Below are 56769 nucleotides of genomic sequence, written 5' to 3'. Positions count from 1 at the left end.
CCGCCGAGCATTTCATCGCCGCCGACTCCCGACAGGGCGACCTTCAGCCCCCGTTCGTGCGCCGCCTTGGCGACGAACCAGGTATTGATGCCATCGATCGAGGGTTGGTCCATGGTGGCGAGGATCTGGTCGAGATCGGAGAGGAACTCGTCGCGCCCGATCCGGCGGACACTATGCTGCGCGCCATAATATGCGGCGATCCGTGCGGCGATCGGTACTTCGTCATTGTCGCTGCCCTCGAATTCGTCGAAGCCAAGCGTGATGGTGTGAAGGGGCCGGGTCGATTCCTCCATCGCCACGCCGAGGATCGCGGCGGAATCGATTCCACCCGACAGGAACAATCCCACCGGCACGTCGGCAAGCAGATGGGCCTTGATGCTCTCGCGCACCGCATCCTGTGCGCGGCGAAGCGCTACCGCATGATCGATATTCTCACGCTCGGCGGCGATGAGGATTTCTCCGGCGTTGACATAACGACGCTGGGTGACGCCATTTGTGTCGATCGTCATGCAATGACCCGCAGGGAGCGATGCGATATCGGTGTACCAGGTGAACGGTTCAGGTACGCTCCCGAGTAACAGGAAGCCGACCACCCCAGCCGGATCCTTCTCGCCGCTGATGCCGCTGCCCGCACGAAGCGCGCGGACTTGCGAGGCGAAGCGGAAAACGCCATCCTTGTCGGCATAGAATAGCGGCTTGATGCCGAACGCATCGCGCGCGAGAAACAGGGAGCGTTCGAGGCTGTCCCAGATCGCGAAGGCGAACATGCCGCGCAACGCGTCGAGCATCGCAGGGCCGCGATGTTCGAACAGGTCGAGCAGGATTTCGGTATCGGATGTCGCCGTCAGCGTGCGGCCGGCGGCGAGCGCCGCCGCGCGCAGTTCGGGATAATTGTAGATCTCGCCATTATAGACGATCGTGTACCGTCCATCGCGACTGGCCATCGGCTGCAGGGCGCGATCGGACAGATCGAGGATCGACAGGCGCCGATGACCGAGCAGGCAGCGGCCGTCTTCGCTCGCCCAAAGGCCTGCGCCATCGGGACCACGGCTGGCCATGGTTTCGCGAACTGCAACAACCTCTTCGCGCGCGGGTAAGGGCGCATTCAAACGATAGGCAAAAATGCCGTTCAAACCACACATTAAGCGGTTGATCTCCCAGATCAACAGAGTGATATCTACATTAAGATACTGAAAAAATTGTCGTTTATTCCAACGCTTGCGATTCATGCCGCGACAGAAATGCTAGCACCGCGCTAGCGTCAGCCGAGATGATTCAGATCAATTTGCCGATGACAGCTTAATGGTGCTTAGCCAAACAACATTTCACCCAAACGACGTCCGAAATTCGGAAAGGCGAAATATGCCAGCCCTGAGGGAATTTGCTTGCCTCGCGAAAGCGCCGTGAAGATCGCATTTTCCAACTCATCCTGGCTCGCCGGATCGACGGCGATGCCGATCGTCCCGTCGCGTATCGCCTCGAACCCGCCGTCGCTACTGCTGGCGACTGCCGGCACCCCACATGCCATCGCCTCGAGAAAGACAAACCCGAAACCCTCGCCCCGGCTCGGCATGGTGTAGACGTCGGCTAGGCGGAAGTAATCGGCCTTGCGATCCTCGGGGACCATGCCGGTGAAGACGACATGATCCGCGACACCGAATTTGACCGCCTTCGCCTTGAGCCGGGCCATGTCGCTGCCCTTGCCGGCTGCGATGTAGATGAAGGATGGATCCTTCGCACGAAGGCGCGGCAGGATCTCGATCATCTCGTCGAACCCTTTGGCGCGCTCCTCGCCAGCCATGCGGCCAAAGGTCATCAATATCTTGCGGTCCGTCAGGCCATACTGCGCGACAAGATCGTCGGCCTTGGGCGCCATGCCATAATGTTCGAGGTGGATCGCGTTGGGCAATATCGCCGTACCCAGGCGAGGTGCGGCGGCCCAGCCAAGATAACGCTCCAGTGTTACCCGGCTGATCGAGATGACTGTGTCGATCCGCGAGACCAGGCGATCGACCAGTGTGCGTGCCGTCGGCTGCCAAACCTCGATCCCGAAGATCAGCATCACCAGTTTCGCCCGGCGCAGCGTGGCGATCGCCACACATAGCGGCAACAGGTTGATATGGCCGCAGATGACGATGTCGGGTTTTGGGCCGGTCAGTCCGCGTGCAAGCGCGACGCGCGTAAAACGTGCGATGCCGCCAAGTCCGCCGAGATTGAACGTCAGCTTGGCCGGAAGATCGCCGATCGGCGGCTCTGCGATCCGCGGCAGAGCTTCCACGCTGGCGACCTGAGGCAGCATACTTAGCGCGTCGATAAAGTCGCGATTATACTGCGAGATGCCGCCGAAACCGCCATAGGCATCAGACAGCAGCATCAGGACATGGGCACCCTTGGCTGCCGGATGGGTCATCGCGTCGGGCACATCGCCAGATGACATCGGCCGCTCCTCAACGGTCGCGGTTGGCGAAGAAGTCGATCGTCGATTTCAAACCGTCGGCGAGCGGCACCTTGGGTTGCCAGCCGAGAATGGTCTGTGCTTTGGTGATGTCGGGCTTGCGTTGTTTAGGGTCATCAGCGGGCAGGGGCATGCGGATCAGCTTGGAGCGCGAGCCGGTCTGTTCGAGCACCAGCTCGGCCAGCTCGATCATCGTGAATTCGACCGGATTGCCCAGGTTGATCGGCCCGGTCACGTCGGGGCCGGTTTCCATCAGTCGGATGAAACCGTCGACCAGATCGTCGATATAGCAGAAGGAACGGGTCTGCGATCCGTCGCCATAGACGGTGATCGGGTCACCGTTTAGCGCCTGGACGATGAAGTTGGAGACGACACGGCCATCGGCCGGGTGCATGCGCGGGCCATAGGTGTTGAAGATCCGCGCGACCTTGATCTCGAGCGCATGCTGACGGTGATAATCGAAGAACAGCGTTTCGGCGCAGCGCTTGCCTTCGTCGTAACAGGAGCGCGGGCCGATGGGATTGACGTTGCCCCAATATTCCTCCGGCTGCGGATGGACCGAAGGGTCGCCATAGACTTCGCTGGTCGACGCCTGGAAGATCTTCGCCTTTACCCGCTTGGCAAGGCCGAGCATGTTGATCGCGCCGTGCACCGAGGTCTTGGTCGTCTGCACGGGATCATGCTGATAATGAACCGGCGAGGCAGGGCAGGCGAGATTATAGATCTCGTCGACCTCGACATAGAGCGGCAGGCACACGTCATGGCGCATGAATTCGAGCCGCGCGTGATTGTGCAGATGTTCGATGTTGCGCTTGGCGCCGGTGAACAGATTATCGACGCACAGCACCTCATGGCCTTGCTCGAGCAACCGGTCGATCAGGTGCGAGCCGACGAATCCGGCGCCGCCGGTGACCAGGATACGTTTTCTGCTGTCGTAAAGGCGTGCCACAAAATTCCCCTGATTCTTACAGCGCAATGCCGGCGACGTTGAAACGTCGCGCCGAAATCACGCGTTTTGCCACCACATCCGCATCGCGGACGAACAGGCGATTGGATGCGCCCCGGCCACCGCTAGCGACGGTCAGGGCGCGCGTGAACGGGTCATAGAAACGTTCGACGAACCCGGCCGTCGCGAGTTGCGCGAGGATTGTCGGATCGACCGTTTCGATCTCGATCGCCTGCAGTGACGGCTTGGCGAGCGTTGCCGCGGCGCCGGCGAAGACTGCGGGTTCATGTCCCTCGACATCGATCTTGAGCATCATCGGTTCCGCTTTGCCGACCGCCATATCGAGCGTGGTCAGGTCGACTGCCACCGTCCCCGCGCCGGCCCGGTCGACCAGCTGGTTCATCGTGTCGCGGTCGCCGGTCAGCGCTCCTGTGCCAGCGGCATCGCTGAGCGCGACACGTTGGACCGAAACCCTGGCGCCGATCGCGTTGCGCGCGATATTCGCGTCGAGCCGATCAGCGGTTGCGGGATGCGGCTCGATCGCGATCACGTCTGCACCGACAACTCTGGCAGCCAGCACGGTGTAACTACCGACATTGGCGCCGACATCGACCAGCAAGTCGCCCTCGCGCAGGAAATGCAGCAGAAAACCCATATCGGCGAATTCATGCAATCCGAAATAGAGGTTGCCTGTCGCGCCGGTCATACCGCGCTCGACCAGCAGGCGTGCACCTTCGATCCAGCTTTTGTCATGGATGCCGGGCTTCAGCCGGCTTTCGATCTGCCAGCGTGCGATGCGCGACAATGTCCTGATCGGCGCGCGCCGTCCGAGCGGATGGTCCAGCGCATAGCCGACAAGATCGCCAATCGCGCTCATGCCGCGGCGCGCTCAATTCTCGTATCGGGGCCATTATCGAGGAACCAGCGATAGACTTGGGCGACGCCGGCACCGAGCGGCACCGAAGGCTTCCAGCCTAGGCCGTTGAGTTTGGTGGTATCGACCAGCTTGCGCGGCGTACCGTCGGGGCGGGTCGCATCGAATGCGACCTGGCCCTGGAAGCCGACCGCTTCGGCGACGAGATGAGCTAGGTCGGCGATGCTGACCTCGTCGCCGGTACCGATATTGACGAACTCATCGCCGGAATAGCTGCGCGCGAGGAACACCAGCGCATCGGCGAGGTCATCGACATGAAGGAATTCGCGGAGCGGCGTACCGCTGCCCCAGACCGACAGCGTGTCCGCACCTGCCAGCTTCGCTTCATGTGCCTTGCGCATCAAAGCGGGCAGGACATGGCTCGATTCGAGGTCGAAATTGTCGAACGGGCCATAGAGATTGGTCGGCTGGGCAGAGATGAAGTCGCAGCCATATTGGCGACGATAGGCCTCGCACAGCTTGAGCCCGGCGATCTTGGCGATCGCATACCATTGGTTGGTCGGCTCAAGTGGCCCGGTGAGCAAGGCGCTCTCGGCCATCGGCTGCGCGGCCATTTTCGGGAAGATGCACGACGATCCGAGAAAGACGAGTTTGGCCACCCCGGTGCGGCGCGCGCCCTCGATCACGTTCGTCTCGATCATCAGATTGTCGTAGAGAAACTCGCCCGGACGGTCGCTATTGGCCGCGATTCCGCCGACCTTGGCCGCGGCAAGGAAGATCAGGTCGACTGGATTCGCCGCCATCCAGGCGAAGGTCGCCATCTGATCGCGCAGGTCGATGCGGGTGTCGGGCGTGACGATCGTGCAGCCTTCACTCGCCAGCCGCCGGATGATGGCGCGACCGACCATGCCGCGTTCGCCCGCCACCCAGATTTTCTTGCCCTTGAGGTCGAATTTCGGGTCGAACATCGGCTCAGCCGGCCTTTTTGCGATAGGTGACGATCATCGACTTGGCGAGCGCGGGGATGCGTCCGACCCGGTCGAAGCGAATTTCTTCGAATCCAGCGCGCGAGAACAATGTTCCAAGTGTGGCGCGACTCCAGAACTTGATATGCCCGCCTTCCCACAATGCGGTGAAGTGGCTCTCCATCCTGCCGGTCGCGGCGAGCGCCAAATTCTTGAGATAACCGTGATACGGCGTGCTGATGATCGCGATGCCACCGGGCACGAGTAATTCGCCGATCGCTTCGGCGTAGCGTTTTGGCGAGAAGACATGTTCGGCAACTTCGAGGCTGACAACGGAATCGAAAGTACCGAAACGCTCGGCCAGCTTCTCATCGGAAGAGCCCTGTTCGAGCCGGCAGCCGGGTGCGTTCGAACGTGCGATGGCGATGCCGGACGCGGCCGGATCTATGCCGGTCACGTCATAGTCGAGCGCGGCCAGCTTCGCCGCGGTCGACCCGGTGCCGCATCCCAATTCGAACAGCCGGCGACCGGGCGAGAATTGCTCCAGAGACACCCGCACCGAGGGCAGCAGATAAGAGGGCGTGTAGACGTCCTCGCTGCTCGCATAGCCATAATCGATGATCGGCGACGTCTGGATCATCCTGCAAAGCCCACTTCGCGGGACACGGGAATCAGCTCTTGATCGCGTAGAGTGTGGCGGGGCGCTCCTCGTCGGGGCGGCGCGTTTCCGCCTCGCGCGCGACGACCTTCAAATCTTCGCGCACCATTTCGGCGCACAATTCGTCGAGCGTGGTGGTTGCTTCCCAGCCGAGCAGGCGCTTGGCCTTGGCCGGGTTGCCGATCAGCAAATCGACCTCGGTCGGACGGAAATAGCGCGGATCGACCTTAACCAGGATCTTGCCGGTCTTGCGGCAAGCGCCGACTTCATCGACGCCGGTGCCGCTCCAGTCGATCTGCTTGTCGACCTCGGCGAATGCCTTTTCGACGAACGACCGCACTGTCTGCGTCACGCCGGTGGCGAGCACGAAATCGTCACCCTTTTCATGCTGAACGATGCGCCACATGCCCTCGACATAGTCGCGCGCATGCCCCCAGTCGCGCTTGGCATCGAGATTGCCGAGCCACAAGGTTTCCTGCAGGCCGAGATGATTGGCCGCCACCGCACGGGTGATTTTGCGCGTGACGAAGGTTTCGCCGCGCAGCGGGCTTTCATGATTGAACAGGATGCCGTTCGACGCATGGATGCCGTAAGCTTCGCGGTAGTTCACTGTGATCCAATAGGCGTACATCTTGGCGGCGGCATATGGGGAGCGCGGGTAGAAGGGCGTCGTTTCCGACTGCGGCACTTCCTGCACCAGGCCGTACAGTTCCGATGTCGATGCCTGATAGATGCGGGTCTTGTCGACCAGACCGAGCAGGCGGATCGCCTCCAGCAGACGCAAGGTGCCGATGCCGTCGGCATTGGCGGTATATTCCGGCGTCTCGAAGCTGACCGCCACATGGCTCATGGCCGCGAGATTGTAGATTTCGTCGGGCTGAACCTCCTGCACGATGCGGGTCAGATTCATCGAATCCGTCATGTCGCCATAATGCAGATGCAGCCGCGCGCCCGCCTCGTGCGGGTCCTGATAGATATGGTCGATGCGTCCGGTGTTGAATGACGAAGATCGGCGCTTGATGCCGTGAACTTCATAGCCCTTGGAGAGCAGAAGCTCTGCAAGATAGGCTCCGTCCTGCCCGGTCACACCGGTGATCAAAGCGGTTTTCGTCATGAGATGGCGCTCCAGGCGAAAAATATCAGGTACAAACCGGTCGGTTTGAAAGATGCCGCTGCCATAGCATCATGCGCTTATACGTCTAGTACCGCAGTTGCGAAGAGAGTGCTGACGGCATTTGACAGCCGACGGGCGTAAGCATCCAGTTTTCAGGCTTTTTTGTAAAAATCAGACGCCTGTATAACTGCGATACCAGTCGACGAAACGCGGTACGCCGTGCTCGATCGAGGTTGTCGGCGTGTATCCCAGGTCGCGCTGGATCGCGTCGATATCGGCGAAGGTATCCTTCATGTCGCCGGCCTGCATCGGCATCGCAACGCGGATCGCGGGCGCGCCGCACGCGGCCTCCACCAGATCGATCAGGCGATCGAGCTGTTCGGACTTGTGGTTGCCGATATTATAGAGCCGGTGCGGCGAGACGCTGCCGCCGGCCTTGACCCGGCCGTCATCGGCGGGCGGGTGATCGAGGCAGGTGATGATGCCTGCCACGATGTCGTCGATATAGGTGAAATCACGCCTCATATCGCCGCCGTTGAAGACGTTGATCGGGCGACCTTCGAGGATCGCCGAGGTGAACAGCCACATCGCCATGTCGGGCCGGCCCCACGGGCCATAGACGGTGAAGAAACGCAGGCCGGAGAGCGGCGTACGATAGAGATGGGCATAGGTGTCGCTCATCAACTCGTCGGCGCGTTTGGTCGCGGCGTAGAGCGAGAGCGGATGGTCGGCGCGGTCGTCGACCTTGAATGGCAGGGTCGCATCACCGCCATAGATCGACGAGGATGAGGCATACACCATATGCGCGACGCCGCGATGGCGGGCGAGCTCGAGCATGTTGAGATGCCCGGCAATATTCGAACGAATATAGGCGCGGGGATTGTCGATCGAATACCGAACGCCGGCTTGCGCGCCGAGATGGACGATACGATCGAAACGCCGCTCCGACAGCGCCGAATCGAGTGCAGCGTCGTCGGCAAAATCAAGTTCGAGAAAATCGAAATCGACACCGCCGCGTGTGATTTCTTCGAGGCGCGCATGCTTCAGCCGCACATCGTAATAATCGTTGAGATTATCGATGCCGATCACGCGTTCGCCGCGCGCGAGCAGTTTCTGCGCGACATGCATACCGATGAAACCGGCGGCGCCGGTGACGAGGATTGCTGGCCTGTTCATGCCTGCTTCCTACGCGCAAGCCGTTGACAGATCGATACCGTTTGTCCGTCGGCAGTTCACCCGGCCAGACGGAGCGGCTCCGAGCGCAGTTTTGGCTGCGGCTGGTCCGGCCAGATGCCGCGTGTGTCATAGACCAGCTTGTCGATCCGTTCGTCGAGCGGCACCGATTTGAAGACGTCATGGTCGACCAGCACGATCATGATCCCACACGTTTCGATCGCGGTATCGATGTCGGTCAGCGTAGCGCCGGATCCGTCGAAAGCGCCGGGCAGGCTGCTCGCATAGGGTTCGACCACATGGATACGATCGCCAAAGCGGTGCGCGAGTTCGCTTGCGACCTTGAGCGCGGGGCTTTCGCGGAAATCGTCGATGTTCGCCTTGAAGGCGAGGCCGAGACAGGCGACCGGCGTGCCCGGATGCGCCTCGATCATCGCCGCGGCGCGATCGACGGCATAATCGACCTTGGCGTCGTTCACCTCGCGCGCGGTGCGGATCAACGGTGTGTTGGCACGGTCGGCATGGACCAGGAACCAGGGGTCGACCGCGATGCAATGGCCGCCGACGCCAGGCCCGGGGGAGAGGATGTTGACGCGCGGGTGACGGTTGGCGAGGCGGATCACCTCCCACACATCGACTTCCATCGTGTCGGCGACGCGGCTCAATTCATTGGCGAAGGCGATGTTGACGTCGCGGAACGCGTTTTCGGTCAGCTTGGTCATCTCCGCCGCGCGGCTCGTCGTGGTGACGCAGGCGCCGCGCACGAAGCGACGGTAAAAGGCCAGCGCCTTCCGCGCACAACGCGGCGTGATGCCGCCGATCACCCGGTCATTGTCAATCAATTCGACCAGGATGCGCCCGGGCAGAACGCGTTCGGGGCAATAGGCGATGGCGATATCCGCGCTCTCACCCGTTCTGCCCGGCACTTTGAGGTCGGGGCGAAGCTGCGCGAGCAGGTCGCGGACCTTCTCGGTCGTGCCGACTGGCGATGTCGATTCGAGGATCACCAAGTCGCCGGCCTTAAGCACGGTGGCGACGGTAGTCGCGGCCTGCAGGACATAACCGATATTGGGCGCATGATCGTCGGCGAAGGGAGTGGGAACGGCGATGACGAACACATCGGCCGGTTCGATCTGCATCGAGGCGCGCAGCGATCCGCGTGCCACCACGCCCGAGACGAGACCGTCGAGATCGACTTCCTCGATATGCACCTTGCCCGAATTGACCGTGTCGACGATTGACTGGGTCACATCGACGCCGAGCACCTTGGCCCCGGTCCGCGCGATTATCGCGGCGGTCGGAAGCCCGATATAGCCGAGACCGACAACCACGACATTGAGTTCAGAGTCCGAAACCATCGGCGATAACCTTTGCGATCCTCGCGGACGCATGGCCGTCGCCGAACGGATTGTGGGCGCGGGCCATGGCCGAGTAAGCGCCCTTGTCGTCCAGGAGAGTTGATATTTCGGAAACGATCCGGTCGGAATCGGTCCCGATCAGCTTTGCCGTGCCTGCCGCGACGCCCTCCGGCCGCTCGGTCGTCTCACGCATGACCAGCACCGGCTTACCCAGTGCGGGCGCTTCCTCCTGCACGCCACCCGAATCGGTCAGCGCGATGTCGCACAGCCCCAGCGCGCGCACGAAGTGGGGATAATCGAGCGGATCGACCCGGGCGACATTGGCCCGGTCGCCGAGCATCTCGTCCATGACCGATACGACATTGGGGTTGGGGTGCACGGGAAACAGAATCGCGGTGTCGTCGCGGTCGGCGATACGGCCGATCGCGCGCGCGATATTGGCCATGCCGTCGCCGAAATTCTCGCGCCGGTGCGTCGTGACCAGAATGATGCGCTTGCCAGCGAAGCGTGCGGCGATCTCGTCCAGCCCCGATGCCATCAGCGGGTCGGCGGCGAGCCTTGCCTGGGTCGCATAGAGCGCATCGATCACCGTGTTGCCGGTGACATGGACCGTGGCGGGATCGATATTTTCGCGACGCAGCGCCTCGGCGGAGGTTTCGGTCGGGGCGAAATGCTGATCGGCGATCGGCGCGACGATGCGGCGGTTCACCTCTTCGGGCCAGGGCTGGTAGATATCGCCCGAGCGCAGACCGGCTTCGACATGCGCGACCGGGATTTTGCGATAATAGGCCGTCAGCGCGCCGACCATCGCGGTCGCGGTGTCTCCCTGGACGATCACGCGATCGGGTTTCTCCGCATCCATCACTTCGCCAAGGCCGATGAGCAGGCGCGCGGTCAGACGGTCGAGCGACTGTCCCGGCTCCATGATGTCGAGGTCGATATCGGGCGTGATGCCGGCGATCGCCAGGACCTGGTCGAGCAACCCGCGATGCTGCGCGGTGACGCAGGTGCGGACGGCGAGCCCCGGCGTCTGCTGAAGCGCGGCGATGACGGGAAACAGCTTGATGGCCTCGGGGCGTGTGCCGAAGACGAGCAATATTTTGTGTTTATCGGCCACCAAGTATTCCCATTTTCATTCGCGCGGAACGAATAACGAGAGTTGCTTAAGGTCGAGCTAACCGGCCCCGCATCCCGAACATCCGGGATCCTTCGGCAAGGTGATCGTGCGGAACCGGAAGGCGAGGGCGTCGGCGAGCAGCAATTTTCCTGCGCTGTCATCGCCGAACCCGACAATCGCGCGCATCGCTTCCAGCGCGGCGAGGCTGCCGAGCACGCCGGTCATCGCCCCGAGCACGCCCTGCTCGGCGCAACTCGCTTCGGGGCGATCGGGATCGCTGCCGACAAAACAGCGATAACAGGGCTTGTCCGTTTCCCAGCCGCGAAACACGCCAAGCTGTCCCTCGAACTGGCCGATTGCGGCCGAGACGAGTGGGATATGGGAGGCGAATGCCGCATCCGCGACGGCGAGACGAGTCGCGAAATTGTCGCAGCCGTCGAGCACGACATCCGCGTCGGCCAATAATGCGCCCGCATTGCCGGAATCGATCCGGACCGTGTGGGTTTCGACGCTGACATTCGGGTTGAGCCGTGACACCGCAATCGCCGCGGCGGCGACCTTGGGCTGACCGATATCGTCGTTGCCGAACAGTGTCTGGCGTTGCAGATTGGAAAGGTCGACCACGTCGTCATCGATCACGATCAGGCGCCCGACACCCGCCGCCGCGAGATACTGGATCGCCGGCGACCCGATTCCACCCGCACCGACGACCAGCACAGTGGCGCTGCGCAACTTGAGCTGTCCCGCGCCGCCGACTTCTTTCAGAACGATATGACGGGCATATCGCTCCAGTTCGGCGTCGGTCAGTGCCATCGCTTCAGAACCGGGATGGAGGGGTCATTTCCCCCAACTATAGGTCATGCTGGTGCGATACCAGGTGTCTGTGACAGGCGATCCCTTGATATTTTCGCGCGCCAAGCTGAGCACGAGGCCCGCGCTATATTGTTCGACCGTCGGGCAATCGATCGCCTGCGGCACGATGCGCTTCACCGTACCACCCGGAACAACCAAGACTGCCAGAGATATGTCGATCCGGCTTTGCCCGTCGATGCGTTTCGGCGGCACGCAGCGGCCAGCCTTGACCTCATCGGCGACAAAGGTCGTCAGCCCGGCGGCATAATCGGGCTGTTTGGTAAAGTGTAAGGGCGCAAGTGCCGACCAGTCCTTTGGCGGGCCGAGGTCGGGCAAGGTCAGTACCGGGGCGACCTGCAACGCAAGCGCTACGATCAGCGAAATCATCATCGTCCTGTCGATCCAAAGCCCCCAACACCGCGTACAGTATCGTCAAGCTCGGCCAACTCGTCCAGAACTGCGCGTTGGACCGGGGCCGGAACGAGTTGAGCAATCCGATCTCCACGCGCGATGACGAAGGGCTCGATGCCTAGATTGGCAAGGATCACCTTCACTTCACCGCGGTAATCGCTGTCGATCGTGCCGGGCGTGTTGAGACAGGTGACACCATGTTTGAGCGCAAGGCCGGAACGTGGCCGGACCTGCACCTCATATCCTTCCGGGATGGCGATTGCGAACCCGGTGGCAACGGCAGCGCGACCGCCGGGCGCGAGGGTCAGTTCTTCGGCTGACACGATGTCCATGCCCGCCGCACCGTTGGTGGCATAAGCGGGGATTGGAAGATCTGTGCCGTGAGGCAGGCGCTTCAGCGCGATGGTGATCGGAGTCGTCATGCGCCCTTCAATAACCACCGCTGACAGCTTGTCGAAGGGCGGTTCTCCTTTCGGGCGCTAAAGATGCTTGTCGCGAAGATTGTCAGGTGCTGTCAGTGCGGCGTAAGCGCCGCCGCAATCCGATCGGCCAGTCGGGTCGCCACCTCGCTTTTGGGCAATTTCTCCCAACTTTCGACGCCCGCCTCGGTGATGATATGCACCGTGTTCGCATCACCGCCCATCACATCGCCCGACACGTCATTGGCGATGATCCAGTCGATGCCCTTGCGCTGCCGTTTGGCGGTGGCGTGTTCGATGACCCTTTCGGTCTCGGCGGCAAAGCCGATCAACAATTCGGGGCGCTGCGGGCTCTTCGCCAACCCAGCCAGGATATCCGGATTTTCGACCAGATGGAGGACCGGCGGCGAGTTGTCCTTCTTGATCTTCTGTCCCGCGCTCGCCACGCGCCAGTCGGCCACGGCGGCGACCATCACGGCGACATCAACGGGTAGCGCTTTGTCCACCGCGTCCGACATCTGCAGCGCGGTTTCGACATCGACACGATCCACGCCTGCGGGTGTTTCGAGCATCACCGGCCCGGCGATCAATGTCACGCGCGCGCCCAGTTTCGCCAGCGCGCCGGCAATGGCGAAGCCCTGCCGGCCGGATGAGCGATTGGCGAGATAACGGACCGGGTCGATCGGCTCATGCGTCGGCCCGGCGGTGACGAGGATATGCTTGTCGGACAGCATTTCAGGTGGAAAGATGATGCTGGATCGCGGCAAGGATCGCTTCGGGTTCGGGCAGGCGGCCGGGGCCATATTCGCCGCATGCCATCGGGCCTTCGTCAGGCTCGATCACCGTCACGCCGTCACCGCGCAGGGTGGCGACGTTGCGGCGCGTCGCGGCGTGGCCCCACATGCGCACGTTCATCGCCGGCGCGGCGAGCACCGGCTTGTCGGTCGCGAGCAGCAGGGTGGTCGCCAAATCGTCGGCGATGCCGGCCGCCATCTTCGCCATCAGGTCGGCAGTGGCGGGGGCAATGACGATCAGGTCGGCCTCGCGGCTGAGCTGGATATGGCCCATTTCGGCCTCGTCCTTAAGGTCCCACAGCGTTGTATAGACCTGATTCTCCGACAGGGCGGCGAGGGTCATTGGCGTGACGAAATGCTGGCCACCGGCGGTCAGCACGCATTTCACCTGGATCCCCGCCTTGCGGCACAGGCGGATCAGTTCGCACGCCTTATAGGCTGCGATGCCGCCGCCGACGATGAGCAGGATCTTCATCGCGTCAGCCCCCTCTTGTCAATCTGGTCACCGTAATCTTGCGCCGCTCGGTCGCAGCGCTGATCAGGTCGCGCGCGCCGTCGGGCACGAAAGCAAGGCCGACCAGGATCGTGGGCGCGATCATCAGCCCCCAATAGAAGGTATCGACCCGTCCGAACAGGCCGAGCAATGCGCCATAGCTGGCAAAGATCGCGAGCGCGCGAAGCGCCAGCGCATCGTTCCAGGCTGCCCATCCGAACAGGGCCAGTCCGATGAGCAGCGCGGCGATCCAGGCCGGGGCGAGGTTGAGCGCGGTGGAGAGAGTCATCGTCTTCACGAAGAAACCGAAGCCGAGCATGCCGGCCCAACCCGGCGAGCCCGGATCGAGCGGCCGGACGACCTGCGCCACGGCATGAGCATGAAGCACGACGACGACCGCGAGCACGGCGACCGGCAGGCACCATCCCAAAGCTTCGCGGCGATGCCCCTCGGCAAAGGCGAGGGCCGCCATGATGCCGACATACAGCGCCGCCGTTTCGCGGATCAGCATTGCGATCAGCCCGAAGGCGGCGGCCTCGATCCAGCGGTCGGGCCGGCGCAGTGCCAGCGACAATGCGATCAGCAAGCCTGCCCATACCTCATGGAAATTGGCCAGTTCGGGCTGGACGAACACGACCATGCCGGCGGCGAGCAGGATCAGCGCAATGGCAAATGGCGGTGCGCGTGCAAAGGCCGGGCGTAGCCGGATGAACCAGGCGAGCATCACCGCCGCCGCGAGCAGATAAAGCAGCGCGACCGTCACGCCGTCGGGAAGAGCGGCCTGCACCATCGCGAGGGTCGGCTGGCGGAATGTGACGAAGGGCTTGAGCGGGTAATTGCCCGTGCGCAGCGCATCGGCGGTGACGGTATAATAATTGCCGCCCGCGCGTACGCCCGAGACGATCGATTCGTACAGCATGACATCGGCCTGATCATCGGCGCGCTGCGCCGGGTCGTGACTCACCGGTGGCGGACCCGGCGAGGCGAGGGCGGTCAAAGTCGCGGCAAGGAGCAAGGCAAGCACCGCGAGACCGAGGCGCGCCATGGGCGTCCTGATGCCGGCAAAGCGGCTCGGTATGGTCAGCCAGAGCGGAGCGACGGGACGTGTCATCGCTATCCGATGATCACCCAGACCGCCGCCGCAGCCGCCACGGCACTGATTACCGCAACCGCGACATAACGCCATCCGCCCCCGATCCGCACCACCTCGATTTCGCGCAACGGAGGCGCCGGTGGGGCGCCGCCGGGCGACGGATAGCGTCGTTCGATGTTGCGGATCAGGTCGGGTAGCCGCGCCAGCGTGCGCAAGTCCGTGATGAGGCGGTCGGCGATCGCCGCTTCGGGGCCGAGTTCGGTCCTGATCCATTCGCGTACGAACGGTGCGGCCGATTCCCACAGGTTGATGTCGGGGTCGAGGCTGGTCGCGACGCCTTCGACCATCACCATCGTTTTCTGCAGCAGCAGCAGATGCGGCTGGGTCTGCATGTCGAAGTCACGCGTAATGTTGAACAGCCCGTCGAGCATCATGCCGATGGACATGTCCTTGACCGCCAGCCCGCGCATCGGCTCGCCGACCGCGCGGAGCGCCGTCGCGAACTCGGCGACATTGTGATGCGCGGGGACATAGCCCGCTTCGAAATGGATCTCCGCGACGCGCTTATAGTTGCCGGTAATCAGGCCGTAGAGTATCTCCGCCAGCCACACCCGCGCACGCCGATCGATCCGGCCCATGATGCCGAAATCGATCGCCGCGATCTTGTTGTCGGGTAACGCGAACAGATTCCCCTGATGCATGTCGGCATGGAAGAACCCCTCCGCGATCGCCTGACGCAGAAAGGCGTGGACCAAGGTGTCGGCGAGTTTGGGCAAATCATAACCGGCGGCGATCAGCGCATCGCGGTTCGATAATTTGATACCGTCGACCCATTCGAGCGTCAGGACCTTGGTCGTGGTCCGCTGCCAGTCGATTGCGGGAATGAAGAAGTCCGGCTCGGCGGTCATTGCCTCGGCCAGTTCGGAGGCGGAGGCCGCCTCCCGCCGCAGATCGAGCTCGCGCATCGTCCAGCGCTTGAACGTCTCGATCACCAGGCGCGGGCGCAGCCGGGACAATTCACCGCCCATCGCCTCGATTTGCGCCGCGGCCCATTGATAAGTGTCGATCGCGCGCGCGAACTCGTCCTCGACGCCGGGCCGCAGCACCTTGACCGCGACCTGGCGGCCATCGGTGGTGACCGCGCGGTGGACCTGCGCGATCGAGGCGGCGCCGACCGGCACCGGATCGATCGATTGGAACAGATCAGCCGGATCGCGCCCGAAGGCGCGTGTCATCGCGGCATGGATCGTTTCGTACGGAACCGGCGGCAGCGCATCCTGCAGCCGCATCAGGTCGTTTGACGCTTCGTCGCCGACGATATCTGGGCGGGTCGCGAGCGTCTGGCCGAGCTTGATCGCGGCAGGGCCGATCGCCTGAAGCGCGTCGGCATAGGCCGGGACCTTCGGCACGCGCGCGCCGAAGCGGGCGATCCGCGCCATGCGGCGCACCGGCGTCGGCGTATTGGGATCGCGCTCGATCCCGCGCAGCGCGCCATGACGTGCGAGGATGCGGCCCCATTTGAGGAGGCGCCAGAGATGAACTGCGGGAGCGGTCACGCCGGCTAGATCTTCCAGCCGCTATGGATCGCGACCAGTCCGCCGAGCATCGGCTCGACCTGGGTCTGCAGGAAACCAGCCTCGGCGATCATGCCCTTGAATTTCTCCATATCGGGGAAGCGGCGGATCGATTCGATCAGATAACGATAGCTGTCCTCATCCTGCGTCAGCAGCTTGCCGACCTTCGGCACGACCTTGTGTGAATAGGCGTCGTAAACCTCGCCAAAGCCGGGCCACAGCGTCGTTGAGAATTCGAGACAATAGAAACGGCCGCCCCGGCGCAGCGCCCGGTGTGCCTCGCGCAGTGCCTTGGGGATATCGGTCACGTTGCGGATGCCAAAGGCGATCGTATAGGCATCGAAGAAACGGTCGGGAAAGGTCAGCACCTCGGCATTGGCCTCGGTCCATACCAGTCCGTCAATGCCGCGCTTCGCCGCGCGCTCCATGCCGACCTCGAGCATCGCCGGATTGATGTCGGCGACGGTAACGGATGCGCCGCTTGCGGCGAGCCGGAAGGCGATGTCGCCCGTGCCGCCGGCCATGTCGAGAATCTGCTCGCCCTCACGCGGCTTCACGCGCCGCACGAATCGGTCTTTCCACAGCCGGTGCATGCCGCCCGACATCGCATCGTTCATCAGGTCGTATTTGGATGCGACACTGGTGAACACGCCGCCGACGCGGGCGGTCTTTTCGGACGGGGCGATATCTTCGTAGCCGAAGGAGACGGTGTCGGTCATGGGCCGTGCTCTAGCCGGGCCTTGTGGCAGGGGCAAACCCAACCTAGCTGACGATCTGACCAATCTCCCGTTCGGGCTGAGTCTGCCGAAGCCTGCGTGCCCCGATCCCGGGACCGATATCAGGCACGCGCCCTTCGACAGGTCAAGGCGAACGGCCTTAAAGTGATCCGCGATGCCTGAACTTCCCGAAGTAGAAACCACGGTGCAGGGGCTGCGCCCTGTCCTCGGAGGGCAGCGATTGGCGAATGTCGAGACGCGGCGTGGCGACCTGCGTCATGCGTTTCCGGTCGACCTGCGCCAACGCATGACGGGTGCGGTCGTGACCGGGCTCGGACGCCGCGCCAAATATGGCATGATCGATACCGATCGCGGAGACACGATGATCTTCCATCTCGGCATGTCGGGCCGATGGCGAGTCGATCCTGGCGAATTGCTGCCGCACGATCATCTGCTGATCGACACCGAGGCTGGGCGAAGGCTGGTGCTCAACGACGCGCGGCGATTCGGGTTCGTCGATCTGGTGCGGACGGATGAACTGGACCTCTATCCGCCATTCGCCGCGATGGGGCCCGAACCGCTCGGGCCCGATTTCACCGCGGATTATCTGCTGGCGGCCCTTACCGGACGCAAGGCGTCGATCAAGCTGCTGCTGCTCGACCAGCGGATCGTTGCGGGGCTCGGCAATATCTATGTCTGCGAAGCGCTGTTTCTCGCGCAAATCTCACCGAAACGCGAGGCGGGGCGGATTTCGCTGCCCCGTCTCGAACGACTGGTCGAGGCGATTCGGACCGTGCTGGAAGCAGCGATCGAGGCGGGCGGATCGAGCTTGCGCGATTATGTTCGGCCGGACGGCGAACTCGGTTATTTCTCGAAGCAGTTCGCGGTCTATGGCCGCGAAGGCGAGACATGCGCATGCGGCGGAACGGTAAAACGCTATACCGAGGGTGGTCGTTCGACTTTCTGGTGCCCGAAATGCCAGCGCTGACGGTTGACCGATCGGGCCGTCTTGCGTAAGGAGCGCGCTTTCCGGGGCCGTGGGCTTTGCCGCCTGCGCCCTTTTCTATTTTAGATTAGAGGGCTTCATGGCGAACACGCCACAGGCGAAAAAGCGTATCCGTCGCAACGATCGTCGCGCGGAAGTAAACGGCAACCGGGTTGGTCGCATCCGCACCTTCATCAAGAAGGTCGAATCGGCGATCGCGGCTGGCGACAAGGACACGGCGGCCACTGCACTGGCAGCGGCACAGCCTGAAATGGCGCGCGGCGTCGCCAAGGGTGTGTTCCACAAGAATACCGCGTCGCGCAAGTTCGCACGTCTGACCAAGGCGGTCACCGCTCTCGGTTAAGCCTTTTGGACTTTGCGAAAAACGCCCGCCGGGACATGTTCCGGCGGGCTTTTTGTCGTCTCCTCGATCGTTTGCGGCAATCGTACGGGGTTTCCGAAACGTGCTGCGGCGCACCGTGAAAATCGGCCGACGGAACATATATAGAAACGTCAGGATTCACCGCGATTCGCACAGGCACGATTCTATCGTCTTCTAAGTTAATCACGTAAATACAGTGACTTGTGCGATTTTTAACGGGAATCCTTGGCTCAAGCGGAGTCAACCGGATTATTTCAATTTTCTGACAGGCTCAGGCCTTGATCGACTCGCTGCGATCTTCATAATCAGTCCTTCGCCGCGACGAGATCAGTCGTGCGCGCCAATGCGAAAGCTTAGCTGTCGGCGGACCTTGATTCCGACTGCGGGATTCTTTTGCCGGTCGAAATCAAGCGATGTGGGGGCAAAAACCAGCATCGCGCGGAGGGGGTAGTGCGTGGCGGGGATGGATAACGGGTCAGCCAATCGACCCGGACATCAGAATGAGAGTGCAAAGGCATGGGCAACCGTGCGTGGTCATTTGCGCGAATCGGCGGGGGTACGCCTGTTCGACCAGTGGCTGAAGCCAATCGAGCTGATCGAAAGCGGTGAGACGGATACGATCCGCCTCGCGCTGCCGTCCGCGTTCATGACCAACTGGGTCCGCAACCATTATGCCGACCGGCTCGTCGCGGAATTCCGTGCGCTGCTGCCCGACGTGCGCAGCGTGTCGATCGAGACTCGCACCGCCTCGGTGGCGCCCGCTGTCCTGACGGTCGAGACGTCGAGCGCGCCGATGGCCAAAGCTGCGGCACCATCGGCGCGTCCGCCGCTCGATTCGCGCTTTACCTTCGACCGGTTCGTCGTCGATCAATCGAACAAGGTGGCGTTCAACGCGGCAAAGGCGCTGGCCGAACCCGGCAAGCCTCGTTTCAGCCCGCTGTTTCTCCACAGCGGCACGGGGCAGGGCAAGACCCATCTGATGCACGCGATCGGCCATGCCTATCTCGCGGCATGCCCTGACGCCTCGATCATCCTGATGTCGGCTGAGCGCTTCATGTTCGACTTTGTCTCGGCGATGCGCGCCAGGGACACACACGCTTTCAAGACTCGGCTGCGTTCCGCCGACATGCTGATGATCGACGATCTGCAGTTCATCGCCGGCAAGGACGCGACCCAGGAGGAGTTCTTCCACACCATCAACGAAGTGATGGGCGCGGGTCACCGTTTGGTAATCAGCGCCGATCGCTGTCCGCAAGGCCTTGATGGAGTCGAAGCGCGGATCACCTCGCGGTTGTCGGTCGGCCTGGTCGCCGACATCAAGACGCCCGATCTGGCGCTGCGCCGCGCGGTGCTCGATCGCAAGCTCGCCGATGTGCCCGAGGCGAAGGTGCCGGCCGAGGTACTCGACCTGCTCGCCTCGCGGATCACCGCGAACATCCGCGACCTTGAAGGGTCGCTCAACCGGCTCGTCGCTTATGCGCAGCTGACCGGTGAGGCGATCGACCTCGATTTCGCGGTCGCGACTCTCGGCGACGTATTGCGCGGCGCCGAACGCCGCGTGACGATCGACGAGATCCAGAAGGCGGTCTCGGCGCATTTCGAGTTGAAGCCGATCGATCTGGTTTCTGCACGCCGCGCCGTGGTCGTCGCCCGTCCACGCCAGATCGCGATGTATCTGGCCAAGCGCCTGACCACTCGCTCGCTGCCGGAGATCGGTCGCAAGTTCGGTGGACGCGACCATTCGACCGTGATCCACGCGGTGCGCCGGATCGAGGCACTGCGCGACACCGATCGCGAGATCGACGGCGCGGTGCGGATGCTGCTCAGGGAGTTGGAGGGCTAAAGCTCGTTAGAGGCCCGGTGGTTCGAACGGCGCGCGCTTTTCGATCTCCCCGACCGGATCGAGCGCAACGCTCCGATCAGCTCGGGAAGCTTGCATTTCTCGGCGACAGCTTCGGGCTCGGGTGAGGCGATGCCTATCGCCTATATCATATTAACTATCTGATATAACATGAATTATACAAATCTCTCACTGAGTCGACGGTGGAAGAAGATATGTTACATTATGGTGTGACATATCTTTTGCCGATTGCGCCCTCAGCCCCGTCGCTATCGGCGATTCAACCATCACTCTGGATCGGGCAAGCCAGCTCTTGCCGGACTTTTACCGGCCCGCTATTTCCTATTGTCGGAAAAACACAATTGCTACGGCGCTTCGAGCGCAAAGACCTCGCGCGTGATCTGAGCACCTGCACAGGCGTCACATCACGCCCGATGCCATTGGAACTATACGTTCAGCCCGACCGCGCGCTGCGCCTCCGCTAATGTCGGCGCGGCCAGCGCAGTCGCCCGAGCCGCACCCTTGGAGAGCGCCTCGGTCACTGCGCCGCGATCTTCCAGCAGCCGGTTCAGCCGATCGCGGATCGGGCCAAGCTTCGCGACGGCAAGATCGGCCAGCGCTGGCTTGAACGCGCCGAACCCTTTGCCGGCGAACTCGGTCATTACCGTGTCAGGTGTCGTATCGGCAAGCGCCGCGTAGATCGTGACCAGATTCTTCGCCTCGGGCCGGTCGGCTAGCCCGGCAAAGCTGTCGGGCAGCAGATCGCCATCGGACTTCGCTTTTTTCAGCTTCTGGACGATCGTATCGTCGCCATCGATCAGGTTGATGCGTGAGCCGTCTGACGGGTCGGACTTGGACATCTTTGCCGATCCGTCGCGCAACGACATGATGCGCGGCGCGGCGGCCGAGATCAAAGGATCGGGCAGCGGGAACAGCTCGACACCGAAATCCTGGTTGAACTTGGCCGCGATGTCGCGCGCGAGCTCCAGATGCTGTTTCTGATCGTCGCCGACCGGGACATGCGTCGCCTTGTAGAGCAGTACGTCGGCGGCCTGCAGGACCGGATAGGTGTAGAGGCCGACGCTGGCGCCCTCGCGGTTCTTGCCCGCCTTGTCTTTCCACTGCGTCATGCGGTTCAACCAGCCGGTGCGCGCGGTACCGCCCAGGATCCAGGCGAGCTCGCTATGTTCGCGCACGCGCGCCTGATTGAACAGGATCGCGCGGTCGGGATCGATGCCGGCGGCGAGCAAGGTCGCGGCCATCTCGATCGTGTTGGAATTGAGTTCCTTCGGGTCGATCGCAACGGTCAGCGCATGGAGATCGGCGAGGAAGAAAAGGCAGTCCTCGCCCGGACCCATTGCATCCTGCATCTCCGCCCATTGTTTGATCGCGCCGAGATAATTGCCGAGATGGAGATTGCCCGTAGGCTGGATGCCGGAGACGACGCGCATTGGAACTTCTTTCAAATCAAACGGGCTTGCGACGGAGCAGCGCGCGCAGATCGGCGGGGCGATAGGCGCGCAACACAAAGCAGGCGACCGCGTAGACGAGCCCGCCGGTGCCGACCAGTATGAACATCGCCGCCCAGCGGGTCAGGCTCGGCCCCGTGGTATAGGGTGTGAACAGATCGTCGAGGAAATACATGGCGATTCCCATGATCAGCGCCGCGCCGAGCAAACGGATCGCGCGATGACGCAGCCGCAGGTCGGCAACGAAATGGCCGCGCTTCCTGAGGGCCAGATACAGCAGCACGACATTGACGCAGCTTGCCAGTGCGGTTGCGAGCGGGGGGCCGAGATGCTGCAGCGGCACGATAAAGGCCAGGTTGAGCACCAGATTGATACCGATCGCGATGGTCGCGAAGCGTACCGGGGTCTTCGTATCGGATCGGGCGTAGAAGCCCGGAGTTAGCACCTTGACCAGAATATAGGCGGGCAGCCCGATCGAGAAGGCGGCGAGCGCACCGGCGGTCGCCAGCGTATCTGCGCTGGTGAAGGCGCCGTGCTGGAACAGCGCGGAAATGATCGGCACGCCGCACACGATCAACGCGACCGTCGCGGGCAGGGTGAAGAACAGCGCCAGTTCCATGCCGCGGTTCTGTGTTTCCATCGCCTCGGCCTCATGACCCTTGCCGAGTTGACGCGAAATCGTCGGAAGCAACACGGTGCCAAGGCCAATGCCGATCAGGCCGAGCGGTAACTGGTTCAGGCGGTCGGCATAATAGATGTACGATACCGACCCTTCGGGCAGCAGGCTGGCGGCGAGCGCGGTCGAGATGACGAGGTTTATCTGCACCGCGCCGGCACCGGCGGCGGCGGGCCAGATCAGCGAGAGCAGGCGCCTGACATCGGTGTTGAGGCGGGGACGTTTGAGCTTGAGCTTCACGCCGGCGCTGCGGCACGCCCAGATCAGCCAGAGCAGTTGCAGCACGCCGGATACAGTCACCGCGATCGCCTGATTGCGCGCGGTGCCGAGCGGATTGGTATGGAAAAACAGCAAGGCGGCGATCAACGTCGCGTTGAGCAGGATCGGCGCGGCGGCATTGATCCAGAATCTGTGCAGCGAATTGAGGATGCCGCCGAGCAGTGAGACCAGGCTGATCAGCAGCAGATAAGGGAAGGTCAGGCGCGCCAGTTCGACCACGAAGTCGAATTGCTCGCTGCTCGCCTCCTTGAAGCCGAAGGTCATCAGCCAGGTCACCGGCCAGGCGGCAAGTTCCAGCACGACGGTCATGACGATCAGGATCGGCAACAGCACCGACAACGCGTCCTCGGCAAAGGACACGCCCTTGACCATGCTGCCTTCCTCATCCTCTGCCATCTTGCGATTGAACATCGGGATGAACGCAGCGGAAAACGCGCCCTCCGCAAAGAGCGCGCGGAACATATTGGGCAAGCGGAAGGCGATCAGGAACGCGTCGGACGCAAAGCTCGCGCCGATAAACCGCGCGAATAGCGAATCGCGCACCAGCCCGAGCACCCGGCTGGCCAGCGTCAGCCCGCCGACCGATCCGAGTGCACGGTTAAGGTTCATGTCAGTCGTTCCCGTGCCGGCCGATCAGGCCGTGCCGGTTTCCCCGGTGGTGACCGCGGGCTGGTCGTCGGCGGCCGCCTGCTGCTGATAGAGCGCGGCGAAATCGATCGGCTCGAGCATCAGCGGCGGGAAGCCGCCGTCGCGGATCGCATCGGCCAGGACCCGGCGTGCGAAGGGGAAGATCAGGCGCGGCGCTTCGCCGAGCAGGAAGGGCTGGATATGTTCGGCCGGCACGTTGCGGATACCGAAGAGACCGGCATAAGCGAGCTCCGCGATGAAGGCGACCTGGCCATCGGCCTCGGCGCGGACGTCGATGCGCAGGATGACTTCATGCACATCCTCGCCGACCTGACCCGACCCGATGTTGAACTGGACGTCGATCTGCGGCTGGTTCGGATTCTGATAGACCGCCGGCGCGTTCGGATTCTCGAACGAAAGGTCCTTCACATATTGCGAGATCAGGCCGACGGCGGGCAGCGTGTCCTCGCCATTCGCATAGGGCTCGCCACCGGTCACAATATTGTCCTGCTCGTCCATCGAAACTTAATCCTCTTATATCCGCAAAGAATGTAGGCGTTACGTCCTGTCGCAAAAGGGCGCGTGCCGGTCGGGGCGCGATTAGCAGGGGGCGGCGGCTTGTTCAACGGGCGCGACGCAAGCGGATTGCAGCACCTTGCGCATCATTTGAAACATTCGCGCGTTGTGCCTATGTAGTACGTTAGCCGAATATCGGAGATCCGAGTGTTTTACGTAGTTCTTCTCGCGATGGTGGCCGGGTTCCTGGCGCTGCGTCTGTATATGGTGCTCGGCAAGCGGACCGGCCATGAACAGCCTTTGCCCAAGGCGGCAGAGGATCGTCTGCCGATCACCACATTGCCACGCCCGATCGAGACGGCGCCCGAACCGCGTGAACTGATCAACCGCAATATCGATCCCAAGGCCGAAGCCGGCCTGCGCGCGATCGTCTCGGCAGACGCCGGTTTTGATGTCGGCCAGTTCGTCGAGGGCGCCCAGAGCGCGTATCGCATGATCCTGGAGGCCTATTGGAAGGGCGACGAGGAATCGCTCGGCTGGCTGGTCGAGGATGAGGTCAAACAGGCATTCGCCGACGCGATCACCGCACGCCGCGAGGCCGGGCACGTGCTCGACAACCGCCTTGTGTCGATCGAACGCGCGATCATCGCCGATGCCGCACTCGATGGCCGCAATGCTCGGATCACGGTACGCTTCGATGCCGATATCGCCGCGGTGACGCGTGATGCCGAGGGCAATCTCGTCGCCGGTTCGATGAGCGATGCGGTCGAGACGCATGATGTATGGACTTTCGCGCGGACGCTGAAGAGTAGCGATCCGAACTGGAAGCTTGCCGATACCGACGAAGCCTGAATTGGGCTTGAAGGGGGATTTGAGCATGCGCCGCTGGGGGGTGGTCGCGCTGGCTTTGGTGCTGGGCGCGTGCGGTGGACAAATGGTCCCGCCGTCCAATCCGTCTTCCGAGCCACCGGCGCGCCGGCCTGTCGCGGCGAAGCCGATTGACGCCGCGCCTGTCGTTGCGCCCCCGGGGTCAGCCAATGCGGCGGTGGCGGGCGCGATCGCCGGTCCGCCAATCTATTCACTGCCGATCACCGATGCGCAGGCGACACGCGCACTGGCGGCGTTCCGCCTGAGCTGTCCGTCGCTGATCAGGCGCACCGATACGTCGGGCCTGACGCGGGGCGCCGACTGGCAACCGGCATGCGGCGCGGCGGTCACGGCACGGGCCGGAGAAGCCCGGGCGTTTTTCAGTCAATGGTTCGAAAGCGTGCAGATCGGCAACGGCCGCGCCTTTGCGACCGGCTATTACGAGCCGGAGATCGCCGGATCGCGCGATCGTCGCGCCGGCTATGACGTACCGATCTTTGGCCGTCCCAGCGACCTGATCGAAGCCGATCTCGGCCAGTTCGTCGAAGACCTGAAGGGCAAGAAGATCCGTGGCCGGCTCGATCGTAATGTACTGGTGCCATATTATGATCGCACGCAGATCGAAACGGGCGCGCTGACCGGCCGCGCGCCGGTCATCGCCTGGGCGGCGGACCCGGTCGAGATATTCTTCCTACAGATCCAGGGGTCGGGCCGGCTGAAATTGCCCGACGGTTCGGTGATGCGGATCGGTTACGATACCCAGAATGGGCGCCCTTATACCGGGATCGGCGCGCTGATGAAGGAGCGCGGCCTGCTCAAGCCCGGGCAGACTTCGATGCAGGGTATCGTCGCCTGGTTGCATGACAATCCCGTGCAGGGCCGCGACATCATGCGCGAAAACAAGAGTTTCGTGTTCTTCCGCGAACAAAGCGGCGCACCGATCGGCGCAATGGGACTAGCGGTGACCGGTCAGGTCAGTGCGGCGGCGGACCCGAAATTCATGCCGATGGGCGCACCCGTCTTCCTCTCCCTCGACCGAACCGACGCGACCGGTCTGTGGGTCGTCCAGGATACTGGCGGTGCGATCCGGGGCAGCAACCGGATCGACACGTTCTGGGGCGCGGGCAGCGAGGCGCGCGCAATCGCCGGCGGCATGAGCGCGAAGGGGTCGGCGTTCCTGTTTCTGCCGATCGGTACATTGGCGCGGCTGGCGGGGGAGACCGCACGTGGCGGAGCGGCCGCTAAGCCTTGAGGAAGCCGCATTATGGGCGCGCGTGCTTGAGACGGTGCGACCCATGCGTGTGGCAAAGGCGCCGGTAAAAATGGCGCTGACCGCCGCGACGTCCGCGCCTGTGGCCGATCGCGGCGCCAAACCACGGCCGGCGCCGCCATCAAAGATGCCGAAAAAGCCACCTATGGCACAGCTTCACCGCCCTATCGTGATCCCGCCGCCCAAAAAGACGGTGAGCAAGGAGCACGCAACACTCGACGGATCATGGGACCGCCAGCTGTCGCGTGGCGCAGTCGTGCCGGATCGTTCGATCGACCTTCACGGTCATAACCTGTCCACCGCCTATGCCACGCTCGACAGCGCGCTCGACCGGGCGATCCGCGATGGCGACCGGGTCGTGTTGCTCGTCACTGGCAAACCGCCGCGCCCCGAAAGCGAACGACCCCATGCGCGCGGTGCGATTCGCGCCGCGATTGGTGACTGGCTGGCGGGGTCGCGTCACGCCTCCGCCATCGCCGCCGTGCGCGGCGCGCATCCGCGCCATGGCGGGACGGGCGCGCTCTATATCATCCTGCGGAAACCGGCGCCGAAACCGGGCCCAAAACCGACGGGCACGAGGAAAAATTAACCTGTTGCGCGCAATGTGCATTTTTGGACCGGAATGGCTGGATTGTCACCGCGGGGGGATCTGTAATCGCGATGGAAGGCGTATCGCTGAAGAGTCGTGCGATCGCTTTTGCGATGTGCGCGGGCGCGGTCGCGTTCATCCTCGCGCTGGTGGCGACGTCCAACGGCAATATCGATATCGGCAATATATCGCGGGCGCTGATCCCGGCGATCGTGTGCGCCGTGATGTGCTGGGCATCGGCGGAGCGGGCGATATCGACCACCGCATCGGCGATCGATTCCGCCATCGCGCGGTTGACGCGCGCCGCACACGGCGATCTGGATAGCGAAATTCCCGCCGAAATCGCTGAAAACGTGCCGCAACTGGCCAGCGCAATGCGCGGTCTGTTTCAGCAACTCGGTGCCAATTTGGAAAGCGTCCATCGCCTCGCGATGTTCGACCCCGTGACGGCACTGCCCAACCGCACCAATTTCCGCCGCACCTGCGAGCGCGTACTCAGCGATATGCCACAGGGTGCCGACGCGGCCCTGTTCTTCATCGATCTCGATCGCTTCAAGGTGGTCAATGACACGATGGGCCATGCGATGGGCGACATGCTGCTCGGCATGGTCGCGAATCGCCTGCGCGCGGTGGCCGACCGGGTGGTGATAGAGATCGGTGCCCCGCAACCGTTGATCGGCCGGCTCGCGGGCGATGAATTCACCATGTTTTTTTCCGACTTGCGCGATCCCGCCGACGCCGCGCGAATCGGGCGCGGCATATTGTTCGCACTCGCCGAGGCGTTCGACCTGGCCGGCACCGAGGTCGAGATTGGTGCCTCGATCGGCATCGCGATGCGGCCCGAACACGGTATCAACCTGACTGATCTAATGCGTGCGGCCGATGCCGCGATGTACCATGCCAAGGCGAATGGGCGCGGGCGCGCGGAGTTCTTCAGTGCCGAGCTGGCCGAACAGATCGCTGACCGTGCCCAGCTCGAAAGCGACCTGCGCGAGGCAATCGAACAGAATCAATTCGCGCTCGTCTTCCAGCCGCAGATAGGCTTGCCGACCGGGCGGATCGTCGCCGCCGAGGCGCTGTTGCGCTGGCGTCACCCGCGCGACGGGCTAAGGCTGCCCGGCACATTCATCAAGCGTGCCGAGGAGACTGGCCTGATCGTCGAGATCGGCGAATGGGTTATCGCGACCGTCGCCGACACTATCGCGCGCTGGGGCAAGATGGGCATCGAGCAACGCCTGGCGATCAATATCTCGCCGCGTCAACTCGACCATGCGGCTTTCTTCCGCCGCTTGCGCGCGGCGATGAAGGCTGCAAACGCCCCGGCGCACCTGCTCGAGTTGGAGATTACCGAGACGCTGGCAATGCATTGCAGCAGCGAGGTGATCGAAGCGATCGCGCAATTGCGCGCCGATGGCGCTACGATTTCGATCGACGATTTCGGCACTGGCTATTCCAACCTTGCACGGCTGCGCGACCTGCCGGTCGACCGGGTCAAGCTCGACCGCAGCCTGATCGAGCATATCGCGGATAGCAACGAGGCCCGCACGATCGCTCATGCGGTGATCGGCCTAATTCACGGCCTTGGCTGCGAGGCCGTGGGCGAGGGGATCGAAACCCAGGCGCAGGCCGATGTGCTGCGCGTGATCGGCTGCGACGTGATTCAGGGCTATGCCATTGCCATGCCGATGGACGAAGACGCCTTCATCGCATGGTCGCGCACCGACGAACGGCGCGCGCTCGCGGGGTGAGCGTCAGACGACCAGCTTTCGATAGACGATGAAGCCGCTATCCTCACCGACCTGATCGTACAGACGTCTCGCCACCGCATTGTTCTCGTGCGTTTGCCAATAGACCCGACCCGAGCCGGCGATCCGGGCGCGGTTATGGACCGCCGCGATCAGCGCCGAACCGACACCCCGACCGCGCGCTGCTTCGGAGGTGAACAGATCCTGGAGGTAACAGGTATCGGCGATCGCCGTCGTGCTGCGGTGAAAGAGATAATGCGCCAAGCCGAGCAATTGCCCGTCATCCTCCGCCACCAGCGCGTGGACCGGCTCCGCCGCATCGTGGAAGCGGGCCCAGGTTGCTTGCGTGATCGCCGGCGCGAGCGCGGTCGGACCGGACCTGTCGTAAAAGGCGTTATAACCATCCCATAATGGGAGCCAGGCATTGAAGTCGGCTAGCGCCACCGAGCGTATGCGAATGTCGGCCATTATCAGCACTTCCTTATATGTGCCCGCGCTTCAGGTCGCGGGTCCGACCAGCGCCCGCTGGATGATGACAGCATAGATGTCACGCAAAGCGAGGAGATCGTCCAACGCGACCGCTTCGTCGAGCTTGTGCATCGTCGCATTGACCAGCCCGAACTCCACCACCGGGCACAGCGCGGAGAGAAAGCGCGCGTCGGACGTGCCGCCGGTGGTCGACAGGTCCGGGCGCGTGCCGATATGGGCCTCGATCGCGTCGCCGATCAGCGCTGAGAAGGCGCCAGGCGGCGTCAGGAATGCCTCGCCGGAGATGCGCGCGATCAGCTTGCCCTCCGGCGCATGAGCATGGACGATGCCCTCGATCCGCGCGACCAGATCCTCGCCGCATTGAAGGTCGTTGAAGCGGATGCTGAGCCGCGCCGAGGCATGGGCTGGAATGACATTGGTCGCGAGGTTGCCGACGGTGATGTCGGTCACTTCGATATTCGACGGCTGGAACCAGTCGCTGCCGGCATCGAGCGTGATCGCGTCGATCTCCGACAGGATCGACACGAGCCGGCGGATCGGATTGTCGGCGAGATGCGGATAGGCGACATGACCCTGCTTGCCAGGGATATCGATCCACATATTAACCGATCCGCGCCGCCCGATCTTGATCATATCGCCGAGCCGCGCGGCGCTGGTCGGCTCGCCGACCAGGCACAGATCGGGCTTCAGGCCGCGCTCGGCCATGCGCTCGATGATCGCCACCGTGCCATAGGTCGCGGGCCCTTCCTCGTCGCCGGTGATGATCAGGCTGATCATGCCGTCGCCCCCGTCTTCGCCCGGAGCAGGGATCGCCGCGACAAAGGCGGCGATCGCGCCCTTCATGTCGACCGCGCCGCGCCCATGGAGCAGACCGCCGCGAATCTCGGGCTCGAACGCGCCGCTGGTCCAGCCGCTGCCGGGGGGAACGACGTCGAGATGACCGGCAAAGGCGAGGTGCTTGCCCGACGCACCGCGTAGCGCGAGCATATTCTCCACCGGACCGTCGGGTGCTTCGCCGGTTACGAAGCGCTCCACATCGAAGCCTAGTGGTATCAGCGCCGCCTCAAGCACATCGAACACCGTGCCACGAGCGGGGGTTACGCTGTCACAAGCGATCAGTGCCTTGGTAAGGGCGACGACTTCGGGCAGATTGTCTTCACTATGCATGGAGGGGACATTGCCCAAGCTCGACCTCGATACAATCCCGCAGACCAATGCGACGGGCTATCCGCCCGAACATGCGGGGCCGGTTCAGGGGCGCTGGTATCGGCGCCTGGCACCGGCGAGTGGGCTTACCGACTATGGTGTCAGCCATGTCACGCTTGAGCCCGGCGCTTGGTCGTCACAGCGCCATTGGCATGAGCGCGAGGATGAATTCGTCGTGATTCTGTCAGGTGAGGCAGTGCTGGTCGACGACAGCGGCGAGCGGATGATGCGCCCTGGCGATTGCGCTGCATTTCCGAAGAATGACGGTAATGGTCATGTCCTGCAGAACCGCAGCGATCGCCCGTGTGTGTTCGTTGCGGTCGGGCGGCCCAATGCCGGCGACTGCCACTATCCCGATATCGACATGCACATCGCCGACGGCGGCGATTTTACGCGCAAGGACGGCGGCACCTTCTGACTCCTCCCTCGGCGGGGAGGAGTCAGTGTCTCGACGCTTATTTGGCCAGCGTCGCCGATTGGTTGACCGGAACCACCGGCAACCACACGCTGCTCGGTGTCGCGCCGCCGCGTTCGATCGTCACCGTCGCCTTGCGATAGTCGGACTTCTTCGCGAGGAAGATGTTCGGCACATACGCCTGCGGATTGCGGTCGTAGAGCGGAAACAGGCTTGATTGCACCTGCACCATGATGCGGTGGCCGGGCTGGAACACATGGTTCACCGTCGGCAGGCGGAACTTGTATTCCTGCACCTTGCCCGCCGGGATCGCCGATGGTTTTTCCAGGCTGTCGCGATAGCGCCCGCGGAAGATGTCGAGGCTGATCGGTAGCTGATATCCGCCCATCTTGGGGTCGGAGGCGACCTGATCGGGATAGACGTCGATCACCTTGACGACGAAGTCCCCGTCCGTGCCGGTCGTCTTGGCGAAGATATCGGCGATTGGTGCGCCCGACACGCGCACGGCGTCGGTCAGCACCGGCGTCTGATAGGTCATCACGTCGGGCCGCCCATCGACCCCGCGCTGGTCGCTGACCAGCCAGTCGCCCCAACGGCCGTCGCCGAAGTTTACCGGGCGAGGCAAATGCGGCACGGGCTTGGCCGGGTCGGAGACATAGGAATCGCCACCCGTCTGCGCCTTTTCGAAACCGAGGGCGCCATCGTCCTGCAGATAGATCGGCGTCAGCGGTGCAGCACAGCCTTGCTGGCAGGCGAGCGGCCAGTTGGCGAACCGGTCCCAATGATTCTCGCCGGTATTGTAGATCGCGGCGGCGGGCAGATTGGCCGGCGGGCCGTCCTTCAGATACTGGTTGAACAGCGGCAGGACCATCTCGTCGCGATATTGCTCGGCCGTATCGCCATTCCACTCGAACGCGCCGAGCGAGCGGCCTTCGCGGTTGATCTGGCTGTGGCGCCACGGGCCCATGACGAGGAAGTTATTGCCCATCTTACCCTTGGCCTTCAGCGCCTCCCAGGCGGTGATCGCACCATACATATCCTCCTGGTCCCAAAGTCCTTGTTCCCAGATGGTTGGCACGTTGGACGGATTGGCGGCGATCAGCTTGTCGAGCGCCTGGCCCTGCCAGAAGGCGTCATAGGAGGGATGGGCGACCATGCGCTGCCAATAGGGCAGCTGGTCGTAACCCGATTTCTTCGCCCAGTCGCCGGCTGAACCGATATCGCGGAAATTCGCATAATCGTCGTAGCCGCCGGTCGGCGGCGCCTTGCCATCGCCCTTGTAACCGGTCTGTCCGCCCAGCCAGGCGATGTTGGCGAGCCGGAACGCACCATAATGCAGCCAGTCGTCGCCCATCCAGCCGTCGATCATCGGGCTCTGCGGCGCGGCAACCTTCAGCGCGGGATGCGGGGCGAGCAGCGCCATCACGACGGTGAAGCCCTCATAGGACGACCCGATCATGCCGACCTTGCCGTTAGATTGCGGCAAATTGGCCTTGTTCACCAACCAGTCGATCGTGTCATAGGCATCGGTGACATGATCGACCTTGGTCTTGTTAAGCGGGCCGATCACCGGACGGGTCACGACATAATCACCCTCCGATCCGTATTTGCCGCGAATGTCCTGATAAACGCGAATATAACCCGCCTTCACGAAGCTTTCGTCGGCCAGGTTCAGCGTCGAGAGCATGTTCGGGCTGTCCATCCGCTTCGCGCGGCCCTTGGCGTCGTACGGGGTGCGCGTGAGGATGATCGGAGCGTTGGTCGCGTTCTTGGGAATGACGATCACGGTGTAGAGTTTGGCCCCGTCGCGCATCGGGATCATTTCCTCGCGCTTGATATAATCATTCTGCGCATTGGGCGGGATGAACTTGGCCGGGATGTCCCCGCCGGGCGTGGCGGTGTGCGTTTCGGTGGCTTTGGCCTGGGGCGAATCCTGAGCGACGGCGGGGGACAAAGCGAGCGCGGCCACTGCTGTGAGCAGCATCGGTTTCATCATGGAGAGGCATCCTGCGATTATCGTTGATGACGCAGTGGTGCAGCCGCCAGATGGGGAATGCAACGGCTCGGCATGGAATTCATCAAGGCACGAATTATTAGTTGCAGGCGACCGCCGACGATATTGCGCCGAAAGCCGTTGTGTGACGGTGCGGCAACGCCGCGACCGCGGTCAGGCTGCTGATGCGGCTCGCTGAGGGAAGAGCCTCGGCGGGGCAGGGGCGGTCTTGTCTGCCTTGCGCTCGCGCTGCCCGGCCAGAACTTCACGGTATAGCGTCACATTGGCCTGGGCGAAGCGGATCCAGGGCAGGCTCACGGCGCGATCGAGCCCGCGCTGTCGTAGCACATCGCCAAGGCCCGGCTCGCTCGCGACACGGTGCAACGCCGCCGCGATGCTGGTGACCTGGCTGGGATCAATCAGCAGAGCCGCGCCGCCGGCGACCTCGGGCATCGCCGACACGTTGCTTGTCACCACCGGGCATCCGCAGGCCATCGCCTCGGCGATGGGATTGCCGAACCCTTCATAGAGCGACGGATGGCACAGCGCGAGGGCACCGTTATAGAGCGCGATGAGGTGCTCGCGGTCGAGATGGGGTACGAACAGCACGCGGTCCGCCACGCCCAGGGTCGCCGCGCGGGGCAGCAAGGCGGCGGCGCCGTCGCCCTGTCGCTGGACGAAGACCAGCGCGATATCGGGATCGTCACCGAATGCCATGGCGAACGCCTCGAGCGCGGCGAGATGGTTCTTGTACGGCGCATATTGTCCGACCGTCAGTATATAGCGGCGACCGGCCAGCGCGGGCAGGGCGGCTGCTCCGCCATCCTGCGCCGCCAGCCGGCGAAAATCGGGTGCGACGCCCGATAGCGTGACAAAGGTCCGCTCCGCCGCCACCGGATCGATCGTGGCGATTTCGTCGCGGGTCGCCTGGCTGACCGTCGCGATCCGTGTCGACCGATCGAGCGCGTGTCTGATGCCGTGGCGGTAAAAGGCGCGATCGATGCGACCGCGCAGGCCCGGTTTCGCCGCCCAGTCGGGGTGCTTCAGCCACATCACGTCATGCACCGTGGTGACGGTCGGCATGGTTAGGCCATGGGGCAGGATGTTGGCGGGCGCGTGGAACAGATCGACCTCGCTCAGGTCGGTCAGGCGCGACATCATCCACATCGTTGCGGGCCCGTTGGCGGCGAACGTCACGGCGCGCTCCGTCACGTTCGCCGCCCCCGAAAGGATCGCGGGTGCCTCCGGATGTTTGAGCAGCAAGAAGCGCAGGTCTGGCGCCAGCGCGGGGGCATGATCGACCAGCGCCTGTACCACTTCGCCAATCCCGCTCGGCGGCGCGCGGATATAGCGGCAATCGATGCAGACCAACGGCACCCTGGCGACCGGATCGGGATTGTCTGTGGTAGCGGAAGAAGGGATGACGGAATGACCTTCAGTCGATGAGTTCGATCGGGACGCCAGCCATCCGATGTGTGCGTAAACGCCTAGTCGACGGGAGCCTCGAACTTCTCGATCACCCATTCCTCTTCCTGCGCGGCCGCGATCCAGTTCTGCATGAAGGGGTGCTGGATCACCGCGTCCATGTAACCGGCGGCGAAGCGCGCGATCGGCAGGCTGTACGTGACGATGCGCGTCACGACCGGCGCGAACATGATGTCGGCCGCGCCGAACGGACCGAAGAGGAATTCGCCGTCGCCGCCGAAGCGCGCCCGCGCCTGCGCCCAAAGCTCCATGATTCGCGCAAGATCGGCGATAACATCCTCGTCCGGCTGCTTGGGCGGGAAGGCTTGTCTGATGTTCATGCTGTGCTTGCGGCGCAGCGCGGTGAAGCTCGAATGCATCTCCGCCGACATCGATCGCGCCATCGCGCGCGCGCTGTCGTCCTCCGGCCAGAATTTGTCGCGCTCGGTTTTCTCGGCGAGATATTCGATGATCGCCAGGCTGTCCCACACGACCGCGTCGCCATCCCACAGGATCGGCACCTTGCCCGATGACGGCGCGAACTCGTCGCCCTCGCGGCGCTTGTCCCATTGCTCGTCATAGAGCGGGACGACGACCTCCTCGAACGGCAGCCCGGACTGCTTGCACGCGAGCCAGCCGCGCAGCGACCAGGATGAATAGGCCTTGTTGCCGATGATGAGCTTAAGCATGGCCGGGTGGATAGACGGGCAGAGAGCAGGCGGCAACACCGGCAGCGCCGATGGGGCCGCCCGATCAGATCAGCCCGCTAGCCCCTTGCTCGGGTTGATCAGGAACTTCTCGCCGGTCGCCTTCTTCGCGTATGCCGCGATGATATCGGGCTGCAGCGCTTCGGCGAGCGAGATTTCCGAGGTGTAGTGGCTGGCGAAGGTGGTGGTAAGTTCGGCGGCGACGCGCGCGCGCATGCGCTTGCCGACCTCGGGTCCGGCCTTCATCAGGAAATAGGTCAGCAGGAAACCGCCAATGCCCCAGGCCATGCCGGTGTTGCGGCCGATCTCTGTCGGGCGCAGGTCGAGCACGCCATAGATATAGACCTGCTTGTGCGTGGTCGAGCCATAACGGCTGTAATCGGTCATTTTCCGCGTCGCGGCAACTTCCATTGCGGCGATGATCTGGCCGGCGAGCGGGCCGCCGCCGACCGCGTCGAACGCCAGTGTCGCGCCGGTTTCCATCAGCGCATCGATCAGCTTGGCGCGGAAATCGGGTGCGGTGCTGTCGACGACATATTTCGCACCGATATCGGTCAGGATCTTCGCCTGGGCTTCACTGCGCACGATGTTCACCAGCGGCACGCCATCGGCGATGCAGATTCGGTTGAGCATCTGACCGAGGTTTGACGCGGCGGCGGTGTGGACCAAGGCGGTATGACCCTCGGCGCGCGTGGTTTCGACCATGGCGAGCGCGGTCAGCGGATTTACGAAGCAGGATGCGCCCTGCGCGGCGGTGGTACCCTCCGGCAGGGCCAGCGCGTCCGACGCTTTCATTACGCGGTACTGCGAATACATCGACCCACCGAGCAGCGCGACGGTGCGGCCGATCAGATGCTTGGCGTCGTCCCCGGCATCGACCACGATTCCGGCGCCTTCATTGCCCACTGCCATCGCTTCGCCAAGCCGCGCCTGGAGCGAGGGGAGGATCGCCGGGGCGACCGATGCGGTCACGGTCGGGCGATCGGCAGTGCCGCCGGCCTGGATCGTCGACAGATCGGCTGGCCCGAGCAGCAGGCCGAGGTCGGAAGGGTTGAGCGGCGACGCCTCGATCCGCACGACGACCTGGTCAGCACGCGGTGCGGGAATTGCGACATCGTCGAGCGACAGGCGCAGTTCGCCCTCGGGCGTGATCAACGAGCTGAGCTGGAGTCCGGTGGTGATGGTCATCGCAAATCTCTCCCAATATTTGGGTGGCGATATGCAACGTATAACGACCGAGTGCGAGAGTGAATCGGCATTCGACCTTCATTAGGGCCGCTAAACCCTCAGCCGATCGCTTCCAGCACAGCGGCGCGCAATTCCGGAATACCCAGGCCCGTTTCGCTCGACGTCTCGAGGATATCGGGGTGCGCCGCCGGCCGCTTGCGCACCTCCTCCGCCGTCCTGGCGGCGACTTCGGCCAGTTCGGTCGGCTTGATCTTGTCGGCCTTGGTCAGGACCAGACGATAGCTGACCGCCGCCTTGTCGAGCATCTCCATGATCTCGCGATCGACTTCCTTAATGCCGTGGCGCGCATCGATCAGCACCAGTGCGCGTTTCAATTCCTGCCGGCCGCGCAGGAAGTCGTTGACCAGGAAGCGCCACTTCTTGACCATGTCCTTCGGCGCCTTGGCAAAGCCGTAGCCGGGCATGTCAACCAGTCGAAAGGCGAGCGGTTCGCCGACATCGAAGAAGTTCAGCTCCTGCGTCCGCCCCGGCGTGTTCGACGTGCGGGCGAGCGCGTTGCGCCCGGTCAGCGCGTTGAGCAGCGACGACTTGCCGACATTCGAGCGCCCCGCGAACGCGACCTCGGGCACGGTCGCGTCCGGAATGAACTGCAGCGTGGGCGCAGACTTCAGGAACGCGACCGGGCCGGCAAAGGTCTTGCGCGCGGTCTCGATCAGTTCGGGGTCGAAAGCTTCGGTCACTTTACAGGGGCTTCCTTCAACGCCGGATGTCGCGAATAGAGCAGCTTCTGCTGCAGGATCGTCAACACGTTCGACGTGATCCAATAGACCTGCAGCCCGACCGCGAACGGCGCCATCACGAACATCAGCACCCAGGGCATGATCGCAAAGACCTGCTTCTGGGTCTCGTCCATCGGGGCCGGGTTGAGCTTGAACTGGAAGTACATCGAGATGCCAAGCAGGATCGGGATCACGCCGATCGCCAGGAACGCCGGCGGCGTGAAGGCGAGGTAACCAAACAGGTTGAGCGGCGTCAGCGGATCGTGCGCCGACAGATCCTTGATCCACAGGATGAACGGCTGGTGACGCATTTCGATGGTCAGCAGCAGCACCTTGTACAGCGCGTAGAAGATCGGGATCTGCAGGAAGGTCGGCAGGCAACCGGCAAGCGGATTGACCTTCTCCGTCTTGTACAGCGCCATGACCTCCTGCTGCTGGCGCGGCTTATCGTCCTTGTAGCGTTCCTGCAGCGCCTTCATCTTGGGTTGCAAGGCGCGCATCGACGCCATCGAGGCGAACTGCTTCTGCGCGATCGGGAACATCAGGCCGCGGATCGTGACCGTCAGCAGGATGATCGCGAGGCCGAAATTGCCGACCATCTGGAACAGCCAGTGGAGGTAGTAGAAAATCGGCTTCTCGACGATGCGGAACCAGCCCCAGTCGATGCCGTGATCGAACAGCGCGATGCCTTCGTTGTCGGTGTAGCGGTCGAGCAGCTTCACTTCCTTCGCGCCGGCGAAGAAGCGCGAGGTCTGGGTGATCGCGGTGCCCGGCTGAATGAGGCGCGGGGTGACCGAATAGTCCGCCTGATAGGCCTTGTTGGGGCCGGGGCGGAACTGACCGTCGAACGGCACCGCCTGATCGGGGACCAAGGCGGTCAGCCAATATTTATCGGTGAAACCGAGCCAGCCGGCGGTGGTACTGAACTTTTGCGGGCCGGCATCGACGTCGCTGAAATTGACGTCGTAATGTGCGCCCCCATTATGCGCCGACATCGGGCCGATCTGCACTGTCCACGTGTCGGGATCGTGGAACACGCCGATGCGGTTGATCAGGCCATAGGCGGCGACCGGGACCGGCGCGGCGCCAGCATTGGCGACAGTCTGGCGCACGGTGAACATATAGCCGTCATCGACCGAAATCTGGATACGGAAACGCTGGCCGTTCGCGTTGGCGGCATCGAGCGTGACCGGCTTGCCGATCGACAGAACATCGCCGGTCGCCTTCCAGATCGTGTCCGATGCGGGCGGCTTCAACCCGTCGTCGCGCCACCCGAAACCGGCAAAATAAGCGCCGCCGGTGCCCGACGGTGAGAGCAGGCGGATTGGTGGCGAATTCTTGTCTATGGTTTCCTTGTAGGTGACCAGCACCAGGTCATCGATCCGCGCGCCCTTCAGGTTGATCGAGCCCTTGAGCGTGGGCGTGTCGATGCGCACTCGTGGGCTTTCGCTCAGCACGGCATTGCGATCGCGCACCGCGGCAGCGCCATCGGCGGCGGGGTCCGCGCCAGGATTGGGCACGACCTTGGTCTGGCCGCCCTCGATCTTGGTGACCGGCGGGTTTGCCGCGGGGAAGAAGTGGCTCTGCAGGAATTGCGAGCCGAACAGGATCACCGCCGCGATCACCGCGAACAGGATGAAGTTCTTGTTGTCGTTGTTCACCGCGCTTGGATCCCGATCATATTGGCCCGACTATATTGGGTGTCTGTCACTGAAGCTGAATTTCACGGAACGGGATCATAACCGGACCCGCCCCAGGGATGGCACCGCGAAATCCGCCGTGCCGCCAGCCACCCGCCCTTCAGCGCGCCATAGCGGCGAAGCGCCTCGATTGCATAGGCCGAACAAGAGGGAGCGTAGCGGCAGGTCGGCGGCAATATCGCCGAAGGACCGATCTGCCAGGCGCGCGCCAGCCCGATGAGCAGTTTCGCGATCACCGCTTTATCTTTGCCAGCGCTTTGCCGAGCTCGGTGCGGAGCTGGCCATAATCGCGCTCGATCCCGCCATTGCGGCCGATCAGCACATGATCGGCGCCGCGAATGCCTGATTCGGGTAGCAGGTCACGCGCCAGCGCGCGCAGGCGCCGCTTCATGCGATTGCGTACCACCGCGTTGCCGATTTTCTTGGTTACGGTGTAGCCGATTCGCATCGTCGCATCACCGTCGTCGCGATCGCGCACGAGCAGGACGAAGCCCGGCATCGGTGCACGTTTGCCGGCGTTCGCCGCAAGAAAGTCGCGACGAATCGCAAGGGTCTTGATCCCGGCGTCGCCGACGGCCTTGATCCCGGCGTCGCCAGCAGAAGGTGTCAGGCCGACAGCTTCTTGCGGCCGCGATTGCGGCGGGCGCGGATCACGTTGCGGCCGCCCGGGGTCGCCATGCGCGAGCGGAAACCGTGACGACGGGCGCGCACGAGGTTGCTCGGTTGAAAGGTCCGCTTCATCGGTCATTCCCTAAAATTCTAAACCCGGAGGGTATTCTGAATATAAAAGGGCCGCCACAGGGACGGCCTTGAAGGCGGTGCCCATAGGCAAAGCCGTGTCACAAGTCAACGTGGAGCGTCCCGTTCGGCGCGCGATCGACGGCGTGCACTGCTCGCCCGACGCAGGCCGCGATCGGCGAGATCGCCTGCCGTGGGCCAGCGCCGCTTCGCGCCGACAAACTGTCGCTTCGCCCAGTGCGAGTTGCGCAGCATCAAGGCAAGCCCTGCGGCGAACACGACCACGCCGCCCGGACCGGGCACGAGCCCGACTACCGGCGCGACGACGACCAGCGCGACGCCGAGCGAGAACAGGCCGGTGCGCACCATGGGGTTGCGAGGATTGGCGTCGGTCATGATCGGGATATGGTATGGCTGTATTGCTCTTGCAAGACACCGCCGTGAACGGCTTGCGCATCTATTGCCGGGACGGGACATATCTGACAGCAAATGGCGGCGGGCATTTTAATTCTATCACGCTGCCTCAGGCACTCGTCATCGCGCGGATCATGACCGCGATCTTCTTCATGGCGCACGCCGTCGTGCGGATACTGAACGGGACGATCCCGCGTTTCGGCGGCTTCATTGAGAATGCCGGCTTTCCTCAGGGCATTACGGTAGTCTGGCTGATCACGCTGTCCGAGCTGATCGCCGGCACGATGCTGATCCTCGGCTTTTATGTGCGCTGGGCGGCGGTGCCGCTGTTCGTGATCGCCGGCACCGGGATCGTGCTGATCCATCGTCACCAGGGCTGGTTCGTCGGTGAGCATGGTACGGGCGGCAGCGAATATAGCGTGGCGCTGATGGTCCTGCTGCTGGTCGTCGCGGCCGCGGATCGTTCCGGCGGAACGAAGGCGTCGGCGTAGAGCGTTCAAGCTGAATTGATCCACCATGCTCGGAGGATGATTCCAGCCAAACCGATACTGCCGAGCAGCGCCGAACCGGCAACTGCTTTTCCGCTCGGGTGCTTTTTTGTTCCGCTTCGCCACAAAGCCGTTACCAGTGGCAATGATTGCGGGGAGGGGTGGATGATTTCGGTCGTGTCGACGGTAGCGTATCTCGGGCTTGAGGCGCGTGCGGTCGAGGTTCAGGTGCAGCTTATCCCGGGATTGCCTGCCTTTCATGTCGTTGGGCTTGGCGACAAGGCAGTGGCGGAAAGCCGCGAGCGCGTGCGCGGCGCGATCGCCGCGATGGGCCTGTCGCTGCCGCCCAAGCGCATCGTCGTCAACATGTCGCCCGCCGATCTGCCTAAGGAAGGGTCGCATTTCGACCTGGCCATCGCGCTCGCGCTGCTCGGCGCGATGGGCGTGGTCGATGCCGAGACGCTGGCCGATTATGTCGTGGTCGGCGAACTCGGGCTCGACGCGCGGATCGCGCCGTCGCCCGGTGTGCTGCTCGCCGCGCTGCACGCGTCCGAGATCGGCAAAGGGTTGATTTGCCCGGCGGCGCAGGGCGCGGAGGCAGCATGGGCCGGGTCGATCCAGGTGGTCGCGGCGCCCGACATCCTGTCGTTGCTCAACCATTTCAAAGGACATGGCCTGCTTCCGGCGGTGGAACCGGGCGAAGCGGAGGAGGTCGCTTATGGCCCTGACCTTGCCCAGGTGAAGGGCCAGGAGACCGCCAAGCGCGCGCTGGAGATCGCGGCGGCGGGCGGGCATAATCTGGTGATGGTCGGTCCTCCCGGCGCGGGCAAGTCGCTGATGGCGGCGTGCCTGCCGGGCATACTTCCACCGCTCGACCCGGCGGAAGCGTTGGAAGTTTCGATGGTGGCGAGTGTGGCCGGCACGCTCAACGGCGGCCGATTGACCCGCACGCGGCCGTTCCGCGCGCCGCATCATTCGGCGTCGATGGCGGCGCTGGTCGGCGGCGGGCTGAAAGTGAAACCGGGCGAGGTCAGCCTCGCGCATCTCGGCGTATTGTTCCTCGACGAGCTGCCCGAATTCCAGCGCGCGGTGCTCGATTCGCTGCGCCAGCCGCTTGAGACAGGCACGGTCAGCGTGGCGCGCGCCAATGCCCATGTGACCTTCCCGGCGCGCGTCCAGCTGGTCGCGGCGATGAACCCGTGCCGTTGCGGCCATCTCGGCGATGCTTCGCTCGCCTGCTCCCGCGCGCCGCGCTGCGCATCGGACTATCAGGCCAAGGTATCGGGCCCGCTGCTCGACCGCATCGACCTGCATGTCGACGTCCAGGCGGTCAGCGCCGCCGACCTCGTCCTGCCGCCGCCCGCCGAAGGCTCGGCCGAAGTCCGCGCCCGCGTCGCGGCTGCTCGCGCGATCCAGGCGGCGCGCTACGCCGACCACCCGGTGCGCACTAATGCCGAGATCGACGGCACATTGTTGGAGGCGGTCGCGACACCCGACGAGCCGGGCCGCAAGCTGCTCGCCCAGGCCTCGGAAGCGATGCGACTGTCCGCACGCGGCTATACCCGCATCCTGCGCGTCGCCCGAACCATCGCCGATCTGGCCGGGAGCGAAGGAGTGGGGCGAATCCATATCGCCGAGGCGTTGAGCTATCGGCGGCAGGCGCCGCGCAATTAGGGCGGAACCGACCGCGCGCTTATTCCCGCGCATGATAGTGTGACGCCGCGCGGTAGTCGGGTGCTATCGCAGCGACCCGCTCAATCGCCTTGCGGACATAAGCGGGTTTAAAGGTCGAGGCGCGCGTTTCCATACCGGCGAGATAAATGGGGTCGAACGGCGTTTGAATCGCGCCATGCGACGGGGACGCGGGAGATATGTCACACCGTATTGAGACATATCCTTGGCACGGCACTGGTCGGTAACATGTTGATATTACTGAATATCAAGTCGGGCTACGCACCGGAGCACGCTGGTCACGATTCTTCATCACGAAGCGCTCCGCTTCGTGGCGGCCGTTCCGACGTCCACGGCACGGACCATCATGACCCTCGGCTTTTCGCTCGGCACATTGCTCGGCGTGGTGTTCATCATCGTATGATCGTACGGGTAGGTTACGCCGCCCCAAGCGCTCCGGGGCCGGCATCGCGAAGCCGACTTGTACGCCGGCGGCGATGCGCTAGGCTGACCTTCCGTGCAGGGGCACGAGATGCAAGGCGAGGTCGCGACGGATTGCTGCTCTGACCGTTACGTCCATGGCATTTTCATCGACCGGCATCTTGTCGTCGATGAAATGGAGAAGGGCAAAAAGGGGAAACGACATGGAATGGATGATCCTGCCGCTCAAGAAATACTTCCAGTTCAGCGGCCGTTCGCGGCGCAAGGAATATTGGATGTGGGTACTGTTCGTATTTGTCGTCTATGTCGTGTTGAGCATCATCGATTCAGCGCTTGGCCTGGGTGGGCGAAGCTCGTTCGGTCCGAGTGGTGGCGCCAATCCTTACGGATCAGGTGCGGGCGTTGGCGCGTTCGTGTCCGGCGGGGTCCTGGCCAGCATCTTCGCGCTTGCCACGCTGGTTCCCGGTGTCGCGGTCAGTGTGCGGCGTCTGCATGATATCGACCGCACCGGCTGGTGGATTCTCGCGCCGGTCCTGCCCTATCTGCTCGGTGCGATCCTGTTGGTCGCCGGTGCGATGGGTGGCGGCGGCGCTCTGGCGATCCTTGGCGGGATTGCGATGTTCGTCGGTTTCGTCACCGCGATCGTCCTGCTCGTCTGGTATTGCATGAACGGCACCAAGGGGCCGAACCGTTTCGGCGAGGATCCGAAGGAAGACAGCGTCGAAACGCTTGCCGACACCTTTGCTTAAAACCGCTTTCCCGTCCCGCGGGATAAGCTTTGGCACTTGGAATTGGCCGATTTGGCGGGAACCGTCAGTCGGCCAATTGCCCGCTTGAATGGTGGAGCTGAGGGGAATCGAACCCCTGACCTCTGCAGTGCGATTGCAGCGCTCTCCCATCTGAGCTACAGCCCCGCTCCACCCCGGCCCCGGTCGGGATTGGGGCCGGAAATATCGCCTCTAGCGAGGCTTTTTCCGGGATGCAACCGGCTCTCCCACCATCATCATGAGCGTCAATGCGTCGAGCTGCGCGAAGCGGACGACGATGTGCGAGATGGTCCGGCCAGTGTATGAACAAAAGGCCTTTTCGGGCCTCTTCCTCACTGTCCAGGCGGCCGAACATATGGAAGCGGTCGGCTCCGCTGGCGAGATATCGGCACGGCCGACAAGGTACGCGGTTACCGCATCGTCATAACCAAAAACGATCAGGATGCCGGGTGGCGTCATCAATCGATCCCCTCGCGCTGGATCGAGAGCGTCGATGACTAGATCAAGGTGCGCAAGACCGCCGATGGGACAAGTCGCACTCGCAATGAGTAACGCAGCCAAGCGTTCTTCAATGAGGATCTGGATGGCGCCACCGACAACAGTAAGATCGACGACACAGGGGCACATACTGAACAGAAGCTTTTCGGGAGCTTATGGATCATCGGGCGCCCCGCTCTTGACGGAGAGGGTTAAGCGGGGCGGTAAGGGCGGCTACACCATTTCCCGTTTTCCATGTCGCGCGCCCTCTCCCCCGACCGGGAGAGGGTTTTCTTTCGTCACTCCATCTGAAGGTTTTCCAGAGTCAGACCGCGCCGCCGAACGTGTCGCAGGTGCGCGGGTCGCCGCTGTCGAGGCCGCGCTTGAGCCATGCCTGGCGTTGTGCCGAACTGCCATGGGTGAAGCTGTCGGGCACGACGCGACCTTGCGTCTCGCGCTGCAGCGTATCGTCGCCGATCGCTTGCGCCGCGGTCAGCCCTTCCTCCAGATCGCCCGGATCCATCCGGTCGCGATTGCGTGCGGCCCATACCCCGGCATAGCAATCCGCCTGCAGTTCGAGCTTGACCGAGAGGGCGTTGCCTTCGGTCCGGCTGCTCCGCTGCATTGCCGACTGGACCTTATCGGAAGTGCCGAGCAGGTTCTGGATGTGGTGGCCGAACTCATGCGCGATGACATAGTTCTGTGCAAAGTCGCCCTTTGCCCCGAAGCGATCGGAAAGCTCCGCGAAGAAACTGGTATCGAGATAAATGCCCTGGTCGCTTGGGCAGTAGAACGGCCCCATCGCCGATTGCGCCGCTCCGCAGCCCGACTGACCCTCGCCGCCGAAGAAAACGAGCTTGGGCGCGCGAAACTGGCTGCCGAGCAATTGCTTCCAGGTCGTGTCGGCCGAACTGAACGCGTTGCACGCGGCGCGGGCCGAGGCGTCGGTCGTGCAGGCGGCGGCGGCCGCACCGTCGGCAACGCGCGGCTGTGGCTGGCCGACCTGTGCGGTCGGGGCGGAGAGTTGCGATAGGCTGCCCAGCCCGCCGCTGAAGAAGAACATCACCGCGATCAGGACCGCGACGCCGGCGCAGCCGAAGCGGCTGAACACCAGCGGGATCAACCCGAGCAGCATACCGCCGCCACCGCCGCCGCCGAGGTTGAAGCCGCCGCCACCCCGGCCGCGTTGATCCTCGACATTGATATTGGGATCGAAATCGTCGAGCCGCATGGCGAATGCCCCGTTCGTTGCCGTTACGGCATGAATGCGCGGGCGGCGCGGTGGTTGCAAGGCTTTGCCGTTCCGACATGATTTCGGGTTCTCGCGATTGCGCGAAACGTGACGGCGATTTCATTAAACTGTCGTTGAACCGACGGTCTTGGCGGCCCATGTCTTGGCGATGGTCGATATCGAACCCGCCCCGAAGCCGCGCCGTCAGGCCAAGGCGATGCCGCTGCCCGAAAACGTGGCGCTGGTGCTGCAGGGCGGCGGCGCGCTTGGCAGTTATCAGGCCGGCGTGATCGAAGAGCTGGCGGAAAGCGGAATCGCGATCGACTGGGTTGCGGGTATTTCGATCGGTGCGGTCAACGCCGCGATCGTCGCGGGCAATCCGCCCGAACGCCGGGTAGAGCGGCTCAACAGATTCTGGGACACGGTCACCGGCTATCTGCCGAGCTTTCCGATCTTTCCCAACGATCATGTGCGTGAGTTCGTGCACGAATGGTCGGCCGGTTTCGTCGCGATGACCGGCGTCCCCGGTTTCTTCACGCCGCGCATGATCTCTCCAGCTTTCGCCACGCCGGGCACCCCGGAGGCGCTCAGCTTCTACGATTCCGCACCGCTCAGGAAGACGCTCGATTCACTGATTGACTGGGAATTGCTCAACCATGGCCCGGTGCGGCTGTCGGTCGGCGCGGTCGATGTCGAGAGCGGCAATTTCAACTATTTCGACACCAAAGACGGCCCGCTTGACGCGCGCCATATCATGGCGTCCGGTGCGTTGCCGCCGGGACTGCCGCCGATCGAGATCGACGGGCGGATGTGGTGGGACGGCGGCCTGGTATCGAACACGCCGCTGACTCATGTGCTCGATCATCAAAGCGGCGAATTGCTGGTGTTCCAGGTCGATCTCTTTTCCGCCACCACGGAAAAGATGAAGACGATCATGGACGTCATGGCGCGCGAAAAGGAAATCCGTTTTTCCAGCCGGACACGCCAGGTGTCGTCGCAGCTGATGCGCATGCGGCAGGACCGCGAAGCGATCCGCAAGGTGCTCGCGAAACTGCCCAAGGAAATGCGCAGCGACCTCGACGTCGTCGCGTTGGCGGCCCGTGCGGCGGAGGATCCGGTCAATCTCGTCCATCTGATCTACCGCGCCAACGCCTGGGAAGGTGGCAGCCGCGACTTCGAATTCTCCGCGCGGACGATGCGCGAACATTGGCACGCCGGCCGTGAGGCGGTGAACGAAACCATGGCGAACGCACGGCTGGTCGCGGAGAATATCCAGACCGGCAAGAGCGCCGCGTTCGATCTCACGGCACGATAAAATCCGGATGATGGCAACAAGGAGTTTCCCGATGTTTCTCAAAGGCAAAAGCGCGATCGTCACCGGGTCCACATCGGGCATCGGGCTGGCATATGCGAAGGCGTTCGCGGCCGAGGGCGCGAGCGTGGTGATCAACGGCTTCGGCGATGCGGCAGAGATCGAGAAGGAACGCGCCGCGCTGGAGGCGACCAGCGGCGCCACGGCGCTCTACGATGCCGCCGACATGACCAGGCCCGACCAGATCGCGGCGATGGTCGCGCGCTGCCATGCCGAAATTGGCGGCCCCGATATCATCGTCAACAATGCCGGTATCCAGCACGTCGCCAGAATCGAAGATTTCCCGGCCGACAAGTTCGAGGCGATCATCAAGATCAACCTGACCTCCGCCTGGTATCTGATCCAGGCCGCAGTGCCGCATATGAAAGCGGCGAAATGGGGTCGGATCATCTCGACCGCCTCGGCCCATTCGCTCGTCGCGTCGCCCAACAAATCGGCTTATGTGATGGCCAAGCACGGCATCGCCGGCCTGACCAAGACGATCGCGCTCGAGACCGCGACCGATGGCATTACCGTCAATTGCATCTCGCCCGGTTATGTCTGGACGCCGCTGGTCGAGGGTCAGATTCCCGACACGATGAAGGCGCGTGGCCTGACGCGCGAGCAAGTGATCAACGACGTGCTGCTCGATGCACAGCCGACCAAGGAATTCGTGACACCGGAGCAAGTCGCCGCCTTCGCGCTGTTCCTGTGCGGCGATTCCGCCAAGTCCATCACCGGCGCGAACCTGTCGATCGATGGCGGCTGGACGGCTGCCTGAGCCCAAGTCCGAATGGGTAAATGCCTGATATGGCATGGCAAGCCCCGTTATGGCTTGGCAAGGATCGTCAGACGTGGTTCGTTGGCCGGTAGAGGCCCGGAAAAACCGGGACGAAAAAACTGGTCGCGTTTGCATGATGAGATTGGGGTTGGGGTTGGCCGCTTGTGCGGCGCTGACGGCGTGCAGTGGCAAGGGCGATCGTCCCGCCGCCGCGGCGGCGCCCGTGGCGTTGGATTGGCGGCAAGTGGCGACCGATGCCGATCGCAACCGGTTGCGCAACTGGCGGCAGGCGTGGGTCGCTGCGCTGACCAAGGCGCGCGCGTCTGGGAATACTAAGGCGATCGCGGCCCAGGGCGAGTTGTTCGAGCCCGATCGTGCCTTGGCCGACGCCATGCCGCCATCGGGCGCCTATCGCTGTCGTGTGTTCAAACTTGGCGCCAATGGTACGGCGACGCGCGATTTCACCGCCTATCCGTGGTTCGAATGCCGCGTCGATGCCGAAGGCGAAGTGTCGAGTTTCTATAAGACCAGCGGATCGCAGCGCCCGGTGGGGCTGGTGTTTCGCGACGGCGATGTGCGCGGCGTATTTCTCGGCACGATGATGATCGGCGATGAGACCACAGCGCTCGACTATGGGCGCGACGCCGATCGCGACATGGCTGGACTGATCGAGCGGGTGGGGGACAGGCGCTGGCGGATCGTGTTGCCCTATCCGCGCTTCGAATCGATGCTCGACGTGGTTGAAATCGTGCCGGTTAGCTAGGCTTGGGCGCTTTCGCTTCGACGCTGATGCGCGGCGCGTTTTCGGCCTTTTCCGGGCGGATATAGATTGACGACAGCATCGGCTCGGCGGCCTTCAGGTCCGTCTCGATATTTTCGATCAGCGTCTCGGCCTCACCCATCGTCACGGTGTCGCAAAAATCAGCACTGATCGCGACAAAGATCGAATTGGGTGCGGTGTGGATGGTGCGGACATGGTTGACCGTGGTGATCGCCGGATAACTATCGACGATCGTGCGAACCCTGGCGACGATCGCGGCGTCGGCGCCTTCGCCGATCAACAAGCCTTTGGCTTCGCGCGCGAGAAGGGCCGCAACCAGCGCCAGCACCACGCCGATCGCGATCGAGGCGACACCGTCGAGCCGCGCATCGTTGAAATAATGGCTGGCCCAGATGCCGACCGCGGCAATGATCAGGCCGGCCAATGCCGCGCTGTCCTCGAACAATACGATAAAGCCGGCCGGGTCTTTCGACGCGCGAACCGACTGCCACCAGCCGACATCGCCTCGCGTTAGGTTGAATTCGCGCATTGCGATGAACCATGATGCCCCCTCCATTGCGAAGGCTACGCCGAGAACGACATAGTTGAGCGTCGGGCTGGACAGCGCGTCGGGTTGGACGAAATGCTCATAACCCTCATAGACCGAGATGCCCGCGCCGATCGCGAAGATCAGGATCGCGACGACGAACGCCCAGAAATAAAGCTCGCGACCATAACCGAACGGATGGTCCTCATCGGGTGGACGCTTGCCGCGATGCTGGCCGTAGAGCAGCAATATCTGGTTGAGACTGTCGACGACCGAGTGAAAACCCTCGGTCAGCATCGATGACGACCCCGAAATGCCCGCCGCAATGAACTTGGCGACCGCAATACCGAGATTGGCGGCGAGCGCGGCCAGGACGACCAGATTGGAGCCGCCTTTTTTCACTGTCGACATTGCGCGCTCCCTGGTGATCGACCGCCTTATGCGCCGGGCAGGGGGAGTGCCAATGGAAATGCCCGCCGCGATTGTACGCGGCGGGCATCCTTTCCTCCCCAGGAAACTCTCAAAGGCCGATGCTTGGGCGGTAGGAATTTTACAATCCGTTCAGCCGCCATCATCAAGCTGGGGGCGGAATTCGTATAAATTACCGGCATGTGCCAGCACCAACCGTTCTCATCGAAGGTCAAGTTGTGGTCGTTGCTTGGCCAAACGCTTGTGCTCTTGTAAAGATATGACAGTTAGCGCCGGGGCGCGAGTTCATGGAGTCGGGGATTATGGCGGATCGCAAGCTTTTTGCCGGACACGCGGTGCGACGGTTGCGGCGTCAGGCCGGGTTGACCCAGGCTGCGATGTCCGAGGTGCTGACGATCAGTCCGAGCTATCTCAACCTGGTCGAGAAGAATCAGCGACCCTTGTCGGCGTCGCTATTGGTCAAGCTCGCGGAATCATTCGATTTCGATCCACGCTCTCTGGCGGCGGGTGAGCCGGGCGGTGGCGAATCCGCGATCCGGCGGCGGCTGGCCGACCCGATTTTCGCCGATCTCGAGATCGACCGTAACGAGATCGAGGAATGGCTGGCGGGCGCACCCGGCGGCGCCGAAGCCTTTGCGCGCGCCTATGATCGGATCGGGGCGGGCGGCGAGGCTTTGGGAGCGGCGGCGGTCGATCCGGTCGCAGAAGTACGGCGCGAGATCGAGCGATGGCGCGGCCATTTCGCCGACCTCGATGGCGTGGCCGAAGGCGTGGCCGACGAACTGCGGCTCGGCGCGGGCGACCTCTATGGCGCGATCGCCGAGCGTTTGCGGGTCAAGCACCAGCTGACCATTCGCGTGTTGCCAATCGATGTCATGCCCGACCTGTTGCGCCGAACGGACCTGCATGCCCGGCAATTGCAGTTGAGCGAGACGCTTGATCCGGCATCCCGCACCTTTGCCGCCGCGTATCAACTCGCGCAGATCGAGGCGCGTGGTGAGATCGAAGCACTGGTCAAGGGTGCGGGGTTTGCCGAGCGGCCGGCGGAGCGGCTCTATCGCCGTCATCTGACCAGCTATTTCGCTGCGGCGGTGATGATGCCCTATGCCCGCTTTCTGCGCGCGTGCGAGGCGACTGGATATGATCTCGAACTGCTGCAGCGGCGCTTCGGCGCCGGGTTCGAACAGATCGCGCACCGGTTGACGACATTGCAGCGCGTCGGCGCGCGCGGCTTGCCGTTCTTCATGGTACGGATCGACCGGGCCGGACAGGCCTCGAAGCGCTTTTCGGGCGCGAGCGGTTCTCCTCTGGCGGAGACCGAGGGGCGGTGTCCCTTGTGGCGGCTGCACCATGCATTCGATCGCCCGGGCGCGCTCGCCGTACAACTGGTCGAGCTGGAGGATGCGACGCGCTGGCTTACCCTGGCGCGGACGGTGACGCCGCAGGGGCGGCGCTACGGTGCGGTCCCGGCGGAGTTCGCGGTTGGTATCGGTGTCGCGGCGGAGCATGCGGGCACGATGGCGGTCGCTCGCGGTATCGATTTGCGTGGTGAAGCGACGCCGATTGGCTTGGGCTGCCGGGCCTGCTTGCGCGGCGCATGTCCGCAGCGGTCGATGCCGCCGCACGGGCGCGTGCTGGCCATGAACGAACGCGAACGTGGCGTGAGCGCTTTCACTTTTGCTGGAGATTGATTGCCGTCGGGTGTGATGGGACCAATACGGAGGTGATGGTGATTTTTCGCGCTGACACCAGGTGGAAAACTGCTAGTTAGTCGAAATCGGGGAGAAAATCATGAAACGTCATCGGCTTGGCGCCATCCTAGGTATGGCTGCGATGTTGTCGGCTTGCGGCGGGAGCGGCACCGGCGTTACGGGTGGTTCAACAGGCGCGACGCCTACGCCTACGCCTACGCCGACCTCCACATCAACGCCAACCCCGACCGCAGGGACGTGCTCGCTGCGCGACCGGCAGGATTGGGCGGCGGCGCAGCTGCGCGAATGGTATCTTTTCCCGGAAACCTTGCCCGCCAGCCTCGACCCGTCACCTTACAGCACGGTCGATTCGTACATCGATGCGCTAACCGCAACTGCGCGCAGCCAGCGACGCGATCGATACTTCACCTATCTCACCTCGATCGCCGAAGAGAATGCGTTCTACGCATCGGGATCGAGCGCTGGCTTTGGCTTCCGCCTCGGCTTCGATCCTTCGAGCCGCCTGTTCATCGCAGAATCGTTCGAGAATGCCCCGGCGCAGCTTGCCGGAGCCGGGCGCGGTACCGAGATCGTGGCTATCGGCACGACCACCGCCAATCTTCGCTCGGTCAGCACGATCGTCGCCACCGACGGATCCAACGGCATCGTCGACGCGCTTGGCCCAGACACGGTGGGTACGGCACGCGTACTGCAATTGTCGGGCACCGGGGGCAATCGTACCGTGACCCTGACCAAGACCGAATATGACATTCAGCCCGTATCGCCGACCTATGGCGCGCAGGTGATAAACGATGGCGGTCGCAAGGTCGGCTATGTCAATCTGCGCACTTTCATCAGCACGGCGGATCCGGCGCTTCGTGCGGCTTTCGCCAATTTTCGTGCACAAGGTGTGACCGAGGTTATCGTCGATCTCCGTTACAATGGCGGCGGGTTGGTCTCGATCGCGGAGTTGTTCGGGGACTTGCTGGGGCGCAATCGGTCGACTTCAGACGTGCTGGGCTACACCACCTTCAGGCCCGAAAAATCGGCGGAAAATGATACACGTAATTTCATGACGCAGCCGGAATCGATTGCACCCGCCAAGATCGCCTTTATTGGCACCGGTGGAACAGCTTCGGCCAGTGAGTTCGTGATCAATGCGATGATCCCTTACCTCCATGCCAATGCGGGCCTGATCGGCACCAACACCTATGGCAAGCCGGTTGGCCAGATCGCGATCGATCGGTCGGCGTGTGATGATCGTTTTCGTATAATCGCCTTCGCGATACAGAATTCGGCACGTCAGGGGGCCTATTTTAATGGCCTTGCGGGGACGGCTGAGGCGAGCTGTCAGGCGCCCGACGACATCGGTTATCAACTCGGCGATCCGCGCGAGGCGTCTACGCGCCAGGCACTCGACTTCCTCGCCGGGCGAAGCTGTACGCCGATTTCGTCGGCGGTCGCGGCCGGCCAGCGGGCGCAATCGGGCGTTAGCAAGCGGGAATTGCTTATGCCGACGCGACCGAGCACCGCGCAGCGCGAAGTGCCGGGTCTGTTCTAAGTCGGATCGGACTTCATCTTCAGCACCGGGCCGTCAGTGCCTAGACAAGCAGCAACGCGAGCGGCAACGTCGTCCCGACAGCGAGCATGGCGAACGAAATCCGCCGCGTCGCGCGACTGGTGAGCGCGATCGTAAGGCCAAGGATGGTCGAAGCGATCAGCGCGATCGATAGCAATGTGACGAAGATCTGGAGCGGTAGCGTATTGGGTTTGGGCACGACCGGCTCCGCCACTGGCTTGGCGGTCGCCGCCGAAACCGCCCGCTTGGGCTTTTCGTGGGGGAGACGCTGGTCTTTGTGAAAACTCGCCATCCACACGATGGCAGCATTGGGTTTCCCACCGAGTGGGTTCTTATCCTGCAGACGAAAAGTCTGCAGCGCGCCGCTCAACGAAAAAAGCACGATCGCGGGAGCGAAGAACACGCCGAGATAGAGATGATATTGCCGGATGCGGCGTAGCGTCTGCTGCTTCATCCTTTCGGCGCTAGGTTGCGCGCGCCGAAGGGGCAAGCCCGTCGTTCCAAACCGCATTTGGATTCTTAGCATTTGAGGTGAGCCGGGCCGATGAGACGCGGTCACAGCTTCCGCTTCGCTGACGAACAGTGGTCTGGCATTCCTTCCGGCGATCAACTCAATGTCCATTCTGCGGAGCGATTTATCGATACGCATCGTTTCGACGGTCGGCTGGTGGCGGATCCGCTGAACACGGCGCTCGCCTTTCACGCTGACGCTCGTCCAGTTCTCATTCTTTTTCTACTCGGAAAAGGGGGCTATCACCCCGGCACAATGGGCGGTTGGCATCGCCGCCGTGGTGCTGAGAGCCACGCTGATGCGCGATTCCGGCGCCATGTATAACGAACCTTATGCCTGTCAATAAATTACAAAATTACATGCTGCTATATCGGTGCGTGACATATTGACTTCATCAATTGCGGTAAATGGGCTGTATCCGCTGTAAATCTCCGTACATCGCTTTCATCCAAACTGGAAAGCGAGAGCAATGACCTACCAGAACCACATCACGCAAACGGCTCAGTTGATCAACAGCCAGAACGGCACCTGGGACGGGATCGACGCGGAAGCCGTCGCGCGGATGCGGGTGCAGAACCGTTTCCAGACCGGCCTCGATATCGCGCGCTACACCGCAGCGATCATGCGCAAGGACATGGCGGCGTATGATGCCGATCCGGCTAACTACACTCAGTCGCTGGGCTGCTGGCACGGGTTTATCGGCCAGCAGAAGATGATCAGCATCAAGAAGCATTTCGGGTCGACCGAGCGCCGCTATCTCTATCTCTCGGGCTGGATGGTTGCCGCGCTGCGCTCCGAATTCGGTCCGCTGCCGGATCAGTCGATGCATGAGAAAACCAGCGTTCCCGCGCTGATCGAGGAACTCTATACCTTCCTGCGTCAGGCCGATGCGCGCGAACTGGGCGGCATGTTCCGTGAGATCGATGCGGCGCGCGCGTCCGGCAACGAACTGACCGAGCAGCGGTTGGTCCAGGCGGTCGAGAACTACCAGACGCATGTTGTGCCGATCGTCGCCGATATCGATGCCGGATTCGGCAATGCCGAGGCGACCTATCTGCTCGCCAAGAAAATGATCGAGGCCGGCGCCTGTGCGCTGCAGATCGAGAACCAGGTCAGCGACGAAAAGCAGTGCGGCCATCAGGACGGCAAGGTCACCGTGCCGCATGAGGACTTCCTCGCCAAGGTTCGGGCGTGCCGCTACGCGTTTCTCGAACTCGGCGTCGAAGACGGGATCATCGTTACGCGCACCGACTCGCTCGGTGCCGGCCTGACCAAGCAGATCGCGGTGAGCAAGGAGCCGGGCGATCTCGGCGACCAGTATAATTCTTTCCTCGATTGCGAAGAGATCGACCCGAGCACCGCGCGCAATGGCGACGTGATCCTCAACCGTGACGGCAAATTGTTGCGGCCCAAGCGCTTGCCGTCGAACCTGTTCCAATTCCGCGCCGGATCGGGCGAGGATCGCTGCGTGCTCGACTGTATCACGTCGCTGCAAAATGGTGCCGACCTGTTGTGGATCGAGACCGAGAAGCCGCATATCGAACAGATCGCCGGCATGGTCGATCGCATCCGCGAAGTCATTCCGAACGCGAAGCTTGTCTATAACAACTCGCCATCGTTCAACTGGACGCTGAATTTCCGCCAGCAGGTGTTCGACGCCTGGGTTGCCGAGGGCAAGGATGTGTCGGCCTATGATCGAGCCAAGTTGATGAGTGTCGATTTTGACGGCACGACGCTGGGCGACGAAGCGGACGAGCGGATCCGCACTTTCCAGGCGGATTCGGCGAAGCGTGCGGGCATCTTCCATCACCTGATCACCTTGCCGACCTATCACACTGCGGCGCTGTCGACCGACAATCTCGCCAAGGAGTATTTCGGCGACCAGGGAATGCTCGGTTATGTCAGGGGGGTGCAGCGCAAGGAGATCCGTGAAGGAATCGCCTGTGTGAAGCATCAGAACATGTCGGGCTCCGACATCGGCGACGATCACAAGGAATATTTCGCCGGTGATGCCGCGCTGAAAGCGGGCGGTGCGCACAACACGATGAACCAGTTCGCCGCATAGAGGCGATAGCAAACCAGTTCGCGGCATAGCGAACTGCACATCACCTTGGGAGAGGATGGGGAGGCCCGGTGCGAAAAGCGCCGGGCCTCTTGCTTTGGGTGGCAGCGTTGCCCGGACCCTCGAACGGGTCTCCGCGCACCCCGCAATGTGACCTGATTGTCACGCTCCCAGCAATCTTTCGTTACACGATCAGCCTGTCACGAATAGGTCATGATCGCGGCCTAGCGGCTCGATCGAGCGAGAGGTTCAAAACTGCACGAGACGATGATGTCCGGCGGGAGGCCATATGAAAATGGCTTTCACGCTGGCGCATCTGCGCGCGCCGTTTGGGCCTTAGCGATCCGTCAATTTCCTGGTTAGGGGTCCTTCAGTGTCCAAGGTCATTTTCGTGCGCAAGTCGTTGTTCCTCGGTGCCGCGGTCGGCGCGTTGCTCTGCACTGGCGTCGCATCGGCGCAGGATGCGCCCGCTGCGCCTGCCGCGGAAGCCGCGTCGGACGACGATCTGGACGAGATCGTCGTCACCGCGGAGCGTCGCTCCGAAAACCTGCAAAAGGTGCCGTTGTCGGTCGGCGTCGTCGGTGGTGACGAATTGCGTGCGTTCCAGGGCGGCGGCGAGGACATCCTTGCGCTCGCCGGCCGCGTTCCGGGCCTTTATGCCGAAACCACCACTGGCCGTATCTTCCCGCGCTTTTACATTCGCGGTCTCGGCAATATCGATTTCTATCTCGGTGCGTCGCAGCCGGTGTCGATCATCCAGGACGATGTCGTGCTCGAACATGTCGTGCTTAAATCGAACCCGGTGTTCGACGTGGCACAAGTCGAAGTGCTGCGCGGTCCGCAGGGTTCGCTGTTTGGCCGTAACACCACGGCGGGCATCATCAAGTTCGACACGATCCGCCCGTCGAATGAATTTTCCGCTCGCGGTACGGCGACCTACGGCAGCTATAACACGGTGACCTTCGACGGCGGCCTCGGTGGCCCGATCGCCGGTGATGTGCTCTCGCTGCGCGTATCGGCGCTGTATCAGCACCGCGACGACTGGATCGACAACACCTATACCGGCACCAGTGCCGATGGCACCGTGTCGCCGAAGAAGAACGCGATGGGCGGCTTCAACGAAAAGGACATCCGCGCTCAATTGCTGTTCACGCCGGACGACAATTTCTCGCTGTTGCTGTCGGCGCATGCTCGCGATTATGATGGCACCTCGACGATCTTCCATCGCGCGGCGCTGAAGAAAGGCTCGAACGATATCTCTGCCGAGCCGCGCGACCGCATTGCGCTCGACGAGGGCAACAACAATCCTCAGGCCTACAAGACCTATGGCGAGTCGCTGAAGCTGGCCTATGATTTCGGCCCGGTCGTGCTGACCTCGATCAGCGCGTTCGAGGGGTCGTCGGGCTATAGCCGCGGCGATACCGATGGCGGCGCGGCGGCGAACTTCCCGTTCGCCGTACCGCCAGCCACGCCCATCGCTAACGGTTTCGGTCAGAGCCAAGGCAATCTGCGCGACCTGAACCAGCTGACTCAGGAATTGCGTCTTGCCAGCGATGGCGACGGACCGTTCAAGTGGCAGATCGGCGGCATGTATTTCGATCAGCGCGACACGACCGAATTTTACCAGCGTAACTATTTCCTGCTGCCAAACCAACGCGCCTATAATCCGAACAATTTCGTGCGGTTGCGCAACATCAACACCTCATGGGCGGTGTTCGGCCAGGCGAGCTATGAAGTATTGCCAAGCCTGACCATCACCGCCGGCGTGCGGCAGACCAACGACACCAAGTCGACACGGCTGGAAAAGACCTCACTTTCGGCCGGCTTTGCCGATACTTATACCGGCCGCCGCTATGTGCGCCTGTCGGACGACAAGACCAGCTGGGATTTGAGCGCGCTGTACGAGGTTAGCTCTGAACTGAGCCTCTATGCCCGTGCGGCGCGCGGCTTCCGTGGGCCGACAATCCAGGGCCGTTCCGCGGTGTTCAATTCCGACTTCACCACTGCCAATTCGGAAACGATCCTGTCGTTCGAAGGCGGTTTCAAGAGCCGCTTGTTCAACAACACGCTGCGCCTGAACGCGACCGCGTTCACCTACACGGTCGATAACATTCAGCTGAACGGCAATGATTCCAACAATGGCAATGGCATCCTGTTCAATGCCGCTAAGGCGAAGGCCTACGGCGTGGAGGCCGATCTGGACTGGCGTCCGATCCGCAACCTAACCCTCACCGCTGGCTTCAGCCTGCTGCATAGTGAGATCGAAGACAAGAATACCGAAGTGCAGGTTTGTGCGCTGAATAATGTGGTGGTCTGCACGGTGCAGAATCCGACGCGCAGGGTCGCCGGCGCATTCGGGCCGGTCTACCTCGCCAAGATCGACGGCAATCCCCTGCCCAACGCGCCGAAATATACCTTCGATTTCACCGGCCGGTACGACCTGCCGATCAGCGATAGCGGCAAGGTGTTCATCGCGACCGACTGGAATTTGCAGGGCTACACCAGCCTGGTGTTGTATAAGACCAGGGAATTCTACGCGAACGGCAACTTCGAAGGCGGCGTGAAGGTCGGTTATACCGGCGGTAACGGCGACTGGGAGATCGCGCTGTTCGGCCGCAACATCACCAATGAGA

General features: G+C 62.9%; 54 protein-coding genes, 1 tRNA gene and 1 pseudogene (2 of these 56 running past the window's edge). 19 read left to right on the top strand and 37 right to left on the bottom strand.

Features of this window, described 5'->3' with window-relative positions; translation table 11 throughout:
• The 17 genes and pseudogenes from asnB to ACVWZA_RS08675 form a co-directional block, all read right to left on the bottom strand.
• Window positions 1-1142: the 5' portion of an asparagine synthase (glutamine-hydrolyzing) gene (gene asnB / locus ACVWZA_RS08755; protein WP_457310804.1), read on the bottom strand. 691 nt of this gene lie to the left of the window's left edge; only the first 1142 of its 1833 coding nucleotides appear in the window; the start codon lies at window positions 1140-1142; the stop codon falls past the left edge of the window.
• 167 nt (window positions 1143-1309) lie between these two features.
• Window positions 1310-2437 carry a glycosyltransferase family 4 protein gene (locus ACVWZA_RS08750; RefSeq protein ID WP_457310803.1) on the bottom strand — a complete coding sequence of 376 codons (1128 nt, stop codon included), beginning with the start codon at window positions 2435-2437 and terminating at the stop codon, window positions 1310-1312.
• A 10-nt stretch (window positions 2438-2447) separates the two neighbouring features.
• Entirely contained in the window at window positions 2448-3404 is a 957-nt protein-coding gene (locus ACVWZA_RS08745) for a UDP-glucuronic acid decarboxylase family protein (RefSeq protein ID WP_457310802.1), read from the bottom strand.
• A gap of 16 nt (window positions 3405-3420) precedes the next feature.
• Complete coding sequence (locus tag ACVWZA_RS08740; protein ID WP_457310801.1) at window positions 3421-4278, bottom strand: FkbM family methyltransferase; 858 nt, start codon at window positions 4276-4278, stop codon at window positions 3421-3423.
• On the bottom strand, window positions 4275-5243 hold the full coding sequence (locus tag ACVWZA_RS08735; protein WP_457310800.1) for a GDP-L-fucose synthase family protein: 969 nt from the start codon (window positions 5241-5243) through the stop codon (window positions 4275-4277). Before ACVWZA_RS08735 ends, ACVWZA_RS08740 begins: the two co-directional genes overlap by 4 nt.
• Window positions 5244-5247: 4 nt before the next feature.
• Window positions 5248-5880 carry a class I SAM-dependent methyltransferase gene (locus ACVWZA_RS08730; RefSeq protein ID WP_457310799.1) on the bottom strand — a complete coding sequence of 211 codons (633 nt, stop codon included), beginning with the start codon at window positions 5878-5880 and terminating at the stop codon, window positions 5248-5250.
• Between the two features lie 31 nt (window positions 5881-5911).
• Window positions 5912-7012 (bottom strand): GDP-mannose 4,6-dehydratase, encoded by a 1101-nt coding sequence (gene gmd, locus ACVWZA_RS08725; protein ID WP_457310798.1) that lies wholly within the window; start codon window positions 7010-7012, stop codon window positions 5912-5914.
• A 171-nt stretch (window positions 7013-7183) separates the two neighbouring features.
• Entirely contained in the window at window positions 7184-8188 is a 1005-nt protein-coding gene (locus tag ACVWZA_RS08720) for an SDR family NAD(P)-dependent oxidoreductase (RefSeq protein WP_457310797.1), read from the bottom strand.
• 56 nt (window positions 8189-8244) lie between these two features.
• Window positions 8245-9543, bottom strand: coding sequence for a UDP-N-acetyl-D-mannosamine dehydrogenase (gene wecC / locus ACVWZA_RS08715; protein ID WP_457310796.1), 1299 nt, complete (start codon window positions 9541-9543; stop codon window positions 8245-8247).
• Window positions 9527-10660, bottom strand: a complete 1134-nt coding sequence (gene wecB, locus ACVWZA_RS08710; protein WP_457310795.1) for a non-hydrolyzing UDP-N-acetylglucosamine 2-epimerase — start codon at window positions 10658-10660, stop codon at window positions 9527-9529. The genes wecC and wecB overlap by 17 nt, the downstream gene beginning before the upstream one ends.
• Before the next feature lie 57 nt (window positions 10661-10717).
• Window positions 10718-11473 carry a HesA/MoeB/ThiF family protein gene (locus tag ACVWZA_RS08705; RefSeq protein WP_457310794.1) on the bottom strand — a complete coding sequence of 252 codons (756 nt, stop codon included), beginning with the start codon at window positions 11471-11473 and terminating at the stop codon, window positions 10718-10720.
• A 24-nt stretch (window positions 11474-11497) separates the two neighbouring features.
• On the bottom strand, window positions 11498-11902 hold the full coding sequence (locus ACVWZA_RS08700) for a hypothetical protein (RefSeq protein ID WP_457310793.1): 405 nt from the start codon (window positions 11900-11902) through the stop codon (window positions 11498-11500).
• Window positions 11899-12345 (bottom strand): dUTP diphosphatase, encoded by a 447-nt coding sequence (gene dut, locus ACVWZA_RS08695; RefSeq protein ID WP_457310792.1) that lies wholly within the window; start codon window positions 12343-12345, stop codon window positions 11899-11901. The genes ACVWZA_RS08700 and dut overlap by 4 nt, the downstream gene beginning before the upstream one ends.
• Before the next feature lie 92 nt (window positions 12346-12437).
• Window positions 12438-13611 (bottom strand): annotated as a pseudogene (gene coaBC / locus ACVWZA_RS08690) (bifunctional phosphopantothenoylcysteine decarboxylase/phosphopantothenate--cysteine ligase CoaBC).
• A 4-nt stretch (window positions 13612-13615) separates the two neighbouring features.
• Window positions 13616-14740, bottom strand: coding sequence for a hypothetical protein (locus ACVWZA_RS08685; RefSeq protein ID WP_457310791.1), 1125 nt, complete (start codon window positions 14738-14740; stop codon window positions 13616-13618).
• 2 nt (window positions 14741-14742) lie between these two features.
• Window positions 14743-16278 carry a 2-polyprenylphenol 6-hydroxylase gene (gene ubiB, locus ACVWZA_RS08680; RefSeq protein WP_457310790.1) on the bottom strand — a complete coding sequence of 512 codons (1536 nt, stop codon included), beginning with the start codon at window positions 16276-16278 and terminating at the stop codon, window positions 14743-14745.
• A 5-nt stretch (window positions 16279-16283) separates the two neighbouring features.
• The gene (locus ACVWZA_RS08675; RefSeq protein WP_457310789.1) at window positions 16284-17015 is read right to left on the bottom strand and encodes a class I SAM-dependent methyltransferase; all 732 of its coding nucleotides are present in this window, start codon (window positions 17013-17015) and stop codon (window positions 16284-16286) included.
• Window positions 17016-17187: 172 nt separating this feature from the next.
• Here ACVWZA_RS08675 and mutM point away from each other — a divergent pair, with 172 nt between their 5' ends.
• The 3 genes from mutM to dnaA all read left to right on the top strand — a co-directional run bounded on the left by mutM (window position 17188) and on the right by dnaA (window position 20222).
• Window positions 17188-18000, top strand: coding sequence for a bifunctional DNA-formamidopyrimidine glycosylase/DNA-(apurinic or apyrimidinic site) lyase (gene mutM, locus ACVWZA_RS08670; RefSeq protein WP_457310788.1), 813 nt, complete (start codon window positions 17188-17190; stop codon window positions 17998-18000).
• A gap of 97 nt (window positions 18001-18097) precedes the next feature.
• Window positions 18098-18361, top strand: coding sequence for a 30S ribosomal protein S20 (rpsT, locus tag ACVWZA_RS08665; protein WP_457310787.1), 264 nt, complete (start codon window positions 18098-18100; stop codon window positions 18359-18361).
• Window positions 18362-18842: 481 nt separating this feature from the next.
• Window positions 18843-20222, top strand: coding sequence for a chromosomal replication initiator protein DnaA (gene dnaA, locus ACVWZA_RS08660; protein ID WP_457310874.1), 1380 nt, complete (start codon window positions 18843-18845; stop codon window positions 20220-20222).
• 443 nt (window positions 20223-20665) lie between these two features.
• On the opposite strand, the gene trpS is transcribed toward dnaA, so the two are convergent.
• From trpS to secB, 3 genes are read right to left on the bottom strand one after another with little or no spacing between them, the layout of a single operon-like run.
• Window positions 20666-21670, bottom strand: a complete 1005-nt coding sequence (gene trpS, locus ACVWZA_RS08655; RefSeq protein ID WP_457310786.1) for a tryptophan--tRNA ligase — start codon at window positions 21668-21670, stop codon at window positions 20666-20668.
• A 16-nt stretch (window positions 21671-21686) separates the two neighbouring features.
• On the bottom strand, window positions 21687-23252 hold the full coding sequence (gene murJ / locus ACVWZA_RS08650; protein WP_457310785.1) for a murein biosynthesis integral membrane protein MurJ: 1566 nt from the start codon (window positions 23250-23252) through the stop codon (window positions 21687-21689).
• 24 nt (window positions 23253-23276) lie between these two features.
• Window positions 23277-23789, bottom strand: coding sequence for a protein-export chaperone SecB (gene secB, locus ACVWZA_RS08645; RefSeq protein WP_457310784.1), 513 nt, complete (start codon window positions 23787-23789; stop codon window positions 23277-23279).
• 204 nt (window positions 23790-23993) lie between these two features.
• Here secB and ACVWZA_RS08640 point away from each other — a divergent pair, with 204 nt between their 5' ends.
• From ACVWZA_RS08640 to ACVWZA_RS08625, 4 genes are all read left to right on the top strand, one after another.
• Entirely contained in the window at window positions 23994-24638 is a 645-nt protein-coding gene (locus ACVWZA_RS08640; RefSeq protein WP_457310783.1) for a Tim44/TimA family putative adaptor protein, read from the top strand.
• 25 nt (window positions 24639-24663) lie between these two features.
• On the top strand, window positions 24664-25905 hold the full coding sequence (gene mltA, locus ACVWZA_RS08635; protein ID WP_457310782.1) for a murein transglycosylase A: 1242 nt from the start codon (window positions 24664-24666) through the stop codon (window positions 25903-25905).
• Window positions 25880-26512: a Smr/MutS family protein gene (locus tag ACVWZA_RS08630; RefSeq protein ID WP_457310781.1), complete on the top strand. Its 633-nt coding sequence runs from the start codon at window positions 25880-25882 to the stop codon at window positions 26510-26512. Before mltA ends, ACVWZA_RS08630 begins: the two co-directional genes overlap by 26 nt.
• Window positions 26513-26583: 71 nt before the next feature.
• Window positions 26584-28260: a putative bifunctional diguanylate cyclase/phosphodiesterase gene (locus ACVWZA_RS08625; protein WP_457310780.1), complete on the top strand. Its 1677-nt coding sequence runs from the start codon at window positions 26584-26586 to the stop codon at window positions 28258-28260.
• 3 nt (window positions 28261-28263) lie between these two features.
• Here the strand turns inward: ACVWZA_RS08625 and ACVWZA_RS08620 are convergent, their stop codons facing one another.
• Together ACVWZA_RS08620 and dapE are read right to left on the bottom strand one after the other, a co-directional pair.
• On the bottom strand, window positions 28264-28725 hold the full coding sequence (locus tag ACVWZA_RS08620) for an N-acetyltransferase family protein (protein ID WP_457310779.1): 462 nt from the start codon (window positions 28723-28725) through the stop codon (window positions 28264-28266).
• A 30-nt stretch (window positions 28726-28755) separates the two neighbouring features.
• The gene (dapE, locus tag ACVWZA_RS08615) at window positions 28756-29913 is read right to left on the bottom strand and encodes a succinyl-diaminopimelate desuccinylase (protein WP_457310778.1); all 1158 of its coding nucleotides are present in this window, start codon (window positions 29911-29913) and stop codon (window positions 28756-28758) included.
• Between the two features lie 10 nt (window positions 29914-29923).
• Between dapE and ACVWZA_RS08610 the strand changes: the two genes are divergently transcribed.
• On the top strand, window positions 29924-30370 hold the full coding sequence (locus ACVWZA_RS08610; protein ID WP_457310777.1) for a cupin domain-containing protein: 447 nt from the start codon (window positions 29924-29926) through the stop codon (window positions 30368-30370).
• Between the two features lie 37 nt (window positions 30371-30407).
• On the opposite strand, the gene ACVWZA_RS08605 is transcribed toward ACVWZA_RS08610, so the two are convergent.
• The 10 genes from ACVWZA_RS08605 to ACVWZA_RS08560 all read right to left on the bottom strand — a co-directional run bounded on the left by ACVWZA_RS08605 (window position 30408) and on the right by ACVWZA_RS08560 (window position 39332).
• Window positions 30408-32363, bottom strand: a complete 1956-nt coding sequence (locus ACVWZA_RS08605) for a CocE/NonD family hydrolase (RefSeq protein WP_457310776.1) — start codon at window positions 32361-32363, stop codon at window positions 30408-30410.
• A gap of 171 nt (window positions 32364-32534) precedes the next feature.
• A complete protein-coding gene (locus ACVWZA_RS08600; protein ID WP_457310775.1) occupies window positions 32535-33737 on the bottom strand; it encodes a glycosyltransferase family 4 protein in 1203 nt (400 codons plus the stop codon).
• Window positions 33738-33847: 110 nt separating this feature from the next.
• Window positions 33848-34513: a glutathione S-transferase family protein gene (locus tag ACVWZA_RS08595; protein ID WP_457310774.1), complete on the bottom strand. Its 666-nt coding sequence runs from the start codon at window positions 34511-34513 to the stop codon at window positions 33848-33850.
• Window positions 34514-34582: 69 nt separating this feature from the next.
• Window positions 34583-35719: a zinc-binding dehydrogenase gene (locus ACVWZA_RS08590; RefSeq protein ID WP_457310773.1), complete on the bottom strand. Its 1137-nt coding sequence runs from the start codon at window positions 35717-35719 to the stop codon at window positions 34583-34585.
• A gap of 98 nt (window positions 35720-35817) precedes the next feature.
• Window positions 35818-36459 carry a ribosome biogenesis GTP-binding protein YihA/YsxC gene (gene yihA / locus ACVWZA_RS08585; RefSeq protein ID WP_457310772.1) on the bottom strand — a complete coding sequence of 214 codons (642 nt, stop codon included), beginning with the start codon at window positions 36457-36459 and terminating at the stop codon, window positions 35818-35820.
• A complete protein-coding gene (yidC, locus tag ACVWZA_RS08580) occupies window positions 36456-38159 on the bottom strand; it encodes a membrane protein insertase YidC (RefSeq protein ID WP_457310771.1) in 1704 nt (567 codons plus the stop codon). Before yidC ends, yihA begins: the two co-directional genes overlap by 4 nt.
• A gap of 62 nt (window positions 38160-38221) precedes the next feature.
• Window positions 38222-38434 (bottom strand): membrane protein insertion efficiency factor YidD, encoded by a 213-nt coding sequence (gene yidD, locus ACVWZA_RS08575; protein WP_183112105.1) that lies wholly within the window; start codon window positions 38432-38434, stop codon window positions 38222-38224.
• Window positions 38431-38742 carry a ribonuclease P protein component gene (rnpA, locus tag ACVWZA_RS08570; protein ID WP_457310873.1) on the bottom strand — a complete coding sequence of 104 codons (312 nt, stop codon included), beginning with the start codon at window positions 38740-38742 and terminating at the stop codon, window positions 38431-38433. Before rnpA ends, yidD begins: the two co-directional genes overlap by 4 nt.
• A 62-nt stretch (window positions 38743-38804) precedes the next feature.
• Complete coding sequence (rpmH, locus tag ACVWZA_RS08565) at window positions 38805-38939, bottom strand: 50S ribosomal protein L34 (RefSeq protein ID WP_010162954.1); 135 nt, start codon at window positions 38937-38939, stop codon at window positions 38805-38807.
• 105 nt (window positions 38940-39044) lie between these two features.
• Window positions 39045-39332 (bottom strand): hypothetical protein, encoded by a 288-nt coding sequence (locus ACVWZA_RS08560; protein ID WP_457310770.1) that lies wholly within the window; start codon window positions 39330-39332, stop codon window positions 39045-39047.
• A 14-nt stretch (window positions 39333-39346) separates the two neighbouring features.
• Here ACVWZA_RS08560 and ACVWZA_RS08555 point away from each other — a divergent pair, with 14 nt between their 5' ends.
• The 3 genes from ACVWZA_RS08555 to ACVWZA_RS08545 all read left to right on the top strand — a co-directional run bounded on the left by ACVWZA_RS08555 (window position 39347) and on the right by ACVWZA_RS08545 (window position 42699).
• Entirely contained in the window at window positions 39347-39841 is a 495-nt protein-coding gene (locus ACVWZA_RS08555) for a DoxX family protein (protein WP_457310769.1), read from the top strand.
• 162 nt (window positions 39842-40003) lie between these two features.
• Window positions 40004-41512, top strand: coding sequence for a YifB family Mg chelatase-like AAA ATPase (locus tag ACVWZA_RS08550; RefSeq protein ID WP_457310768.1), 1509 nt, complete (start codon window positions 40004-40006; stop codon window positions 41510-41512).
• Between the two features lie 641 nt (window positions 41513-42153).
• Complete coding sequence (locus tag ACVWZA_RS08545) at window positions 42154-42699, top strand: DUF805 domain-containing protein (protein WP_457310767.1); 546 nt, start codon at window positions 42154-42156, stop codon at window positions 42697-42699.
• An 89-nt stretch (window positions 42700-42788) separates the two neighbouring features.
• Here the strand turns inward: ACVWZA_RS08545 and ACVWZA_RS08540 are convergent.
• Together ACVWZA_RS08540 and ACVWZA_RS08535 are read right to left on the bottom strand one after the other, a co-directional pair.
• Window positions 42789-42864: transfer RNA gene (locus tag ACVWZA_RS08540), tRNA-Ala, on the bottom strand.
• A 45-nt stretch (window positions 42865-42909) separates the two neighbouring features.
• A complete protein-coding gene (locus ACVWZA_RS08535; RefSeq protein WP_457310766.1) occupies window positions 42910-43176 on the bottom strand; it encodes a hypothetical protein in 267 nt (88 codons plus the stop codon).
• On the opposite strand from ACVWZA_RS08535, the gene ACVWZA_RS08530 reads away from it, so the two are divergent.
• Complete coding sequence (locus ACVWZA_RS08530; RefSeq protein WP_457310872.1) at window positions 43141-43218, top strand: hypothetical protein; 78 nt, start codon at window positions 43141-43143, stop codon at window positions 43216-43218. The two genes, ACVWZA_RS08535 and ACVWZA_RS08530, sit on opposite strands and share 36 nt — an antisense overlap.
• Before the next feature lie 301 nt (window positions 43219-43519).
• On the opposite strand, the gene ypfJ is transcribed toward ACVWZA_RS08530, so the two are convergent.
• Window positions 43520-44425: a KPN_02809 family neutral zinc metallopeptidase gene (gene ypfJ / locus ACVWZA_RS08525; RefSeq protein WP_457310765.1), complete on the bottom strand. Its 906-nt coding sequence runs from the start codon at window positions 44423-44425 to the stop codon at window positions 43520-43522.
• 169 nt (window positions 44426-44594) lie between these two features.
• Between ypfJ and ACVWZA_RS08520 the strand changes: the two genes are divergently transcribed.
• The 3 genes from ACVWZA_RS08520 (at window position 44595) to ACVWZA_RS08510 (ending at window position 47320) form a co-directional block, all read left to right on the top strand.
• On the top strand, window positions 44595-45740 hold the full coding sequence (locus ACVWZA_RS08520) for a patatin-like phospholipase family protein (protein WP_457310764.1): 1146 nt from the start codon (window positions 44595-44597) through the stop codon (window positions 45738-45740).
• 31 nt (window positions 45741-45771) lie between these two features.
• A complete protein-coding gene (locus ACVWZA_RS08515) occupies window positions 45772-46557 on the top strand; it encodes a 3-hydroxybutyrate dehydrogenase (protein WP_457310763.1) in 786 nt (261 codons plus the stop codon).
• A 133-nt stretch (window positions 46558-46690) separates the two neighbouring features.
• Window positions 46691-47320, top strand: a complete 630-nt coding sequence (locus ACVWZA_RS08510) for a DUF4893 domain-containing protein (protein ID WP_457310762.1) — start codon at window positions 46691-46693, stop codon at window positions 47318-47320.
• Here ACVWZA_RS08510 and ACVWZA_RS08505 read toward each other — a convergent pair.
• Window positions 47313-48275 (bottom strand): cation diffusion facilitator family transporter, encoded by a 963-nt coding sequence (locus ACVWZA_RS08505; protein ID WP_457310761.1) that lies wholly within the window; start codon window positions 48273-48275, stop codon window positions 47313-47315. The two genes, ACVWZA_RS08510 and ACVWZA_RS08505, sit on opposite strands and share 8 nt — an antisense overlap.
• Before the next feature lie 320 nt (window positions 48276-48595).
• Between ACVWZA_RS08505 and ACVWZA_RS08500 the strand changes: the two genes are divergently transcribed.
• Together ACVWZA_RS08500 and ACVWZA_RS08495 are read left to right on the top strand one after the other, a co-directional pair.
• The gene (locus ACVWZA_RS08500) at window positions 48596-49984 is read left to right on the top strand and encodes a helix-turn-helix domain-containing protein (protein WP_457310760.1); all 1389 of its coding nucleotides are present in this window, start codon (window positions 48596-48598) and stop codon (window positions 49982-49984) included.
• 100 nt (window positions 49985-50084) lie between these two features.
• Window positions 50085-51545 (top strand): S41 family peptidase, encoded by a 1461-nt coding sequence (locus ACVWZA_RS08495; protein ID WP_457310759.1) that lies wholly within the window; start codon window positions 50085-50087, stop codon window positions 51543-51545.
• Window positions 51546-51585: 40 nt separating this feature from the next.
• On the opposite strand, the gene ACVWZA_RS08490 is transcribed toward ACVWZA_RS08495, so the two are convergent.
• The gene (locus ACVWZA_RS08490; protein ID WP_457310758.1) at window positions 51586-52017 is read right to left on the bottom strand and encodes a hypothetical protein; all 432 of its coding nucleotides are present in this window, start codon (window positions 52015-52017) and stop codon (window positions 51586-51588) included.
• Between the two features lie 526 nt (window positions 52018-52543).
• Here ACVWZA_RS08490 and ACVWZA_RS08485 point away from each other — a divergent pair.
• Together ACVWZA_RS08485 and ACVWZA_RS08480 are read left to right on the top strand one after the other, a co-directional pair.
• A complete protein-coding gene (locus tag ACVWZA_RS08485) occupies window positions 52544-54139 on the top strand; it encodes an isocitrate lyase (RefSeq protein WP_457310757.1) in 1596 nt (531 codons plus the stop codon).
• A gap of 370 nt (window positions 54140-54509) precedes the next feature.
• A protein-coding gene (locus ACVWZA_RS08480; protein ID WP_457310756.1) for a TonB-dependent receptor crosses the window boundary here: on the top strand, window positions 54510-56769 show its 5' portion. Its footprint extends 92 nt past the window's final position; the window shows 2260 of its 2352 coding nt (coding positions 1-2260); it begins with the start codon at window positions 54510-54512; its stop codon lies off the right edge, out of view.

Source organism: Sphingomonas sp. UYAg733 (assembly GCF_054057355.1).
The sequence above is the reverse complement of the archived record's forward strand: the minus strand, read 5'-3'. Positions and strand labels throughout refer to the sequence as shown.

Excerpts from the sequence above, each read along its gene's own strand:
- ACVWZA_RS08750 (WP_457310803.1), bottom strand. The coding sequence starts at position 2,437 with ATGTCATCTGGCGATGTGCCCGACGCGATGACCCATCCGGCAGCCAAG.
- ACVWZA_RS08740 (WP_457310801.1), bottom strand. The coding sequence starts at position 4,278 with ATGAGCGCGATTGGCGATCTTGTCGGCTATGCGCTGGACCATCCGCTC.
- ACVWZA_RS08735 (WP_457310800.1), bottom strand. The coding sequence starts at position 5,243 with ATGTTCGACCCGAAATTCGACCTCAAGGGCAAGAAAATCTGGGTGGCG.
- ACVWZA_RS08730 (WP_457310799.1), bottom strand. The coding sequence starts at position 5,880 with ATGATCCAGACGTCGCCGATCATCGATTATGGCTATGCGAGCAGCGAG.
- gmd (WP_457310798.1), bottom strand. The coding sequence starts at position 7,012 with ATGACGAAAACCGCTTTGATCACCGGTGTGACCGGGCAGGACGGAGCC.
- ACVWZA_RS08720 (WP_457310797.1), bottom strand. The coding sequence starts at position 8,188 with ATGAACAGGCCAGCAATCCTCGTCACCGGCGCCGCCGGTTTCATCGGT.
- wecC (WP_457310796.1), bottom strand. The coding sequence starts at position 9,543 with ATGGTTTCGGACTCTGAACTCAATGTCGTGGTTGTCGGTCTCGGCTAT.
- ACVWZA_RS08705 (WP_457310794.1), bottom strand. The coding sequence starts at position 11,473 with ATGGCACTGACCGACGCCGAACTGGAGCGATATGCCCGTCATATCGTT.
- ACVWZA_RS08700 (WP_457310793.1), bottom strand. The coding sequence starts at position 11,902 with ATGATGATTTCGCTGATCGTAGCGCTTGCGTTGCAGGTCGCCCCGGTA.
- dut (WP_457310792.1), bottom strand. The coding sequence starts at position 12,345 with ATGACGACTCCGATCACCATCGCGCTGAAGCGCCTGCCTCACGGCACA.
- ACVWZA_RS08685 (WP_457310791.1), bottom strand. The coding sequence starts at position 14,740 with ATGACACGTCCCGTCGCTCCGCTCTGGCTGACCATACCGAGCCGCTTT.
- ACVWZA_RS08675 (WP_457310789.1), bottom strand. The coding sequence starts at position 17,015 with ATGACCGACACCGTCTCCTTCGGCTACGAAGATATCGCCCCGTCCGAA.
- mutM (WP_457310788.1), top strand. The coding sequence starts at position 17,188 with ATGCCTGAACTTCCCGAAGTAGAAACCACGGTGCAGGGGCTGCGCCCT.
- rpsT (WP_457310787.1), top strand. The coding sequence starts at position 18,098 with ATGGCGAACACGCCACAGGCGAAAAAGCGTATCCGTCGCAACGATCGT.
- dnaA (WP_457310874.1), top strand. The coding sequence starts at position 18,843 with ATGGATAACGGGTCAGCCAATCGACCCGGACATCAGAATGAGAGTGCA.
- trpS (WP_457310786.1), bottom strand. The coding sequence starts at position 21,670 with ATGCGCGTCGTCTCCGGCATCCAGCCTACGGGCAATCTCCATCTCGGC.
- murJ (WP_457310785.1), bottom strand. The coding sequence starts at position 23,252 with ATGAACCTTAACCGTGCACTCGGATCGGTCGGCGGGCTGACGCTGGCC.
- secB (WP_457310784.1), bottom strand. The coding sequence starts at position 23,789 with ATGGACGAGCAGGACAATATTGTGACCGGTGGCGAGCCCTATGCGAAT.
- mltA (WP_457310782.1), top strand. The coding sequence starts at position 24,664 with ATGCGCCGCTGGGGGGTGGTCGCGCTGGCTTTGGTGCTGGGCGCGTGC.
- ACVWZA_RS08625 (WP_457310780.1), top strand. The coding sequence starts at position 26,584 with ATGGAAGGCGTATCGCTGAAGAGTCGTGCGATCGCTTTTGCGATGTGC.
- ACVWZA_RS08620 (WP_457310779.1), bottom strand. The coding sequence starts at position 28,725 with ATGGCCGACATTCGCATACGCTCGGTGGCGCTAGCCGACTTCAATGCC.
- dapE (WP_457310778.1), bottom strand. The coding sequence starts at position 29,913 with ATGCATAGTGAAGACAATCTGCCCGAAGTCGTCGCCCTTACCAAGGCA.
- ACVWZA_RS08605 (WP_457310776.1), bottom strand. The coding sequence starts at position 32,363 with ATGATGAAACCGATGCTGCTCACAGCAGTGGCCGCGCTCGCTTTGTCC.
- ACVWZA_RS08595 (WP_457310774.1), bottom strand. The coding sequence starts at position 34,513 with ATGCTTAAGCTCATCATCGGCAACAAGGCCTATTCATCCTGGTCGCTG.
- ACVWZA_RS08590 (WP_457310773.1), bottom strand. The coding sequence starts at position 35,719 with ATGACCATCACCACCGGACTCCAGCTCAGCTCGTTGATCACGCCCGAG.
- rpmH (WP_010162954.1), bottom strand. The coding sequence starts at position 38,939 with ATGAAGCGGACCTTTCAACCGAGCAACCTCGTGCGCGCCCGTCGTCAC.
- ACVWZA_RS08560 (WP_457310770.1), bottom strand. The coding sequence starts at position 39,332 with ATGACCGACGCCAATCCTCGCAACCCCATGGTGCGCACCGGCCTGTTC.
- ACVWZA_RS08555 (WP_457310769.1), top strand. The coding sequence starts at position 39,347 with ATGGCTGTATTGCTCTTGCAAGACACCGCCGTGAACGGCTTGCGCATC.
- ACVWZA_RS08550 (WP_457310768.1), top strand. The coding sequence starts at position 40,004 with ATGATTTCGGTCGTGTCGACGGTAGCGTATCTCGGGCTTGAGGCGCGT.
- ACVWZA_RS08545 (WP_457310767.1), top strand. The coding sequence starts at position 42,154 with ATGGAATGGATGATCCTGCCGCTCAAGAAATACTTCCAGTTCAGCGGC.
- ACVWZA_RS08535 (WP_457310766.1), bottom strand. The coding sequence starts at position 43,176 with ATGACGCCACCCGGCATCCTGATCGTTTTTGGTTATGACGATGCGGTA.
- ypfJ (WP_457310765.1), bottom strand. The coding sequence starts at position 44,425 with ATGCGGCTCGACGATTTCGATCCCAATATCAATGTCGAGGATCAACGC.
- ACVWZA_RS08520 (WP_457310764.1), top strand. The coding sequence starts at position 44,595 with ATGGTCGATATCGAACCCGCCCCGAAGCCGCGCCGTCAGGCCAAGGCG.
- ACVWZA_RS08515 (WP_457310763.1), top strand. The coding sequence starts at position 45,772 with ATGTTTCTCAAAGGCAAAAGCGCGATCGTCACCGGGTCCACATCGGGC.
- ACVWZA_RS08510 (WP_457310762.1), top strand. The coding sequence starts at position 46,691 with ATGATGAGATTGGGGTTGGGGTTGGCCGCTTGTGCGGCGCTGACGGCG.
- ACVWZA_RS08505 (WP_457310761.1), bottom strand. The coding sequence starts at position 48,275 with ATGTCGACAGTGAAAAAAGGCGGCTCCAATCTGGTCGTCCTGGCCGCG.
- ACVWZA_RS08500 (WP_457310760.1), top strand. The coding sequence starts at position 48,596 with ATGGCGGATCGCAAGCTTTTTGCCGGACACGCGGTGCGACGGTTGCGG.
- ACVWZA_RS08495 (WP_457310759.1), top strand. The coding sequence starts at position 50,085 with ATGAAACGTCATCGGCTTGGCGCCATCCTAGGTATGGCTGCGATGTTG.
- ACVWZA_RS08490 (WP_457310758.1), bottom strand. The coding sequence starts at position 52,017 with ATGAAGCAGCAGACGCTACGCCGCATCCGGCAATATCATCTCTATCTC.
- ACVWZA_RS08485 (WP_457310757.1), top strand. The coding sequence starts at position 52,544 with ATGACCTACCAGAACCACATCACGCAAACGGCTCAGTTGATCAACAGC.